This is a genomic window from Clostridium sp. (assembly GCF_050717515.1).
Taxonomy (GTDB): domain Bacteria; phylum Bacillota; class Clostridia; order Clostridiales; family Clostridiaceae; genus Clostridium_AD.
Genome location: NZ_JBOITL010000025.1, coordinates 461,374 through 519,044 on the forward strand (window position 1 = coordinate 461,374; position 57,671 = coordinate 519,044).

The window sequence follows — 57,671 nt, forward strand, 5'->3', positions numbered from 1 at the left end:
TTAAAAAAATGGTTTTATCCCTTGCAGTAGTAAGTGTATTAAGTACCAGCGTTGTTTTTGGAGTTGTAGCTACCCAGACACCAGCAGATATAGCATCTGGTTTAACAGGAAAGACAGTAGAAGAAGTTACAAAGGAAAGAGCTTCTGGAAAAACCTATGGAACAATTGCTAGTGAAGCAGGAAAGTTAGATGAGTTTAAAACAGAGTCTCTTAAACAGAAAAAAGCAGTACTAGATCAAAGAGTAAAAGATGGTAAATTAACTCAGGCAGCTGCAGATGAAATTTATAATTCTATTGTGACAAGTCAAGCAAATTGTGATGGAACAGGTAATGCATCAATGGGTAAGATGAAAGGTGCAGGGGTTGGACAAGGAAAGGGGCAAGGAATGGGTAAAGGTTCAGGACAAGGAAATGGTGCTGGATGTGGTGCTGACCTAACACAGGGAAACACAAAATAGAGGAGTGACTTTAATTTAAGCAAACTAAGAACTGCCACAGAGATAGTCTCAGTGGCAGTTCTTAGTTTGTCCTATAATCTAATTTAGTATTTGCACTTTTATGTATTTAACACCCCAATTAGAAACTTCTTTATTTGTATTGAAAAATACATCTATAAAATTTCCTTTTATTCCAGAACCTGTATCAGCTGCGATAGCATAGCCGTAACCTTCAACATATAATTTTGTTCCCATGGGAATGATTCGAGGATCTACAGCTATGGTGCTGTAACCATTTGGATTTCGCACAGCTTTTTTCCCAGAAGAGGTATAAGTACTGTTTATTCCATCAGCCGCGGAATAAGCAGTAGCCTTTACAGTAATGATTTTTCCAGAGTTGCTTGAAGAGCCTCCCCTTGAGAAGGTTATGGCTTTCAAAGTACCTTGAACTATAATTTTACTCTGTGGTGCTTTAATTACCGTTTCTTTGATAACTTTTCTAGCCACTTCTTTTCCATTTTCATAAGTAACATTTGAAGTAACACTTTTTTCGCCTTGTTTTCCTACTTGTGAAACCTTGCTTTGAGATTTTAGTGTATTAGTATCATTTTTAATAACTGTTTTAAAATCAATAGGTTTTGTTTGCTTTATTGTTACTGTTTTAACCCTTGTTATTATAACTTTCATACCACTTGATAACTCGGTTTCTATTGAAGGTGAAACCTTATCCGTAGCACTTAAAGTTATTTTTTGTGCTTTAAGCATTAGGGAAATATTTTTTTCAGTAGATTTTATATTAAGCTCTTTATTATCTACAAAGACTTTAAGATCTACAGTTATAGCATCATTGCTTTTGATTTTTGCATTTGAAGCTTTATCAATGTTTTCTTTTACGTCTACATTTATAGTAGCACTAGCTAAAGTTTTCTGGTAAGTCACTGGTTCAATTTGTTTACCAGCTACAGCTACCGTACTATCTTCTTTTATGAAGCATATGAAAATAGTTAGGGCTGAAATTATTGTCACAAGCATAAAATTAATTATAATGTTTCCTTGTTTGCATTTTATAAATTTAACGATAATAATCATCTCCTATTATAAATTTGGGTATAATTATTTAGGTGGTCAGGCTAAAGCGCAGCGTTTTTTATATTTGATGTTTAAGAGAAATCTGAAAAGATGCATGAGATGTAAGGGATTTATGTAGGTCTATACCATTATATATGGCAATTTATTGTAATAGTAGTATATCACAATTGTAAGTCTATGGGAATAATTATTTTTTTTTGCTTAGGTATGTTTATAAAAGTTCAGTAACTAAGCCATTTTACGTAGAACCTTTATGTTATATTAAAAAAGTATGGTACAATTTATAGAGTGGTATATAAATTAATGCAGTTACACAAACTTATAAACTAACGCATATTTTATAAATGCAAAAATGCCACTTGCCACGTGGGTGGCACCAGTGATTTGTGTTTTATTTAACAAGCTATCAAATTGTAAATATTATGTTATAGTGTATATAGTATATGGATTTTGAATATTAAAGGGAGGAACAACATGTTTAGTCCTATAAAGAATACAAAAGTTTACGAACAGGTAATAGTTCAAATAAAAGATATGATTGATAAAGGTATCCTTAAAAAGGGAGACAAGCTTCCTTCAGAGAGAAATTTAGTGCAGCAATTAATGGTAAGTAGAGCTTCCATTCGTGAGGCGCTTAGAGCATTAGAAGTCATTGGACTTATCGAATGTAGACAAGGAGAAGGCAATTACATAAAAGCAAGTTTTCAAGATAATTTATTTGAACCACTATCGATTATGTTTATGTTAGAGGGAAGCGATCCAGAAGCAATCTGGGAGCTTAGAAAAATCATGGAGGTGGAGGCAGCAGGGCTAGCTTCCAAGAGGATAACCTTTGAACAACTAAGTCAGTTAAAGGAGATTACTGAAAAATTCATGAACTGTGGGGATGAAGATATTAATGCTGATATTGACAAGGAGTTTCATTATAAGATTGCAGAATGCTCTGGAAATGTTTTAATATTTAATATCCTTAAAACAGTTTCAACCCTTGTAGATCACTTTATTGTGGATGCAAGAAAATTAATATTAGCTCATAAGGAAAATAAGGATATACTTTTTAATCAACATAATGAGATATATTTATCTATGGAAAAACATAGTTCAGCAGCTGCTCGAAAAGCAATGCGAGAACATTTAGACTTTGCAAATAAGTATATGAAAAAAGAAAATTGAGTTTAAAATATATGGTTTTATACAAAGCCAAAAATGAGAGTAATAACAAATATTGCTCTCATTATTTTATTTTTTTGAATAAAATAAATCTTACCGTTAACTATTTAACTATTATAGAAATATTTTAAATAGTGTGCTATTATGATTTAAAGGTGGTCAGACCATACTACCAAAAATGAGATTTTGCATTTTCTATAAGAATGATTGGAGGAAAATATATGGAAATTTTAGTTTGTATCAAACAAGTTCCAGGAACTTCAAAAGTTGAAGTAGATCCAGTTACAGGTGTTTTAAAAAGAGATGGAGTAGATTCAAAAATGAATCCCTTTGATTTATATGCATTGGAAACAGCACTTAAAATTAAGGAACAAAAGGGTGGAATAATTAAAGTTATAACTATGGGACCACCGCAAGCAAAGGACGTAATTCGAGAGGCATACATGATGGGCGCAGATGAGGGCGCATTAATATCTGATAGAAAGTTTGCAGGAGCAGATGTTCTTGCTACATCTTATACAATTTCGCAAGGCGTAAAACAAATGGGGAAATTTGATCTTATACTATGTGGAAAGCAGACTACAGACGGAGATACTGCTCAAGTAGGACCAGAAATGGCTGAATACTTAGGTATTCCACACATTGCAAACGTTTTAAAGATAATAGAATTAAAAGAAAAATCAGTTGTTGTAGAAATGGATATGGCAAATACTATTGAAGTAGCTGAAATTAAATTTCCTTGTCTTTTAACTGTAGATAAAGATATCTTTCAGCCAAGGCTTCCATCTTATAAGAAAAAAATAGCTACAAAAGATAGAGAAATAAAAATGATAACACTAAATGACTTTGAAGATAAAGATGAAAAGAAATATGGACTTAATGGTTCACCAACTCAGGTTGAAAGAATATTTCCGCCATCTGTAAATAATGATAGAGAAACATGGACAGGCAGTGGTGCAGAGCTTAGTCTTAAAATAGCTGCAAAACTTAAAGAGTTAAAATTTGTATAAAGAAGGGTGGAATTTTCATGAGTAAGTTAATTTGTAACCAAAAGAAAGTAAATGAATCAAATGTTCAAGAATTAATAAAGGTTTGCCCTTTTGGTGCTATTGAATACGTTGATGGAAAAATTGAAGTTAATGCAGGTTGTAAAATGTGTAAGGTTTGCGTTAAAAAAGGTCCTACCGGAGTAATGGAATTTATTGAAACAGAGGCAGTAAAAGTTGACAAGAGTTTATGGAAGGGTATAGGAGTATATGTGGATCATGTAGAAGGTGTTATACATCCTGTAACAATGGAACTTATTGGAAAAGCTAGAGAGCTTGCCAGCGTTGTAAATTTCCCAGTATATTGTGTATTTATTGGTTATAACATAAAAGAAAAGGCTAAAGAATTACTCTATTATGGTGTTGATGAGGTTTTTGTATACGACTACGAAGAACTTAAGGATTTTAGAATAGAACCTTATACTGCTGCCTTTGAAGATTTTGTAAATAAGGTAAAGCCTTCATCCTTACTAGTTGGAGCTACAACTATTGGTAGATCTCTTGCCCCTAGAGTAGCTGCAAGGTTTAGAACAGGACTTACAGCTGACTGTACAATGCTTAAAATGAAAGAAAATACAGACCTTGTACAGATAAGACCTGCTTTTGGTGGTAATATTATGGCTCAAATTTTATGCCCGAATACAAGGCCTCAGATGTCAACAGTAAGATATAAAGTTATGGATGCCCCTAAAAAACAATGTGATGCAAAAGGTAAAATTACAATATGTGAAATAGATAAAGTAAAACTCGCTTCTAACATTGAAGTGTTAAAGGTCACCAAAAAAGAAGCCGAAGAAAATATTTCAGATGCAGAGGTAATTGTTGCAGTTGGTAGAGCCTTAAAGTCTGAAAAGGATATGGTTATGATTAAAGAACTGGCAGATCTTCTACATGCTCAGATAGCTGGGACAAGACCTACTATTGAAGCAGGGTGGATTGATGCTAAAAAACAAATTGGTCTTTCTGGTAGAACAGTTAAACCAAAGTTAATAATAGCTCTTGGAATTTCTGGAGCAGTTCAGTTTACAGCTGGAATGAATAGTTCAGAACGTATATTTGCAGTAAATAAGGATGCAAATGCTTCTATATTCAACGTGGCTCATTACGGCATAGTGGGAGATATATATGAAATAGTTCCTCAATTAATCCAAAACATTAAAAACTCAGGAGCAGAGTATTGTTTGCGTTAATATTATAGCTGCATAGGTAATAATTTATACTGGATTTAAAGATAATAAGTAAGGTAGTGTTAACACTACCATATGAACTGAGGAGGTAACTTTTATGGATTATAAAAAACTTGATGCTAAGGACATAGAGTTTTTAGTTTCAATATTAGATAAAGATAGAGTGTTTATAGGTGAGGCAATAAATGATGATTTCAGCCATGATGAAATGGGTGGAATAAGCAAAATGCCAGAGGTATTAGTTGAAGTTCTGACTACAGATGAAGTATCAAAGATTATGAAATATGCATATGAAAATATGATTCCGGTTGTAGCAAGAGGATCAGGAACAGGACTTGTTGGAGCATCAGTTCCAATCTTTGGTGGAATAATGATAAATATGTCCCGAATGAATAAAATACTTGAAATTGATGAAGAAAATTTAACATTAACTCTTGAACCCGGTGTACTTTTAATGGAGATAAGTAAATATGTTGAAGAGTTTGATTTATTTTATCCACCAGATCCCGGTGAAAAATCCGCTACTATTGCGGGTAATATAAATACAAATGCAGGTGGAATGAGAGCTGTTAAGTACGGAGTTACTAGAGATTATATAAGAGGACTTGAAGTAGTTCTTCCAAGTGGAGAAATACTTAGTGTGGGAGGGAAAGTAGTTAAAAATTCTACAGGCTATAGTATAAAAGACTTAATATGTGGGTCTGAAGGAACACTAGGGATAGTTACAAAAGTTATACTAAAACTTATACCATTACCTAAAAAAGCTGTATCACTTTTAGTACCTTTTCCAAATCTTGATATGGCAATAGGTACAGTTCCTAAGATAGTTAAATCAAAATCTGCACCAACGGCTATAGAATTTATGCAAAGAGAGGTTATTCTAGCTGCTGAAGAGTTCCTAGGAAAAAAATTCCCTGATAATTCCTCAGATGCATACCTTTTATTAACCTTTGATGGTAATAGTATAGAGGAGATAGAAAAAGCTTATGAAAAGGTAGCTAACATCTGTCTTGAGGAAGGTGCTCTTGATGTATTTATAACGGATACAGATGAAAGGAAAGAAGCTGTTTGGTCTGCAAGAGGAGCATTTCTTGAGGCTGTTAAAGCAACCACAACTGATATGGATGAATGTGACGTTGTTGTTCCAAGAAATAAGGTGGCTGAGTTCATTAAGTATACAAATGAGCTTCAAAAGGAGTTTAATGTAAGAATAAGAAGCTTTGGACATGCAGGTGATGGTAACTTACATGTGTATGTATTAAAAGATGAGCTTTCAGATAGTGAATGGGAAAAGAAAATTGCTGAAGTATTTGAAGCAATGTATAAAAAATCAAGAGAATTAGAGGGCCTAGTATCTGGAGAACATGGAATTGGGTTTGCTAAAAAAGAATATATGCTAGAACAACTGGGACCTGTATATGTAGCCCTTATGAAAAATATAAAATTGGCATTTGATCCTAAAAACATATTAAATCCAGGAAAGGTTTGTCAATAGAAGTAAATTATATCGCCAATGTCTTATAAAGATGTTGGCGATATAATAATAATCCATGTAGTCGATTTCAATATTGCCACTGAGCTTACTAGTCAAAGGAGGGAATAAAGGATGAACATTTATTTATTATTTTTTATAGCACTAATCCCAATTGTATGGCTTATGGTGTCCCTAGGCGTTTTAAAAATGCCAGGACATAAAACATGTTCTATTACACTTGTAATTACAATAATACTTGCAATCACAGTTTGGAAGATGCCCATAAGCCAAGCACTTACAGCAACCCTTGAGGGGCTAGCCATGGCAATATGGCCAATAATTGTTGTAATAATAGCGGCAGTATTTACATACAACCTCTCTATTCATACAAAAAGTATGGATGTAATAAAAAATATGATGACAGGAATCACAACTGATCGGAGAATATTAGTTTTAATTGTTGCCTGGGGTTTTGGGGGCTTTCTTGAAGCAATTGCAGGCTTTGGTACAGCGGTTGCTATACCTGCAAGTATTTTAGCTGCACTTGGCTTTGATCCAATATTTGCAGCAATAATATGTCTTATTGCAAATACAACACCAACAGCTTTTGGAGCAATAGGACTACCTGTAACAACATTGGCAAAGGTTGCCTCAATTGATCCCACCACTTTAAGCTATGCAGTTGGAATTCAATTATTTGCATTAATTGTAATTGTACCATTAATTTTAGTTATGCTAACGGGTAAAAGTGTAAAGGCAATAAAAGGGGTTGTAGTTATATCTCTTGCCTCAGGCTTAGCATTTGCGGTGCCTGAACTTTTAATAGCAAAATATGTTGGAGCTGAACTTCCAGCCCTAATTGGTTCATTAGTATGCATTATTGTAACAGTTACAATAGCTAAGGTGTTTTATAAAAAAACAGCAGCTAAAGATAAAGTTAATATATCTGTAAAAAAGGGGTTAACAGCCTGGGTGCCATTTATCTTAATTTTGACGTTTATATTAATAACAAGTTCTCTAGTTCCATGGATTAATAAACCACTATCAACTATAAAAACTTCTCTTCAAATATATAACGGTCCTCATGCGAAACTTAGTACTTTTATATGGATTGCTAATCCAGGGACACTTATAATTTTTGCCACCTTTATAGGGGGCCTGGTTCAGGGAGCTAAGTTTAGAGAAATAGCAAAAGTACTTTGGGATACTTGCAAACAAATGAGTAAAACAGCAATTACAATACTTGCCATAGTAGCCCTTGCTAAGGTAATGAGTTACAGCGGAATGATAACATCTATTGCTGTAGTTTTAGTTGCAGCAACAGGAAGCTTTTATCCGCTAATTGCTCCAATTATAGGTGCTCTAGGTACTTTTGTAACTGGTAGTGATACCTCTGCTAACGTACTCTTTGGACCGCTACAAGTTGAGGTCGCTAAAAATTTACACATGAGTCCATATTGGTTAGCAGCTGCTAATACTGGGGGTGCCACTGCTGGTAAAATGATTTCTCCTCAAAGTATTGCAGTTGCCACAGCAGCCACTGGACTTGTAGGGGCTGAGGGTAAGATATTAAAGGCAACTTTAAAATTCTGCCTCGCATATGTAACAATCTTAGGATTAATTACGTACTTTGGAGCAAAATTTTTTACAATGTAGGAGGAATATAGATGAGTAAAATTAAAATACCATATTCAAAACGGTTTTTAGAAATTGAAATACCAGACAATAATTTGGTAGCAATATTAGAATCAAAAGCTCACGCGTACAAAGTTGAACAAACACAGCAGGAAATTGTAAATAAGGCACTTGATAATCCTATTGGCAGTTCAAAATTAGAAGACTTAGTTAAAGGGGTGAAAAACCTAGTATTAATAACTAGCGATCACACAAGACCTGTACCAAGTAAAGTAACATTGCCAATACTCCTTTCTAGAATAAGAAGTGTTAACCCTAAAATTAAAATAACAATATTAATTGCAACTGGTTTTCATAGACCAACCACAAGGGAAGAAATGATCGATAAGTTTGGAGCTGAAATTGTAGATAATGAGGTTATAATAAATCATGTATCAGAGGACTATAGCAGCGTTGTTCACGTAGGAATGCTTCCATCTGGTGGAGAACTATGGCTTAATAAAATAGCAATGGACGCGGAACTTTTAATTTCAGAAGGCTTTATAGAACCACACTTCTTTGCAGGATTTTCTGGAGGACGTAAGAGTGTTCTCCCCGGAGTGGCATCAGCAAAAACAGTTATGGCAAATCATTGCTCTGAATTTATAGCAAGTGAATATGCACGGTCCGGAGTTATTGTAAATAACCCAATTCATAGGGATATGATTTATGCTGCAAAGCAGGCAAAACTGGCCTTCATCTTAAATGTTGTGATTGATAGCAATAAGAAGGTTATAAATGCATTTGCAGGAGATAGTGAGCTTGCCCACATTGATGGATGCAAATTTGTAATGGAACTTGCAGCTGTGAAAGCTGTTAAAGCAGATATTGTTATATCAACTAATGGAGGATATCCTCTTGATCAAAATATATACCAATCTGTAAAAGGTATGACTGCAGCAGAAGCAACTTGCAGAGATGGCGGAGTTATAATTATGGTGTCTGCTTGTAATGATGGACATGGTGGGCAGTCCTTCTATGACAATATAGCAAATGCAAGTACTCCACGCGAGGTCCTTGATAGAGTGCTTAAAGTAGGAAGAAATGACACAGCGCCAGATCAATGGGAATTTCAAATCCTTGCTCGTATACTAGACACTCATACTGTGATTCTTGTTACAGATATGTGTGACCCTGAAATGATAAGAAAAATGCATATGAAGCATGCAGCTACATTTGAAAAAGCACTCCAAATGGCTTTTGATATAAAAGGAAAGGATGCAAAAATAACAGCAATACCAGATGGAGTTTCAGTTGTTGTAAGATAGAAGTAAAATTTTCCATTTATATAAGAGAGGGGATAACGATTGATAATTGTTATCCCCTCAGGTGAGCATTTAATCTAATATCTTTACTTTTAAAAATTTAACACCCCAATTACAGGCCTCTTCACGTGTATTGAAAAATACGTCTATAAACTTTCCTTTAACCCCAGACCCTTTATCAGCTGCAATAGCATAGCTGTAACCAAATCAATAGGCTTTTTTTCTTGTACTGTTTCTGTTTTAACCCTAGTTATGATAACATTCAAGCCTTTAGATAACTCGTTTTTTATTGTCTACAAAGACTTTAAGATTTATAGCATGCACAATAGTTATAACATCGTTGTTAACTATTCTTTAGTTAAGAGGGAATAGATACTTGTTATAACTTGTAAAAGTTCAGTTCATATGGTTCAATTATTTTAGGAATTATATTATTTTCACTTGCTAGATTAATAATTGCAAAAGAATAATCTTATAAATAGGTTTAAATACTTAGGAATTTGAAGGAGTAGTAGTTTTTTTTAAGCTACCTAACATTAACATGGAGGTGATTTTTTGAAGTTAACAGAATTAGAGAATATAGTATTTAAATCATCTTCTATTTTAATGAGAAGAGAGGGCGAAAAGGCTTTTAATAGTGGACTCGTTACTAGAATCAAAGGGAAAAAAATTGATAATATATATCATATCTATGGATGTGTCAAAAATTTTAATAAGAACAGCGAATTAAATACTCATATAAAAATAGACATATTAAAGAAAAAATTAGATGGCGTAAAATGCACCTGTGAAGATTTTAAAGAAAGTTCCACTACAGGTTATTTATTTATGTGTAGCCATTTAACGGCTACAGCCTATAGCTTTTTTAACAGAGCTAAAAAAAACAATTCTGAGGAAAGTAAGCAAACTGAGAAAAATGAGAAACCACAAGAAAATCAAAAGAAAGAAAAGTATAAAGAAATTAATCCTAATAATCAAGGCACTATTAGTACTAATAGAACAAATAGCAGTATAAAATTAGTTCGCAGGGTTTCAAAAGATCCTACTTATTATGAAGTGCAATATGAGATAGGTAAGGAAAAAACAGTTATTGAACCTGAGGACTTAAGAACTTTTTTAGAAGGGGTTAATCTTAAAAAAATTAAGTTCAACTATGATAGTTTTGAGTTTGAAGCTCCAATCTTAAATAGTGATTTACCGTTAACATTCACATTGAAAATTAGAAAAGAATATTTTATTTTAACAACCCATAAGCAGTTTCCAGTGTCTTTAAATGATAAAAACAATGTATATTTATTTAATTGGAAGCTTTATCTACCATCAAGAAATCAAATTGCAAAGTATATGATTCTATGCGATAAATTAAAAAGGAATGGTGAAATTATATACCGAAAAGACATAGAAAACTATAATAAACTTACCGTATTCTTAGGTAGTATATCAAGTGATATTAATATTAGTGAAGAGGTAAAAAACTTTGCAGCAAAGTTCATAAAACCCGAATTCCAAATATATCAAATAGGAAATAGCATTTATTGCGATATAAATGTGATTTATGGTAATGAGAAAATTAACATACTAAAGGAAAATAATCCTGTGAATGAAATTTTGCGTGACTATAAAAAAGAAGGAAAAATCCTTATGGAACTAGAGAAATATAGATTTATAAAAAGAAATGACAGACTACTTTTTATAGGTGGAGATGAAGAATTATTTGATATCTTAAGTAAAAGTGAAAACAATCTACATTGCCTAGGAAATGTTACCTTGGGAAAAGGGTTTAAACAAAGGAGAATATTGGATTCAAGATTTATTAAAGCAGAAATTCAAGAAACGGAAGGCCATTATGATTTTTCTTATGCTATTCATGACATTGAAAATAGGGAATTAAATAGTGTAATTGCATCCTTTAAGCAAAAAAATAGATTTTACAAAACTGTGAATAATAATTTTCTAGACTTTGAAGATGCGGGAGTTAAGAATTTTTTTGATTTAGTAATAGCCTTAAATTCAAAAGAAAGCATAGAAGATGGTTTAATAGAAATAGAAAAAAATAAGGCATTATATTTAAATAAAAAGATAATAAGTAAAAATCTTAAATTCATTAAAGGTATTGAGGTGTTGAAAAATATAGAAAATACCTACGCCAATATAAACAACCTGGATATAAAGGTACCAGAGAATTTAAAAGCTACACTTAGAGAATACCAAATTGAGGGATTTAAATGGCTTAAAAGCTTAAGTACCTTAGGCTTTGGAGGGATACTCGCGGATGAAATGGGCCTTGGTAAAACTATTCAAACTATAGCTTTCCTTTTATCCCAGGAAAACAAGAAATCTATTATAATTAGTCCCACATCTCTTGTTTATAATTGGAAGGCAGAACTAGAAAAATTTGCGCCTAGTTTAAAGGTTGGTATTGTACATGGAGAAAAAAGTGAAAGACATAAATTAATTCATAATTTACTAGATTATGATGTAATATTAACAACCTATGGAACCTTAAGAATGGACATAGAGCAATATGAAGATATTATTTTTGATGCTTGTATTATAGATGAAGCTCAAAATATAAAAAATTATCTAGCTCAAAACACAAGAATTATTAAAGAAGTTAAAGCTAAGGTTAGATTTGCGTTAACAGGCACTCCCATGGAAAATAATTTAACAGAGCTTTGGTCTATCTTTGATTTTATAATGCCAGATTATTTATATTCCAAAGAAATTTTCGAATCGAAATTTGTCCTAGGACGACAAGGGGATTTAGAAGAACTTAAATTATTAATTAAGCCTTTTCTCTTAAGAAGAACTAAAAGTGAAGTAATGAAAGAATTGCCAGATAAAATAGAAAAGAAATTTATAGTTGAGATGGCAACAGCTCAAAAGGCTGTATATAAATCTTACATTAAAGCCGTCAGGGAAAAAATGAAAAATAACAGTGAGGGCAGGATAGAGGTTTTTTCTTATTTAACTAGGCTAAGACAAATTTGCTTAGACCCATCACTTGTAATAGATGAATACAAAGGTGGAAGTGGAAAATTAAAAGTTGCAACTGAACTTATTGAAAAACATATTGATTCAAAGGGGAAAGTTCTATTATTTTCACAATTCACCTCTGCACTTAAAAATATAGGAGAGGATTTAAAGAGAAAAGGAATCCCATATCTTTATTTAGATGGAAAAACAAAACCTAAGGATAGAATTAAATTGGTAGATGAATTTAATAACAGTAGCGACACATTAGTATTTTTAATCTCACTAAAAGCAGGAGGAACAGGCCTAAACCTAGCCTCCGCAAATCTAGTTATTCATTTTGACCCTTGGTGGAATCCAGCAGTAGAGGATCAAGCAACAGATAGAGCTCATAGAATTGGTCAAAGAAATGTGGTAGAAGTAATTAAATTAGTTGCTAAGGGAACCATAGAAGAAAAAATCATTTTACTTCAAGAAAACAAAAAAGATTTAATAGACAGCGTAATTACAGGAGAACTTACTAGTAGTAATGTTCTAGGGAAGCTTACAAAGGAAGAATTAGTGGATCTTTTCAGATTTTAATGTAGTACTGTAAACTATAAGTAAATTGATTTCTAGAAATAACATAGTATAATATAATAAGATGCCACTTGTACCTTGGTGGCACCAAAGATTCAAAGGAGGAATAAAAAATGTACGTAGAATTTAATAATAAAATAGTAGCTAGTGAGGATATAAAAAATATAATTGAAAAGAATACAGAATTTAAAGTAGTTAAGGACATGAGCAAAGGTACCAAAAGAGAGGATACATTAGCTTTTAATTTAAGTGTAGGGATAGATACACTAAATGACTTAATGGAAGAAGAAGTTGATTTAAATGAATTGACAGAAGATGAATTATTTGAGGAATACCTGTCACTGGCAGAAGAAATAGCAATGGACATTGAAGAATATGTTCCAGAGGGCGCTATTATGGATATTAAATCTTATAAATGGGATAAATCAGACAATGCCATAAAATTAATTATAATTATAGCTCCTGAGGATCTTTATGAAGTTAAATTAAGGGATGTTATGAAGAAACTTATAACGCAAGTGGAGTAAAATTACAGACTGGCTTTGAAATAACTAGATTTTACAAGTAACCAATACTTTTATTTGGTAAAAGGCACTTGTAAGGGTGTATTTTATGCTAAAGAAAATACTATTCATAACAATACACAAAACCATTTTTGAAAACCACTTTTTTATTAATTATTATAACAATAATAAGACCTATATGGAAAATCCATTTTAGGTCTTATTGTTGTTATTAAAATTTACTTTTTCAGTGGCCTCCTTAGTGATACTCTTTTTTAATTAGTATTTTATTCTCTACCCAAAAAGAAAGGTAAAAATAAAAATGGATACAAATCATTAAAAGGATAATTATTTTTGTGGTGATTATATCCTTGATAATAACCTTGGTGATAACCTTGTTGATGACCATGTTTATAACCATGTTGATATGAATCATTGTCATATGATTTTCTTTCCATATAGTGTAAAGCGTCTTCTGTTGGTTGATATTGCTGCTGTGACATTTGTGAGCCATATGTTGGTGGAGAATTATACATCTCATCCATCATTTGATAGTCCATTGAAGGCATATATTGTGGTCCCATTTGGGGTTGTTCCTTAGGATTAGATTGATTTACATTATGGATATACTGAGGGTCTTGTATATCCATATTTTCATTGTCTAAGATTGTTCGGTATAACATTGCAAACCTCCATTAACTTTACTACACTTGTATAATATGCATTTAATAAAGAGGTGTTACAAATAACAAGTTAATTTGAAATGGGGTTATACTCTAGGGATTCGGATACTTTTACTACAGGATACTCCGTTTTCAATGTCTCTTCAATGTGTTTTATATCTTGTATCTGTTGTTTATAAATGGATACATCCTCTAAATTAACTTTGTGTTTATTGAATTCTACATGTTCTTCATTAAGGAGTATACGGATAACTTCCGTTGACATGTCCTTTTGTTTTAGGGTAACTGAATCAGCAAGTATTTTTTTCTTTATTACAAGCTCTTCGCGTTTAATTGGTACAGTAAAGGTTTTTTCTTCCGTGATAGTCTCCCTATAAATATTTACTTTTCCAGTTTGCATCCATTCTTTTGCTATCTCAAGCTCTTCCTTTTTAATGTTAAATGTTACCATACATTCCTCCTCCATTGTTAAAAAAACACCTCACGAATCATGACCATTCGGAGGTGCTTCTTACATTATTTATTCGTGATGGCCTTCAATATCAACTATATCAGCATTGCCAATTTTATTTACTCGAGCTTCTTCTCGCTTAAGGGTTTCATCTATATGCTCAGTACCTTCTATAGAACGTTTATGGGCTGAAATTTCCGATGTTACTACTGTATGTTTATCTACAGCAACTTTTTCTTCACTAACAGGAATTTTAATGGTTTGTTCTTGAGTGATTGGTGAATCACTTGCTTCATTGTTTAAGCTTTTTCTTTCAATTACTACTTCTTCGCGCATTACAGGGACATCAATTGACTTTTGTTCTTCAATAATTTCCTTGCCAAATTCTACGTCACCTTTATGAACGCTACTTTTAGCAATATCTAGCTCTTCTTTCCGAAGACGAATATTTGCAACATCAGCACTAGTATCTTTTTTACTATCATCACCATTAACAAATCCCTCATGTAATTTCATATATACACACCTCCGTAAGATAATATATTTTTCATTAATATATTTCCCTTTATAGAAATATATTATCCTGTTAAAAAAATGGAAGATAAAACAATAGGTCCCTAAAGGAATTCATATGAATTAATACTTAGTGCTAATTAATGACTTTAAGTCACCCTTTTGTTTAAATTCCATATACTATATTGTGTGGATAATTTATTGGGAGGTAAACTATGTATTGTTATACTTATATTAATCAATTTTCTTGTATTTTCAACGAACTTCAATTATGGACTCATATATCAAGTGATCATCCAAGTTTTCTTAAGACTGTAGCTACACTTTCTAACATTAAACTACCAAAAGTTACAGAGGATAAGCTTGATGAGATTCATAAAATGTTTATGGGATTATATAATAAAGTAATAAACTTAAAAAAAGCTGTAAATGTCAACCCTAATCTATACGCACAGCATAATGCAGGAATAAAAAACTTGATTGATGAATTTATAATTCATGATACTCATGCTATAAACTTTTATCAGCAATTGTTGATGTTTGGAACAGAAAATAAGGTGTGGATAGAATTGGTTAAGCATATTATCAATGAACAAGCTTTTATGCTTGAATTGTTTAATGATTTAAGACAACAATTAAGCTAAAGCTTTTTATTAAATATATTTACTTTTCATATTTTGTTTTTAATGTCGGAGAAGCAGCCTTAGATGGAAGCTTCTTTTTGGCTTTATTATGTACAATGTAAAACTCCATCAAATATATTATGATTGAATCTTGATTTAATAATAAATTGTAAATTTTAATAGAAAATTTTTAAAGTATATAGTGTAAAAACTATATCGTAGAACAGTTAAAAGATATAATAAAAGAATGTAATTAACATTTCTCACTTGCCACGTGGGGGGCACTATTTTTTATATATAGCATATTATATAATAATAAAAGGCTATATGCAAAATAGGAGGATTTTATGATATATCTTGATAATGCTGCCACTAGTTTTCCAAAGCCAACGGAAGTTTATTCCCAAGTATTAAATTGCATGGAGAATTATGCTGCAAATCCTGGCAGAAGTTCTCATGATATGGCAATTGAGGCTTCAGCTAAAATTATGGATACAAGACAAGAGCTTAGTGAACTTTTCAACATTCCTAATATGTTTAATATTGTTTTTACAAGTAATGCTACCGAGGCACTGAACATAGGGATAAAAGGAATATTAAAACCAGGAGATCATGTTATTAGCACAGTAATTGAGCATAATTCAGTTCTAAGACCATTAAATTATCTAAGTGAGAAAGGAATAGCATTTACGCTTCTTCCTGTAGATCAAAATGGATATTTGGATATTAATAATCTTAAAAAGGAGATCCGTAGAAATACCAAAGCAATAATAGTAAACCATACTTCCAATGTACTAGGAACGGTTCAAGACATAAGAGCTATAGGTGAACTTGTCAAAAAATCAGGAATAATTTTCATGGTTGACGCATCGCAGAGTGCGGGAGTTATATCTATAGATGTAGCCCGGGACAATATTGATTTATTAGCTTTTCCAGGTCATAAAGGATTATATGGTCCCCAGGGAACAGGAGGTTTATATATAAGAGAAGGATTAGAAGTGGATTCGTTTAAACAAGGGGGAACTGGAAGTGAATCTTTTTCTATGAAACAACCTGACTTTTTACCTGATAGATTTGAAAGTGGAACCTTAAATACACCAGGAATAGCAGGACTATGCGCGGGTATAAGGTTTATTAGAAAAGTAGGAATAGAAAATATAAGAAAACATGAAATAATGCTCGTAGAATATTTAGTAAAAGAATTAAGTGAATTATCTTATGTTAAAATTTATGGAGGGACTGATTATAAAAATAGAGGAGCAGTAGTATCGTTGAATCTCGACAATCTAGATAGCTCTGAAGTAGGAGAGCTATTAAATAAGAAAGGAATAGCAGTAAGAACAGGGTTTCACTGTGCACCTTTAATACATGAAATAATTGGTACGAATAGCAGAGGCACAGTTAGAATAAGTCCAGGGTATTTTAATAATTTAGAAGATATTGAAAAACTTATTAACGCTTTAAAATATATACATGAAAAAAGGTCTCTTTAAAAGAGGCTTTTTTATGTATATCCATAAATGAGAAAATTTAAATGATACTTTTGTATTTCATAGAGGTTATTTTTTGAAATATAAAAACCTTTCATCAACATGTGAATATTATGATATTAGGAAGAGGTATTCAATAAATATGCAATTTAAATATTTATTGAAATTTCAAGTGAAATACTTTTCTTATTTGTAGTAAATAGGAGTTGAAGCTAATGAAATTTAAATATCTTGTAGTTTTAGTTTCTAATAATCATTCAACATTATTATATAAAAATCTGCTCCGTAAAGGTTGTGAAATTGATTTAATATCAGCCCCCAGTAATATTGCAAGAGGATGTACTAAAGCTATTAGATTTGACGAAAGTGATACAAATATTGTAGTACAGGAAATAAAGAATAATAAATTAATTATTAAAGGAATCTACAAAATAGTAAATGAGAGCAACGGAACTAGTTATGTACTAATTTCGTAGATTTTATAAACTTAAAGGGCTTAGAAACATGCCCTTTAAGTTTGTTTTAATTTTAAGTTCTAATATTATTAATATCTTGCTTTTTCTTATACTGATATGATAGATGTAAAATCGGGTATAACTGAAACTATTTTAACGTGTTTAATAAAATCTTCAGAGTGTATTTTCCAAGTATGTTCCTCTAAATTTTTATGCCTCATTAGAACATAATTGTATTTATCAGAAGAAAAAATTTTGAATCCGGATTCATGACAATCTTCAAGGAATAGTTTGTCTTCTCCAAAAGTTATATTTTGAAATTTAACACTATCAAAAACTTCCTTCTTAGCTGCAATAGTGCCACCAGCCACTGCGAAAACATATCTGTACTCCCAATTACTGCACATAGTACCTAAAGTATTCTTATCCTCAAAATATACAAAGTAAGTTAACTTGCCTGTTATTTGGGCATCAGTATATTTAAATACATTCATAGTATCCTCTAAATAGTTGGAACCATAATAATCATCGTCATCCATTTTAGAAATGTAATCATATTTTGAATTTTCAACTCCAAAATTTAAACATTCACCAAGTGTACAAGTTTCATCTAATTGAAATATTTTAATATCTTTAAAATTCGCAAATTTAAGCTTACATTCATTTAAACTAATTTTATTATTATTTATAATTAATAGTAACTCTTTTATAGGATAATTAGATCTTTCATAGTTTATAAAAATATTTTCAATATAATTAGGTTTATTAGTACAAGCAATTATAGATACTCCAGGTTTAAAATCTTGTTTTAATTTTTCTCTAAACTTCACAATTAATATCTTCTCTCTGTTGAATTCTTCAATCATAAATTACCTCCATAGTTAGATTTAAAGTAGAAATTAAATGGCATAGTATACATTATTCCTATATATAATTATTGTTAATTATTTGTGTATCCAATTATAAAAATAAAAAGTAAGTACATTATTCTATATACATAAATATAATAAATATTAAGTGTATCAATTATTAGAGGGGTATGAGTTTTGATAGAGTGTATTAATGAATTATATGAAATTGAAGATGCAAACAACGTAGATATTTCAATAATTATTCCCTGTAAAAATGAGGTTAGCAATATAAAATGGACAATAGATTCATTACTGGAGTCTAAAAATCATCTTAAGTGTGAAATTGTAGTAGTAGATGATGCTTCAACAGATGGAAGCACAGAGTTTTTAAAATCTTATATAAGTGAGGACAAATACAAAGATATTATTTTAATTAAGACTAATAATATAGGAGCAGCAGCAGCAAGAAATATGGGGGCCAAAGTTGCTAAGGGAAAATACTTATTTTTCTTTGATGCCCATGTAAAAGTACCTGATATGTGGGCAGATAATTTAATTAACACTTTAGAAAAGGCTAAGGCATCACTCGTGGCGCCGTGTATTGCAGATATTACAGATATATCATTAGCAGGTTATGGCCAGACGTGGAATGATGAATTTAAAATTACCTGGTTTTCAAAAAAACCAAAGGAGGGGGACGAGATTCCACTAGCGGGTGGTGCAGCTCTTGGAATAACCAGAGAGGCATTTGATAAAATAGGCGGATTTGATCATCTTTTTCAGGTATGGGGTAGAGAGGATGAAGAGATATGCCTTAAAGCATGGCTTTATGGATATAGAATGGTTATTAATCCTGATGTTATAGTACAACATCTTTTTAGAAAAAGTCATCCATATAAAGTAACCCTTGCAAATGTTACCTATAATACTATATGTCTTGCTTGTTCACATTTTGAAATGGAAAGACTTAAGAAGGTTATGGATATGGCTAGAAGAGATTATTATTTTTCTACTGCGGCAGGTGAGATAGATAGAAATTCAGGTTTAATTGTAAGGCAGAGAAATAAATATGCAATAGAACGTGTATATGATGATAAGTATTTCTTTGAAAAATTTAATATTTTATTTTAATATTACCTACTTAAAGAAGGATATCCTCACATTTGTGAGGATATCCTTAAATTTAACTAGCAGCATGGTTTACATGTAGGACATGGTGGACATATTGTTGGGCAAACTGGTGGTGTACATGGTGTGTTAGGGCAAGAAGGTGTAGGACATACGTCAGGTAGACCAAAGGAACCAATGAATTTTACAACAGTATTATCACAAGTATTGCCAGTTACTGTAGAACAATCTTCACATTGCTCTTGAGAAGCAGTAACAGTAACAGTAAGAGTATTAGTGGCTATAGGTTTAGGTTGTGCTTCGCTTAATGTTGGTGGACATTGTTGATAACTTACAATATTATTTATACTTAGTGATCCTTCGCAACATATAGCTCCATTTAAAGGATTAGTGCAACCAGTACCATTGCTAAAACATGCTTCACCTACAGCGTTACCTGTAAAGGCTCTATATTGAATACAGCCAACTACCCTTTTAGGATATAATGCTATGCAAAAATCAGGGCAGCCTGCTCCAGGTGAGCAGACAACATTACAAGGACAAGGATCTGTAAAGCAGAATAAGCCACTATTATATTGTATAGTTGTAAGGCTATTGTTGATAGTTACAGAAAAACCTTTTGGAATGGATGTTTTACAACAAAAATCTATTGTCTTTACACAGTCTGAACAGTCAGGAGTACATGTAGGAATAGCTCTAAAACCAGCCTTAGTAGCACTAAATCCATTTGATGCCATAAGCTCTTTAAGAGTCTCTTCAGTTAATGTAGTTGCTATCTGCTTTTCAGATAGACTTTCCATTTCTAGCATTATGTCCTTAATTTCTTTTTTTGTAGTACATTCTTTCACAATACTTACCTCCCCTTTAAACAAATATAAATATTTCTAGCTTTATATCTACACTACCATAATATGAATTAGCATAGAATGTGTGCTAATTTCTGAAAAAATATTAAAGTTATAATTAGCAATATGGTTAGCATATTTTATATAAAGAATAATTTAAAAGAAGGGGTAAAGTAATGTTTTTGCCTGAAAAAACTTTTTATGTTTTAAAGCAATCAGACTATACTACATGGAATTTTACATATGATAAAAACAAGGGAATTTTATATAGAATATTAAAAGAAGATAAAGAATCTAATTATAATGAGCTAGAAAAAGAAAGTAGCGGGAACTTTTCTGTGTTATTGCTTCCTAATGATGATATATATTTCTTATATGAAGATTTAAAGGGAAACATAATGTTGCGCATTTTAAAGGGGAATAAATGGAGTGAGGATATAGTTATTCTAAAAAAGAGTACTGAAATATATGACATCTCTTTTAAGGCTATATTGAATAAAAATCAAATTTATTTATTTTATAATGTACTAAATAAAAAAACTAAAATTAGAACATTATTTAATCAAGTAGTAGATGAAAATTTTAATCTAGCATCACCTAAAATAATAGATAAAAGCAGTGATAGATACAATCATTCTTTCACCATTGTTGCAGATGATAACAACAAGCTACTAATTATGTATGAAAAATTACAAAAAAATTATAAACTTGGATATAAGATTTTAAATACTGAATTAGGTAACTGGTCAGATTTTCATATAATAGATGAAAGTGATAATCCATTTATAGATTATTCACTATTGTCAATTAACAATACTATACATTCACTATATATAAAAAAGGAAAAGGTTAAAAACATCTTAATTTATTCACAGAGTGAGACTATTAAAGAAAGATATAACAGATTATTTGAGGGCTCGGATATAAAATCCTGTTCTTTTTTTGCCATAGAAGGTCATTTATATTGTTCATGGATAAATAATAATGAAATTTATAACTGTTTCACAAAGGATAAGGGGAAAACCTTTAGTTCGCCTTCCTCTATCGAATTATTAGCTTCATTGGATGTTATAAAATCAATATATAAGTCTAACTTAACTAGAAGTATAAGGAATTTAATTATTAATGAAATGTATGTAATGGATGATGATGAGGTTGAAGTTTTAATAATTCCAAATGAATATAATATTTTAGATAATGGTATGAATAATAAAGATGAAAATTATAAAGAATGTGACCAGTGCTTATTAGAGGCTAAATCTTATTTAAATGTTGCTTATAATAAAATGCTTATATACGAAAAACAATTGAGACAGAAAGATGAGTTAATTACTCTATTCAATAATAGTATACAAGAATATGTTATTAGAGTTCAAATATATGAAAATAAATTAAAAGATATAAATACACAGTGTGTAAAATTTCAAGAGGATAAGAAGTTATTAAGTGAAAATATAGATTACCTTCAAGAGAGTTTAATAAGTAAGGAAAATAAAATCAATGAGTTAGAAAATGCTAGTATGGAGCAAGGAAAAGAAATATTAATTTTAAAAGAGCAGTTTGATGAAAAAGATAAACAAATTACAAAATTGCAAGAGAAAAGCTCCCAGCAAGATAGGGTTAATATGGAAGATGAAAGTAGAATTTTATTATTTATTGAAGAAGTTGAGATTTTAAGAGATCAATTAGAAGATTTAAACTCAAAATTAATGATATCTAACTCTAAGATCAATGAATCTTTTTTTAAAAGAATATTTAGTAATAGATAGAAATCTAAATACAATATTATGATATATGAATAAGTTTAAATACTTATTAAAGATTACTGCATTAAATTAATGTAGTAATTTTTTTATTTATGTAACAAAAGCAGGTAGTAGAGTAATATAATATACTGAACTTTAAAACTATGTATAAACGGATATTTAATATATATAGTTCTAGATTTAATTACAAAATTTTTTAAAGAGGCGTGATATTTATGAAAGGTATAATTCTAGCAGGAGGAACGGGATCAAGACTGTATCCTTTAATAAAAGCAACTAATAAACATTTACTTCCTGTAGGAAAATATCCAATGATATATTATTTAATTGCTAAAATGAAACAAGCAGATATTACTGATATTATGATTATTTCAGGAAAAGAGCATATGGGTGCTATAGTAAATTTATTAGGTAGTGGATATGAATATGGAGTTAAATATACCTTTAGAATACAAGATCAACCTGGAGGGATAGCAGAAGCACTAGGATTATGTGAGGAGTTTGTAGGAAAAGATAGTTGCACTGTATTACTTGGAGACAATATATTTGAAGATGACATTTGCGAATATGTAAAAAACTTTAAAAAAAGAGGGCAAGGCGCAGAGCTATTGTTAAAAAAAGTACCAGATCCTGAGAGATATGGAATAGCAGAAATTGAAAACGGTAGAATAATTTCAATAGAGGAAAAACCTAAGAATCCTAAAGGGGATTGCTGTGTTACAGGGATATATATGTATGATAATAGAGTGTTTCAGGTTATTAAAGAATTAAAACCTTCTTCTAGAGGGGAACTTGAAATTACTGATGTTAACAATTGGTATTTAAAAGACGGTTCTCTTACCTACGATATTATGAAGGGTTGGTGGACAGATGCTGGAACCTTTAGTTCATTAATGAATGCTAATATATTAGCTAAAGATATAGATTTAGATTATATATTGAGTAGAGATTTTAAGGTAGAGAATTTATGAAAAGAACAAATTGGGGGAGAAAAGAATGAAAACGTATCTTGTAACCGGTGGGGCGGGATTTATAGGTTCTAATTTTATAATATATATGCTGAAAAAATACAATGATAAAAAAATCATTAATCTTGATAAGTTAACTTATGCTGGAAACCTTGAAAATGTTAAAGAAGTAGAGAATAACCCTAATTATAAATTTGTAAATGCTGATATATGTGATAAAGAAACAGTTAATAAAATATTTGAAGAAAATGACATTGATTATGTTGTTAATTTTGCGGCTGAATCACATGTGGATAGAAGTATTGGGGGTCCTGAAATTTTTATAAAAACAAATATAATAGGTACTACTAATTTATTAAATACAGCTAAGGATGCATGGAAAACTAAAGAAGGCTTCAAAAAAGGCAAGAAGTTTTTACAAGTATCTACGGATGAAGTGTACGGCTCTTTAGGAGATGTAGGATACTTTACAGAGAACACTCCATTAGATCCTCATAGTCCTTATTCTGCAAGTAAAGCATCAGCAGATTTAATTGTTAAGGCATATTATGATACTTATAAAATGCCTATTAATATAACTAGATGTTCGAATAATTATGGGCCATATCAATTTCCAGAAAAGCTGATACCGCTTATTATTAATAATTGTTTAAATAAAAAACCAATACCTGTTTATGGAGATGGGTTAAATATAAGAGATTGGATATATGTTGAAGACCACTATAGAGCTATTGACATGGTTATTAAAAAAGGAAAAACAGGAAAAGTTTACAATATCGGTGGTCATAATGAGAAAAGTAACATTGATATAGTAAAAATAATAATAAAATTTCTCAACGAAAATGTTGATAATACTATAACAGAAGAGCTTATAAAATACGTAGAAGATAGAAAAGGACACGATAGAAGATATGCAATAGATTCTAGTAATATAGAGAATGAATTGAGCTTCAAACCAGAAATGACATTTGAAGCAGGAATTGAAAAAACTATTAAGTGGTATCTAGAGAATGTAATATGGCTTAATAATGTTACCTCTGGAGAATATCAAAATTATTATAAAAAAATGTATGAATCCATTTAGATTAAGAGGTAATATAAATAAAGTATTTTTTTGAAAAACATCTTAACTGTAAATTTAAAAAAACCAATGATATTTCAAAACCAAAGTCCCTTACTTCTATAAGTAGGGGACCCATGTTATAAAAAAGATAAAACACAAATTATTTTTTGAACTGGAGAGTATTGTAGCATCAAAGATTATTATTTAACTAATATTAGCAGAAAGGAAGAATTATAATGGCTAAATTTAAGTTCTGTGAAACATTTATAAGCGGATTATATGTTATAGAACCAATAGTTTTTAGTGATAGTAGAGGTTGTTTTTTAGAAACTTATAACTATGAAGAATTTAAAGAAGTTGGTATTGACATGATTTTTGTTCAAGACAATCAATCAAAGTCTAAAAAAGGAGTACTACGGGGATTGCATTTTCAAAAGAAACATCCCCAAGGTAAACTAGTTAGAATTATAAAAGGTGAAGTTTTTGATGTGGCAGTAGATTTAAGAAAAGATTCAGAAACTTATGGAAAATGGTATGGCTGTATTTTAAGTGAAAATAATAATAAACAATTTTATATTCCGAAGGGTTTTGCTCATGGATTTTTAGTTCTTTCTGAGGAAGCTGAGTTTGCGTACAAGTGCACAGATTTTTATAAGCCAAAAGATGAATATGGGATAATGTGGAATGACGCTAAATTAAATATTAATTGGCCAGTACAAGATCTTAATGAAGTTATATTATCTGATAAGGATAAACAGTGGGGTAAATTTGAAGAATAATATTTATGTTGGAGAGATAATATGGTTACAAGTATAGTAATTTTAACTTACAATAAACTTAAATATACAAAAAAATGTATAGAAAGCATAAGAGAATATACGGATAAAAATAATTATGAAATTATTGTAGTAGATAACCATTCTACTGATGGTACCGGTGATTGGCTAAATAATCAGCGAGACATAAAAACAATATTTAATGAAGAAAATGTTGGTTTTCCAAAAGGATGTAATCAAGGAATAAATATTACTGATGGGGATAATATTCTACTTTTAAATAATGATGTGGTAGTTACTCCAAATTGGCTTGAAAATTTAAATAATTGTTTATATAGTTCTCAAGATATAGGTGCAGTTGGGGCAGTTTCTAATAGGTGTCCTTATTACCAGCAAATAAGTGTAGAATACAATACCCTGGAAGAAATGATATGTTTTGCAGAAAAATATAATATCTCTGATGAAAATAAATGGGAGGAAAGGTTAAAGTTAATTGGGTTTTGTATGTGTATCAAAAGAGAAGTGATAGAAAAAATTGGGCTACTTGATGAAGAATTCACTCCAGGAAATTTTGAGGATGACGATTATTCTTTAAGAATAAGAAAAGCTAAATATAGATTAATGCTTTGCATGGATACCTTTATACATCACTATGGTAACGTTACTTTTGGTGAAAATCCATATGAGTATTCTAATATTCTAGAAAAAAATCAAAAGAAGTTTGAAAAAAAGTGGGGATTTAGTTGGGAAAATTGTAAATCTATAAGTTATGAAATAATTAAACTAATAAATAGACTCAGGTTAGAAGAATTTAACCTATTAGAAATTGGTTGTGGCTGTGGTGCAAATTTACTAGAAATAAAAAATATTTTTAAAAAGGCTAATATATATGGGATAGAACCAAATAAAAATGCTGGAGAAATAGCGAAAACTTTTGCAAAGGTTATTATTGGAAACATTGATGATTGTGAATTAGATTATGAAGACAGATGTTTTGATTATATGATTTTTTCAAGTATACAATTAGATTCAAATGAATCCTCCGATATTCTAATATTTATAAAAAAATATCTAAAAGGTGATGGGCTAATATTAATAAATAATTTTAATACTAAGTTTACCCAATTATAGAATTTAACTATTTAATATTTTAGATTAATATGTTTATAAGGAGATGGTACCAACTTATTCCATACTGACAATTATGCAAGTGCACTTTTTAACTGATTGCATATAATAAATGGGAGAACACTTTTCTTTGTTATAAAGTTAAGAGAAAGAAGGAGGTTTATTTTATTATGATTCCTAAAGTAGATAAGGAATTTTTCTGGGATTGCTATGATATTTATTCACAGATAGATTCGGATTTTGGAGGAGGGAGCCCTTTTTATAAAACATATCTTATGGCATATCTTATTAAATATCAAAATATGAAAACATTTGTTGAAATTGGTGTTTACAAGGGTAAATGTTTGCTACCTTTGGCATATATTATTAAGCAAAATGAAGGGGTTGCTATTGGAATAGATCCATACAATAATATGTGTACAAGGCAATATGATGTTGAAGAAGAAAAATGCGTTGCTATAAATGAGTTTACTGATAAATTTAATTTTAACAAGATATATAAAGATGTTTTAGAAAAAAAAGAAGCTATGGGTTTGTCTTCAAATTGCGAAATTATTAATAAGACGTCAGAAAGTGCATGGGAAGATCTGATGTCAAAGAAAACTGTAATAAATATGCTTCATATAGATGGAAACCGTGACACAAAGTATGTTGTTATGGATGCAGAAAAGTATATTCCAATGGTAAGTGATTTTGGTGTTGTTGTATTTGATGTTATTAATTGGGACAGTGTTAATGTTGTGTATCAAAAATATAAAGCGGAGCTAATACCAATATTTGAATGTGATACTTTTGCAATACTGCTTAAAGCAGAAAGAACTCAGACAAATCTAGACAAAGCAAAAGTAATGGAGAAAAAAATTAGTTATTTATATAAGAAATTATTGTACATGAATAAAGAAATAGATGAGGGAATCATTGATACTAAAATTCCTAATGTAGCTCTTGGGATTTTAACATATAACCATGAAAAATATATTGAAGAATGCCTTGATGGAATTTTTTTTCAAAAAGGAAAATTCAATAAAAATGTTTTTATAGTTGATGATTGTTCAACAGACAGTACATATGAAAAAATATGTACTTACATTAAACAATATGAAAATAAGCTAAAAGATTTTGATATTAAAATTGTAAGAAATGATCTAAATAAAGGTGTAGTAAAAACATTTCAATCACTTGTGCATATGACTAAAGGGTTTGATTATGTCTCATTCTGTGAGGGAGATGATTATTGGATAAATCCCAATAGAGTAAAGAGTCACATCGATTTTTTGAAGAATAATCCTGAATGTTGTATGTCATTTAATCAGGCTTGTGTATTGTGGCAAGATACGGGAGTTTTTGAAGAATCAGAAATTCATTGTGGTCTGAATAAACGAGTACAAAATATTGATGATGTTTTAAAATTAAATATTGTTGGAAATGAAAGCTGTGCATTTTACGATGGGCGTGTAATTGATCTTTTACCTGACTCTCTGTTTGAAGTGTTCATAGGTGATTGGATGTTTAATATATTTTGTGCAACATTCGGAGATATTGGTTATATACCTGATTTAATGAGCGTCTATAGAAAACATTCTGGTGGTATATGGACTAGGTTGAGTGGTATGCAACAGATGAATGATATAATTAAGAACCTGGATGAATATAACAGCTATATGGAATTTATATATGACATAGAGTATACAAAACTACGTAATACTTGCATTGTAGAATATAAGGGTAATTTTTCAGAAAATCTTGATCTTGTAATAATAGATGATGTTTTTCCATGCGATATGAGTGGATTTCGTTATCAAGAGTTTACAAGTTATCTTGAAGAAATAGAGAATACAAAAATAATATGTACGGGTCAAACAATTGAGCAATTTCTACATTTAAATGTGGATGAGGTGATTATTAAATATAAGCGTAGATTTCCTGATTTTTCAGGAAAAGTGTGTAGGTATGATTACTGGAGGCCCATAGGGTGTAAGCTTATGTACTTTATTTTTCCAACAAATGCATATAATGCATTGCCTATTATGGAGCATTATCATATCCCATTTATTTTTACACTTTATCCAGGTGGAGGTTTTGCATTAAATAATTCTGAATCTGATCAAAGGATTAAGATACTTATGGAATCGCCTTATTTTAAAAAAGTTATTGTAACCCAACAGGTTACAAATGATTATTTAATAAATAATAAATTTTGTTCACTTGAAAAAATTGAATTTATTTTTGGTGGAGTTATGCCTCTTATTGAATATAATAAAGCAAAATCATATAACAAAGTAAGGTATGGATTCGAAAAGGAAAATTTTGATATATGCTTTGTTGCACAGAAGTACACAGAAAAAGGCGAAGACAAAGGATATGATGTATTTATTGATATAGCAAAAGTTCTTTGCGGTATGTATGCAAATATCCATTTTCATGTGGTGGGTGGATTTGATGAAAATGATATTGATATATCAGATATAAAAAATCACATAACATTTTACGGAACACTCAATATAAATAATTTTGATTCTTTTTTTACAGACAAAGATATTATTATTTCACCTAATATTGATGGAAAGATGAGTCATGGTAATTTTGACGGATTTCCTACAGGTTCTTGTGTGGAGGCGGGACTTAGAAAAACAGCAATATTTTGCACGGATCCATTAAATTTAAATGGGGACAGAATAGTAAATGCTAAAGAGATTGTTATAATACCTCATGATGCTAAAAAAGCAAGCGAAATTATAGAATATTACTATAAAAGTCCACAGTTGATAAAAGACATAGGTGATAATTGTCAGGAAAAGTTGCTTTACTTGTTTAGTTATGAATACCAAATTGCTCCAAGGATTAAGATGCTAAAAGATGAAATAGAAAAGTCATTAAGATGAAATTAAGATCCAATATAAAAATTCTATATTATGAAAGTTGGTGTAATAATGAAGAACATCGTTATATGTGGAGCAGGTGGATTTGGACGTGAAGTTGCATGGTTGATTGAAAATATTAATAAGGTGAAAAAACAATGGAATATAATGGGATTTGTTGACAACACTCCTGAGTTAAAAGAAAAAATTATTAATAATTATCCTGTTCTTGGAGATGAGAGCTGGTTTGATGGTATTGAGTATCCCATTTATACAGTTTGTGCTATTGGCAGTAGTAACGGGAAAAGAAGTTGGATTGAAAGAATTAGTAAGAATAAAAATATACGATTTGCTACACTTATAGATCCTAATGCCAATATTTGTAATGTGGTACAAATTGGTGAAGGTACCATTATATGTGCAGGAACAATTGTAACTGTTAACATCAAAATTGGAAATCATGTAATTATAAATCTTGATTGTACAGTGGGCCATGATGCTATTATTCTTGATTATTGTACTATTAATCCAAGTGTAAATATATCGGGTAATGTATATATTAGTTCTATGGTTGAAGTTGGAACAGGTACTAATATTATTCAAGGAAAAAGTATAGGAACAAATTCTATTATTGGTGCTGGTTCAGTTGTAACGAAAGATATACCAGATTATTGTACAGCGGTGGGAATACCTGCAAAACCAATTAAATTTCACTCTGAGCAAAAGGGTATATTAGAAAACTGTAAATAATTTTGTAAACTATAAGTAACTCCTTCTTGTAATAATTTAGATAATAAATTATTACAAGAAGGAGTTACTTTATATGTCAAATTATTTTAATTATGAATTATTGAGTTTTCAGAGTATATTTTATAATTACAAATTCAATATGATATAACAAATTCTATCAACATCCTCTAAACTTAAATCAGCATAAAGTGGTAATGTTAGTACTCGTTTCGCAATATGCTGCGCTATTGGTGTTTTATTTACATTAAATTTTCCATGATAGCAATCAAAGGTATTAGTTAATGGATAAAAATATTTTCTCGCAAATATATTATTTTCCTTTAATTTATCACACACTTCATTTCTACTAAAACCAAATACTTTTTCATCAAATACAACTGGGAAATAAGCATAGTTTGATTGAATATTCTCTTTATCATACATTATTTTAATCCCATTTATATTTGAAAGCCAGCTGCGATATCTTTCAACTACAGTTTTTCTTTTGGATATTTCTTCTGTTATATGACGTAGATTACAAATACCCATAGCTGCTTGAAATTCATTCATTTTTGCATTAGAACCAACACCATCTACCATTTCTTGTGATTCAATACCAAAGTTTTTTAATTTATATAGCTGTTTTCCAATATTCTCATTAGAAAATGTTACTGCTCCACCTTCGATAGTATTATATACTTTTGTAGCATGAAAGCTAAACATAGTGGCATCTCCAAATCTTCCTATACCTTGTCCATTTACTTTTTCGCCAAAAGTATGAGCTGCATCATAAATTACTTTCAAATCGTATTTACTAGCGATCCTCTCAATTTCATGGATATTGCAAATATGTCCATAAACATGGACAGGCAGAATAGCAGTTGTTTTATCTGTTATTAATCTTTCTATTTTTGTTACATCCATAGTATAATCATCTGAATTAATATCACAAAAAACAGGAGTTAATCCATTTCTTACAATGGCATGTGTTGTTGATGCAAATGTAAAAGGTGTTGTAATAACTTCCCCTGTTAGATTCATCGCTTGAATTAAAAGTTCTAATGCCATATGCCCATTGGTAAATAATGAAATATTATCTACTCCTAAATATTTAATAAGATCCTGTTCTAATTGTTTGTGAAATTCTCCTATATTAGTTAGCCATGCTGTATCCCAAATTGATTTTATTTCATTTGTGTATTCCTCTAGTGGAGGCATAGACGAACGAGTTACTAATATTGGTTTTTGATTCATTATCATTCACCTCAAAAATTAATTTGCTAACTTGGGCCTGAATAATTAAAAGAATATTACTAATCTTTTCTACATTATATTTTTGAAACTTTTCTGCATATTCGTAAGAAGAAAAATGTTCTCCCATTTATTTTATGCAATCAGTCTAAAAGTGTACCTGCATAATTTTCAATATGGAATAAGTCTGACCTAATGCTAATATTAAAAATGAAAGCCCTTTTGCATTAAAGCAGAAGGGACTAAGGTGACTCCCTTAAATACAGAACACTATGACATGCTTATGAGTGAAGTGAGTGAACTAAAACGAATGATTCATAAAACTAAAATGTTATACATATATATTAATAACATGCAAAAACATTTTAAAAACTGTAAAGGGGCAAATGAAGGATAGTAAATTTATACAAGGAGGTAAGTAAAATGAAAGAAAATAAAATGGTATTTATTACTTGTGTAAATAATGAAGATTTATATCAGATATGCTTATCATATATTCAAAAACTTCAAGTACCTGAATGCATGGAAATTGAAATAATATCAATAAGAGATGCTAAAAGTATGACCTCAGCCTATAATTTGGCTATGCTAAAAAATGATTCTAAATATAAAGTGTACCTTCATCAGGATGTTTATATACAAAATACAAATTTTATTTTTGATATAATAAATGTGTTCAAAAGAGATGTGAAAATAGGGATTATAGGCATGATAGGCGCAAAAATCATTCCAGTATCAGGAATTTGGTGGGAAGATTATTGTAGAGTAGGAAAGGTTTATAGCAATCATAGCGGAGCTATGGAATTACTTAACTTTGATGAAGTTAAAGACTTGTATACTGAATTAAAAGGAATAGATGGACTAATAATGATAACACAATATGATTTACCTTGGAGAGAAGATATATTTGATGGATGGCATTTTTATGATATTTCGCAAAGTCTTGAATTCATAAGTAAAGGATTTAAGGTAGTTGTTCCCAAACAGCAAGTTGCATGGTGTATTCATGATTGTGGATATTTAAATGTAAGTGGATTTGAAGAATATAGAAATAAATTTTTAGACAATTATTCCAAAGACATATTACCATTAGTTAGTATATTGATACCTACTTACAATCAAACTTGCTATCTTAAGCAAGCTCTTAATTCTGCATTGAATCAAAGTTATAGAAATATCGAAATTATTATATGTGATGACAGTACGACCAGTTATGTACAAGAGTTAGTAGAGAAATATATGCTTAAGAGTAATAAAATTAAGTATATTAATAATGGTGGGCCATGTGGATTTAGAGGGAAGATTAATAAACAAAAGTGCTTTGAAGCATCATCAGGTGAGTATATAAGCTATTTGTTACATGATGATCTTTACAACTCAAATAAAATAGATAGGATGATTAATTACTTCCTTTATGACGATACACTTTCGCTCATAACAAGCTACAGAAGAATGATTAGTGAAAATGGTGAATATCTCAGCGATAGTTTTAGATCCGTATGTCAATATTCTAATGATATTCGTTTAACTGGAGAAGAGGCAGGAAGAAAGATTCTTTTTTCTATGATTAACTATATTGGTGAAGAAACCACTGCCATGTTTAGAAGAAATGTGGTGGATTTTGATGATACTTACAATACCATCATTGATTATGACAAATATAAAATATATTGCTTAAGTGATATAGCTTTATGGTTAAATTTATTAAGAAGAGGAAATATGATTTATATTACTGAACAATTAAGTAATTTTAGAATCCATAACTCTCAGAATTCAAAAGATAAGATTTTAGTTTGTTGGGCTTCAATTGATTTTTTCAATATGATTATTTCTTCCTATGAAAACAAAGTGTTTATTAGAAATAGAAAAGAACTTTTAGAAAGCCTTATGGCTTGGTATAAGGAGTATGCTGGAGATTTAATTATGTTTAGTAATCTCTATAATGATAGATTAAAAGATAATAAAGAGATAATGAAACTTAGGGATGAATATATAAAATGCTATACTAAATTTATAACTATACTATTGGATTAACTTTTAACAAAATAAAAAATATTAGGGAGGAGATAGGATGAAAGCGGGGATAATGCAACCATATTTATTTCCATACATCGGATATTTTCAAACAATAAACGCTGTTGATAAATATGTAGTTTATGATGATGTGCAATTTATAAAAGGTGGATGGATAAATAGAAATAGGCTACTCATTAATGGAAAAGCTAGTATGGTTACTTTAAAAATTAGAAAGGAAGATTTCAAACTAAATATAAATGAAATGTTTTTATTGGATAATTTTGAATATGAAAATAATAAAGTTTTAAAATCTATAGAATTGGTATATTCAAGAGCGCCATACTTTAGCAATACAATTGATGTTATAAGAGAGATTTTAACTTATAAAGATAAAAACCTTTCTAAATTTATTATAAATAGCATAGTGATAATTTGTAAATTTTTAGATATTAGTACAGAATTAATTATTTCTTCACAACTAAAGAAAGATACATCACTTAAAGCAGAAGAAAAAATCATACATATAAACAAAATATTGGGTTCAAATACTTATATTAATGCCATAGGGGGTATGGGATTATATTCAAAGGATAAATTTAAAGAGCAGGAAATAGATTTATTTTTTATAAAAATGAAAGAGATAAAATATAAGCAATTTAACGATGATTTCATTCCGAATTTATCAATTATAGATGTATTGATGTTTAATTCTAAGGAAGAAGTTAAGCGATTATTAAATGAATATGAGTTGGTATAAATATGATAAGTAGAGAAATGGGTGGTTTTTTTGAATTAGAATTAAGTATAGGTAATGAATACCACATAAATGCTATACATTTAAATAGTGCTAGGTATTGCTTACAGTACATTTTAAAGACAGGGCGGTATAAAAAAATATATATACCCTATTATATATGCGATAGTGTACTAAAACCTATAAATGAGGAGAAGGTTAATTATAAATATTATCATATAAATGATAAATTTGAGCCTATTTTTAATAATAAATTATCTTATGAAGAATGCTTATTGTATGTAAATTACTTTGGAATGAATTCTCAAAATGTATATAAGGTTAAAGAAAAATTTAAAAATGTAATAATTGATAATACTCAAGCATTTTTTGAAATGCCTTTAAATGATACAGATACAATTTATTCAACAAGAAAGTTTTTTGGAGTTTCTGATGGCGGGTATTTATATACAAATAAACTATTAGATAAAAAGTTTGAAGAGGAAACTTCATATAATAGATATGAATATTTACTAAAAAGAATTGACATGACAGCAAGTGAAAGTTATGAATTATTTAAAAAAAATGAAGAGTATTTAAGTAAATGTGGAATGAAAAAGATGTCTAGACTAACATGCGCTATTTTATCTAGTGTTAACTATGATAAATGTAAGTCTTTAAGAAATGAAAACTTTTTGTATTTACATGAAAATTTGAAGAATCGTAATGAATTAAAGATAGATATAAGTAACATAAACGGTCCTATGTTTTATCCATTATTAATAAATGATAATAATTTAAGAAATAAGCTAATAAAAAATAAGATTTATGTAGCAACTTATTGGAATGAAATTAAGGAGAAGATAACTAGTGAAAAGTTTGAATATTATTTAACTGAAAAAATGATACCAATTCCTATTGATCAGAGATATAACATAGAAGATATGAAATTTATTATTAAAAATTTAATTTAGTAGGTGAGTAAATTGAAAAAAAAGGTTTTGGTTTTTCCATGTGGATCTGTGACTGCGGTAGATATCAACTTTGCACTTAGAAATTGCTTGAGAGTAGAACTTTATGGCGCATCTAGTATAGATGATCATGGTGAATATGTATATAAAAATTATATAGGGGGAGTTCCTAATATATCTGATTGTGATTTTATTGAAAAATTCAATCGAATTTTGATAAATAAAGCAATAGATTTTATTATTCCTACACATGATACAGTGGCATTATATTTAAAAGAAAATGAAAAAAAAATATTTTCCACAGTTATTTGTGCAGATTTAGAAACTACAAAAATATGTAGATATAAATCACTAACTTATAAACTTTTTTCTGAGTATGATTTTACGCCTAACATTTATACTAATTTAACAAATGTTAATCAATATCCGGTTTTTTTAAAACCAGATGATGGACAAGGTGGAAAAGGTGCATTTATAACTCATAATGAAGAAGAAACAAAATTCTATATGGAAAGAAATAATAAAATGATAATCTGTGAATATTTACCTGGAGATGAAATTACAATTGATTGTTTCACTGATAAAAATTTAAATTTGAGAGTTGTATGTGAAAGAACAAGAGAAAGAACTTTCGGAGGTATAAGTGTAAAAGCAAATATCGTAAAATTAGAAGAAGAAGTTAAAAATATATCACAAATCATAAATAGTAAATTAAAATTTAGAGGATATTGGTATTTTCAGTTAAAAAAAAATTCAAATAATAAATATAAATTAATGGAAATATCAACAAGGATGGCAGGTACATCATGTATAAGTAGAAACCTAGATATTAATTTTCCATTGCTCTCCATACTGGATTTTAATAATGAAGATATAGATATATTACCTAATAACTATAATATTGAAGTTGATAGAACGCTAATTAATAGATATAAAATCGATATAAATTATGAAAGGGTATATTTAGATTTTGATGATACATTAGTATTTGATAAAAAAATATATAATCAATATATGTTTTTTTATTTATATCAGTGTCTAAACAATAATAAAGAAATTATATTGATTACTAAACATAATGTGGATATTATAAATACATTAAATAGGCTAAAAATTCCAGAAAGCTTATTTAATAAAATTATAAAAATAGATGCAAGTGAGTATAAATATGAGTATATGGATAATAGTATTCAAAGTATATTTATAGATAATTCTTTTAAAGAAAGAAAAATGGTGAAAGAAAAATTATGCATGCCTACCTTTGATACTGGAAATATAGAATGCTTGATAGATTGGAGAGGTTAAAAAGAATAAACCCAATGTCGAAGGCGCTCTAGGGACTATTTCTATTTGAATTATTAGCGCACTTCGACATCAAAAGTTTTTTCTATATTTAACTTATAAAGATATTAAACACTTAATTGATTGAGCATAACAGTAATATATCTCTTTTTTTATCTCCCTTAATTCTTTTAATTCAGCATCATCTTTTGGTATATAATTTTGCAACTCTTTAATTTTTCTTATATAGAAATGGAACCATCTTTTAATAAGGTTTAGATATTCCTCTTTGCTCTTTATAAAATCTTTATCTAGGTATGAGTCAGTTAGAAAATAATAGCAATCTATGGCACCAAGAAGATGAACTATTGGATTTTGAGTATTCTGTGTACCGTGCAGTCTAAAACTACTCAAAGGTTCCGCAATATATATTGCATTTCCTTTAAGTAAAAGCTTAAACCATATAGCCATATCAACATAACTTATTGCTCCTCTTCCTTTATAACTAAAAATATCCCCCTCAATATCAGCTTTTTTAAACATTGCAGTAGTAGGTTCCCCAACTATATTTGCCATAGTATGCAGCATAAATGATCCTAAGCTTTCACCAGTTATCTTCGTGGTTCTTGGCAAAAATTTTTTTGGAATATATACCAGTTCGTCATTAATATTTATACGGTTTCTATAGGAAGTAACTAATGTCACATCATTGTTGTTCATAAAATAGTTCACCATAATTTCTATTTTATTTGGATAAAATACATCATCATGAAATAAATAATTAATATATTCTCCATTACTTAACTCGAAACATTTTTGACCATTTAAAATACCTCTTTGACCTAAGGGACCACCATTATTATAGTACTTTATATTTTTATGATTCACCATATAACGGTTAACCATCTTTTCAACTTTATCATTAGAACTATCATCACATATGATTATTTCTATATTAGCATAGCTTTGATTTAATGCACTGATTAAGGCTTTTTCTAAATATTGTGTCTGATTATACGTAGGAATTAGAATACTTACCAAGGGCAAATTTTCTTTCATGAAATTTCCTCCACAATTTGTTATTTAAAGAAATTTATACAAATAGATTCAATATATCATATGAAACAAATTTAATTTAGTGATTATTGTTAATAAAACTGCAATTATCTAACATTTAATATGAACACCTATGAATTATTAATAATAATATATATTAAATTAATATTTTTATAAGAAGGTGAATGATTTGCAAGATAATGATTCAATAATCAATATAAATTTGCCATTATACGAGAAATTCTTTATTGCTGATATAGTTTCTGTATATCCAGATTCAGATAATTTTAATGACAACGATTGTCCTCCATGCAGGTTTACTAATCCTGAAGGGGGTGGAAACTCATCTCCAAGTTCAATAACAATTGAGGAAATTCTGGATAATAAAGACATGCAAGTAGAATTAGACTGTCAAGGAAGAACATTGACCATAAGAGTTATTTATCCAAATAGGAATAAAGAAAATTTTCATTTGGATTTATTACTTTGATCAATATTTTATTTGTAAAAACACTAGGTACATTAAATCTAGTGTTTTATTTTGTTAAGAAAATGCTTGCTAAAGGCGAAGTTATGATTAATATAAGTTTAAAGAAATAGTTGTAATAGGTAGGATAAATAAAATTCTAGGTTGCCCACCTATTACTTTTTTAATGTATAGAATACATAATATTACACAAAGTATTTGCTTAGCACAGTAATATCTCCAAACCTTCTCCATCATAAACTTCAAATTCTTTTATTGATCTCATTATTTCTTTTTTAGCAAGTTCAATATATCCATAGCTATAATATAGTTTTCCAAGATTAAGTAGTACAAATTTATTATTTATTAAATTTAGTAAGTTTACGGCTATCTCAAGTTCATTAAATTTATTGTTTATGAGCAGTATTTCACAAATTTCTAAAATAATAGCAAGGTATTCCTGGTCATTTTCTTCTTCAGATAAAACAGAAGTGGGCTCTTTTGTAAATAAGTTTAACAACTGTGAGTGAACTTTATATTGTTTTTTATTATACTTATATAAATCATCCTCTTTAAAATTACTTAATAAAGCTAGTGCATTATCATAATTATTAGTTAATATGCTACTTATAACCTTGTACATGGAAAAATATAAATAACTAGAACTACTTTCATCTATATTATTCATTTTAATGCATTCATTAAAATCGCCAGACATTACAAGACAATTAGCTTTAAGTAACATTAGGTCTTCTGGAATAATTCCAGCAAGTTCACATTTTTCTACGTACTCCAATGCTGTTTTATAAAAGCCTTCGGTGTAAAATAAATTTGCAATAATGATATTGGCTTTGGGATAATCAGAAAAGAACTCTTCTATTATTTTTTTGAAATCATCGAAAGGTGTATTTTTATTCTTTAATATATGACCAATAGAATATAGTGGATTAATGAAATCAGGATTTGATTTCATTGCTTCAATATAATAATTGTATGCAGCATCATAATCCTTAAGTTTCAAATATGCATTACCTAATTCATAATATGCTTTGAAACTTCCTACTCCATATAAACACTTTAATTCAGAAGGTGCTTCTCCGAGTTCTATGCATTTCTCCAGAGACTTTATCTGAAGTGTAGGCATGTTCATATCTTTTAAAATAAGAGCTTTTAAAAAATATAGGTCAGTAAACTTAGGGTAGTTCTCAAGACCAATATTTATATATTTAAAAGCTGTATCGTAATCTTTTATATTATAATTTAAGAAAACTATCCTGAATATTAGCAAAAAACTATATCCATTATGAGGTTCGAATTTTTCATAGGATTTATAATAATGCTCCAAAGCTGTTTTTACGTCATCCATAGCTGCGTATTCAGTGCCTAGATTGAAGTGTGCAAAATAATTATCTGGATCTTTTTTTATTTGCTGCTTTAACAGTGTTATATTTCTAGTTCTCTTATCCTTAGAATCTATGCTTTTATTCATATACCCAAAATGGTGAATTTTTATAAGTGTGTAAATTGCATTATATTTATTTTCTGAATATATTAGCTGATTATGAATTTCTCCATCATAGTGAGTTCCCTGGTTATTTTTATATAGTCTTGGATTTAGATTTATAGTAATTGAATTATCATCAATGATACTTCCATAATAGTTTAAGGTTTCAAAATAATAAATTGCATTTTCATCCAACTGCCTAGTTAACAAATCTCTTAAATTTTCTTGATCCTCAGGATATAATTCATCATCTCCGTCCAAAATCAATATCCAATCTTTATTAGCATATTTTAATGATTCATTTCTAGCATCGCTAAAGTTATTATTCCACTTAAAATAGTGAACATTAGCTCCAAAGCTTTTAGCGATATCTATAGTTCTGTCCGTGGAACCTGTGTCAACTATAATAATTTCATCAACAATATCCTTGATGCTGCTAAGGCATCTAGGCAAGTAGGTTTCTTCATTCTTAACAATCATACATAAACTTACTTCATTTTTCATTTATTATCCTCCAATTTAAAACAATGAAATACTTCCATATATATTATGTAGAATTTAATTAACAGTTCTTAATTCATTTTCGAGATTTTGAGATATTTGAAATTACGGCTCATAATTTGTTGACAATCTCTGCTATTTATAAAAGTAAAGTGACATATACATATTATAAGGTACATTCTATGTACAAATTCATATAATATAACAGGATTTATAATCCTAAAAAATAAATTTGTGGAGATGGATTTTATATGGCTTCAGCGCTTAATTTTGATACACCTAAATCTTGTACACCTCGTCCTGTTGATGTTACGGGAACTGTTGCAGCAGCAAGTCTTGCTTATTTGACAATTAGACTTAACGTTACGAATGGTTCTACGGCAACTAGAAACCGCTCATATTACAGAGTAATAACCTATGATAATACAGGCAGTGGCACAAGACAAGTAGTTAATACTGCTTATACTTTATCAATTGTGCCAAAGCTTTTAGGATCAGATACTATTGGGTCTATAGCAGCAGCTTGGTCATACACCCCTAACGTTTAATATTAACTATTTTAAAATCCATGGAGCCATAATTGGCTCCATGATCTAAGTTTAAGAACAATGGAGGTGTTTTTAGATAATGGATAACCGGATCCAGCAAGAATACTGTTATTTTCATATAAAAGTGGTTTTTAGTGATGAGTGCGGAGGAGCTTCTATAAGACAAGTTAGAGTTATAGGAACAGTAGCAGAAGATTCACTATATGATGCTGTAGTAAATATTGGTGTACAAAGAGCCAGCAGTGGTCATACGGATAATTATTACGTTGTTGATGAATATAATAACTTGTTAAGCGGTATCCCTCTTTATATAGACAAAATCTATAATATGGCTATTATTCCAAAGAAAACCACCGGTGATGTTGAAACAACGAATTTTTATGGTTCTTATAAAGTATAGAGTATTATATTTTAGTAAAGTTAGTTATTTAAAACTGCTAAGTGAAAGGGGAAATAATTTAGTGGAAAATATAATTAATATAAGTCTCAATACTAAGGAAAGTGATGAAAAAACCATTGCTTTTTTTGTGAAGCAGGGATTAGATAGCTTTTTAGAAGATATTATTGACGGATTGTCAGGTGAATATTTAACTAAAAAGATAATTGTAACAGATTTCAAACAAATTGATGAAGAGATGGAATTGGCTGATATATGTTGGTTTGAGTGGTGTGATGAACTAATATCCTATGGAAGTAGAATTAATCTAGCTAAAGAAAAGATAATTATATGTAGAATACACAGTTATGAAGCTTTTACAGATTATCCAGCTGATGTTGATTGGGAAAATGTGGATAAAATTATATTTGTGGCAGAACATATTAAAAATTTTGTTATTGAAAACTTTAGCATAGATGAAGAAAAGGAAATAGTAATTCCTAACGGTATTGATGACAATAAATGGACATTTGCTGAGAGAAGACCAGGATTTAATATTGCTTACGTAGGTTATGTAAATTATAAAAAAGGGCCCATGTTATTATTACATGCTTTTAAAAGTATTTATGATAGAAATAACCAATATAAATTATATATTGCTGGTAAGTTTCAAGATCAAAGAGATGTTTTGTATTTCAATCAAATGATAAAAGAATTTGGATTAGAAGATAATATAATTTATGAGGGCTGGCAGGATAATCTGGATAAATGGCTAGAAGATAAAAATTATATACTATGTACCAGTATCTTAGAATCGCAAAACATGAGTGTTATGCAAGCTATGGTAAAGGGGATAAAACCCATAATTCATAATTTTGTTGGTGCAAAAAACATATATCCTAAGTCTTTAATTTGGAACACAATAAATGAAGCTGCTGATATGATAACTGATAATGAATATAATTCAAAAGAATATTACTCATTTGTTTTGAATGGTTTTGAACTTCATCAGCAAATAGAAAAATTAAAGTCAGTATTTACAAATCTACTCCAAACTAAAAAAGCTACCATGATTGAGCGACCATTAGTTACTATAGGAATTACAAATTATAATGGTAAACAATATTTATCAAAATGTGTAGAATCTTTTATAAATCAAACTTATAAGAATATAGAAATTTTACTTATTGATGATTGTTCAACGGATGGTTCTGAAGAAATAATCAAAGATTATGAGGAAAAACATAAAAATATAAATGCAATATATCATAGTGTGAACTCAGGCGGAGCATCAAAAGGAATTCAAGAAATTATTAATAATGCAAAAGGGAAATATTTTCAGTGGATTGCTTGTGATGATTTTCCTGAAAGAGATGCTATTTATAAATTTGTAGACTATTTAGAGAAAAACCCTAGTAAGGACTATGTATATAGTAACCTTAATATAGTAAATCAGGATAATATAAAAGTTAACCAATGGAAATACCAGGTTTGCTCACAAAATGAAATTGTGGAGCATATTTTCAAGTCTGCCTCCGGTGTAATACCTATGAATTGTCTATATAGATTAAGCTTTTTTAAAAAAAATAAGATAAGTTGGATAATATACAGAGATAACGATTTTTCCGCAGATACATTAAATTCACTACAGTTTATAAAATATAATTGGAATTATGGAAAAATTCATGGCGCAGTTATAAATTATAGAATTCATTCAAACAATCTATCACATAACCTACAAAAAAGAATAAATTCAGCTGTTTCAATTTTTGATTATATAATTAAAAATTTTAAAGAAGAAGTGTATGCTTCAGAAATTCAATGGAATGGATTCGAAAATAGAGACCAATTAAAAAATTATGTGATAGCACAATTTTATTATGATCAAATTGAAAATCATGTAAATATGAATGCAATACCTGATTATGTAAAAGGCAATGTCACCAAGGAGGAATTAATGAAGTATTGCTTTGTGTTTGCAAAAGAGGGAATGAAGTATATTGATGAAGGCTTAGAGCGGGGAATAACTTTTTCAAGTGAACTTTTTAAACTAAAAAAATTATATGCGAAGTATATGGAAGAAGTTAAAGACTTAGGAGTGATTTAGCTATGAAAGTAATGACAATTCTAGGGACTAGACCAGAAATAATAAGACTATCATTAATTATAAAAAAATTAGACAAGAATTGTGATCACGTTTTAGTTCATACAGGTCAAAACTATTCTTCACTGTTAAATGATATATTCTTTCAGGAACTTGACATAAGAAAACCTGATTACTATTTACAAGTACCTGGGGATAGTTTTGGAATACAAGTGGGGAAATTATTACAACTTACAGAAGAAATTATATTAAGTGAAAAACCAGATAAAATACTAATACTGGGGGATACAAATAGTGGGTTATCTGCAATTATCGCTGAGAGACTTAGCATACCAGTATTTCATATGGAAGCAGGTAACAGATGTTTTGATTTAAAAGTTCCTGAGGAGAAAAATCGAAGAATAATAGATGCAATTTCAACTTATGCAATGCCTTATACTGCAGGAAGTAGAGAAAATCTTTTAAAAGATGGCATATTAAAAAACAAAATATTCGTATCAGGTAACCCAATATTTGAAGTACTTAGATATTATGATGAAAATATTGAAAAAAGCAATATTTTAAGGGACTTAAATTTAGAAAAAGGTAGATATATATTGGCCACCATTCATAGAGCGGAAAATGTGGATGTGAAAGAACGCTTAGAAATAATACTTAAGGCTATTGATTCGGTGCAAAAAGAATTTAATTGTAAAATAATCTTTAGTGTTCATCCAAGAACTAAAAGCAAAATAGATGAATTCGGTTTTCTAAATGCAAATAAAAATATAATTTATAGTGAACCTTTTGGTTTTTTTGATTTTGTAAAGCTTGAAAAAAATGGGGCCATTGTGCTAACAGATAGTGGCACGGTCCAAGAAGAGTGCTGCATATTCCAAGTTCCTACAATTACAATTAGAGATTCAACTGAAAGACCAGAAACGGTTGAATGTGGAAGTAATGTGGTTTCTGGTGTTAACTACCAGAAGATTATTATGTGTTCAAGGCTTATGGCAAAGGCAAATAAATGCTGGAGCTATCCAGATGGGTATATTGACAATAATGTTTCTAGTAAAGTTGTAAATTTTTTATTATCAAATTAGGGGTGAGGGCATGTGAAAAAAGTTTTAGTGCTAGGTGCAACAGGTATGGCCGGGCATATGATTAGCAGTTATTTTAAAACTCTATCAGAAAAATATGTAGTGTATGATATATGCCATACTGTTAAATTAGAAGAAAATTCTATAATACTAGATATACATGATTTAAACTTATTAAACACAATTATTGTAGAACTTAATCCGGATATCATAATCAATTCTATTGGAATCCTTAATAAAAATGCTGAAGATGACCCTTCTAATACTATATTTATTAATTCTTATTTACCAAGATACTTAGAAGAAGGATTTAAAAATACTAATATTAAACTTATTCACCTAAGTACAGATTGTGTTTTTTCAGGTGACGCAGGCAATTACAGCGAAATTTCTGTGCCAGATGGAAAAGATCTGTATGCGAAAACGAAAATACTGGGTGAAATAAATAATAATAAAGACCTAACAGTTCGCACTTCAATAATAGGACCGGAACTAAAGCATAAAGGTACAGGATTACTACATTGGTTTATGAAACAAAACGCAACTGTTATAGGATATTCCAAAGTTATATGGTCAGGAGTTACTACACTGGAGCTAGGAAAGTGTCTGGACCTTATGATAGAAAATGACTTAAGTGGATTATATAATCTGACTTCAAAAGCTTCAATTAGTAAATATGAGTTATTAAAAATTGTTAATTCTGTATTTGACAAAAACATACTAATTGAAAGTTTTGGACAAATTGAAAATGATAAATCTCTCATTAGTATCAGAAAAGATTTTTCTGTAGAATTGCCTGCTTATACAGAAATGGTTAGTGAGTTAAAAGATTGGATGCTAAAAAACAGGCAGATATATTCCCAATATTTTTTGTAAGTAGTTATAACATGCATATCAGAGCGAATATAAAAAGTGAAGCTTCGTATTTTCACAATACTAATGGGGGTACTGCATATGTTTGAAGACAAATCTATTTTAATCACCGGGGGTACAGGTTCCTGGGGAAATGAGCTCACAACTCAACTTTTAGAAATGAATCCTAAGCAAATAATTATATATTCAAGAAGTGAATTAAACCAAGTTAATATGCAGCGTAAATTTAATAATCCTAAGTTAAAATTTATTATAGGTGATATAAGGGATTATGAATCAATAAAACAAGCTACAAAAAATGTACAGTATATTTTTCATTTGGCGGCCTTAAAGCATGTACCTATTTGTGAGGAGCAGCCCTACGAGGCAATCAAAACCAATATTACAGGTGTTAAAAACCTTATTAAAGCAGCAATTGAAAATAACGCTATCAAAGTAATTGATGTTTCTACAGATAAGGCTGTTGAGCCAATAAACGTTTATGGAATGACAAAAGCTATTGGAGAAAAATTAATAATTCATGCGAGTACAATAACCGAAAACACCAAGTTTGTTTGCATTCGGGCAGGAAATGTATTGGGAACCAATGGAAGCGTTGTGCCATATTTCATAGACCAAGTAAAGAGATTTAATGAAATTACAATTACGGATACTGAAATGACAAGGTATTTCTTAACTTTAAAACAGGCAATACAGTTAATATTTAAAGCAATTAAGAGTAGTATAGGCGGGGAAACCTTTGTAATGAAAATGCCTGGTTATAAAATAGTAGATATAGCTAAAATCATACAAGATGAATTTGGAGATGAACATTGTAGCGTAAAAATAATAGGTAAAAGACCCGGTGAAAAGTTGCAAGAAGTATTAATATCAAGGTATGAAGCTGAAAATGCATATATTTATGATAAGGACTATTTTGTAATTCTACCTCAAATAAATATAGAGGGTTTAAAAGAATATTATAAAAAATTAAATTTGAAATCTCTAAATAAAAGTGAATATTCATCTAATGATTATGTATTAGGATACAATGAAGCTAAGGAAATGCTTATTAAAGGCGGATTTATTGACAATAAGGAAATTAATATAAATTTATAGAAACAGCAATTATGGTGGTGAAATTTAATGAAAGTAGTAATACTTTGTGGTGGCAAGGGAACACGTATGCGCGAAGAGACAGAATATCGACCTAAGCCTTTAGTTAATATTGGTGGTAAACCGATTCTGTGGCACATAATGAAAATATATTCAAGCTATGGATTTAATGATTTTATTTTATGTGTTGGGTACAAAGGAGAAATGATAAAGCAGTATTTTATGGATATGTACTGGAGAAATAATGATTTTACACTGCATTTCAATGGTGATAGAAAATTAGAATATCATACACAAGAAGATGAAAATTGGAATGTTACGATTGTTGATACAGGAATTGAAACTATGACGGGTGGAAGGCTAAAACAAGTAGAAAAATATATAGATGATGAGGAATTTATGCTTACTTATGGAGATGGATTAAGCAACGTAAATATCTTAGAGCTTTTAGAATTTCATAGAAAAAAAGGTAGGATTGGAACACTTACAGGGGTAAATCCTATTTCGACTTTTGGATTTATGGAGGTTGAAGATGGAATTATTGTGGACTTTAAAGAAAAGCCTATTTTAAAAGACATGATTAATGGGGGGTTTATGGTATTAAATAAGGAAGTGTTTAAATATTTGCCAAGTGAAGATTGTTTTTTTGAACAAGAACCTATAAAAAATCTTGCGAAAAATAAACAGCTTGCGGTTTATGAGCATAACGGCTTCTGGGTGGCTATAGATACTTTCAAGGATGTTGAAGCTGTAAATAAATTATGGGATAAAGGGGAACATTTATGGAGCGCAGCAGATTAGATTTGTTTAATGGCTTTTACAAAGGTAAAAGAATATTAATTACTGGACATACAGGATTTAAGGGTTCCTGGCTTTCAATTTGGTTAAATGAATTAGGAGCTGTGGTTGTTGGCTATGGCTTAGATCCATATACAGAAAACGATAACTTTATTGTAACTGGATTAAAGGATAAAGTAATAGATACAAGGGGAGATATAAGGGATTGTAAAAAGTTACAAGGAGTATTTACAAAATATAAACCAGAAATAGTATTTCATCTTGCAGCTCAATCAATTGTAAGACGTTCTTATGAAATTCCAAAAGAAACCTACGAAGTAAATGTTATGGGGACACTAAACCTACTCGAGTGTATTAGAAATTCAGATTCTGCTAAGGTCGGGGTAATGATTACAACAGATAAATGTTATGAAAATAAAGAACAAATTTGTCCATATAGGGAACTTGATCCTATGGGAGGGTACGACCCATATAGCTCCAGTAAAGGTTGTGCAGAAATTCTTATTGCATCTTATAGAAATTCATTTTTAAGCCCAAAGGATTATGATAAGCACGGCACGTCAATAGCATCTGTTCGGGCAGGAAATGTTATTGGTGGAGGTGATTGGTCAAGGGATAGAATAGTCCCCGATTGCATAAAAAAGCTTATAGAAAATAAAGATATCGAAATAAGAAATCCTAATGCAGTTAGGCCATGGCAATATGTGCTTGAACCATTAAGAGGGTATTTGATTCTTGCTTCTCAAATGTATAATGATGGTATAAACTTCTGTAGTGGTTGGAATTTTGGTCCGAATAATGATTCTATAGTTTCTGTAAAGAATGTTGTAGATATAATTATTAATAAGTGGGGAAAAGGAAAATGGATAGATTTATCTAATAATAGTGCAGTGCATGAGGCAAATTTATTGAGTTTGGATTGCACTAAAGCAAGAGTTCGATTAGGTTGGGAACCAAAATTAAATATAGATAGAGCAATAGAATATACAGTAGATTGGTATAAAAATTACAAGAATAGAAATGTTTATGATTTCTGTAGAAAACAAATTCTGGAATATACATCTATTTCTTAGTTTAAGAGAATTTATACTAGAAAATAACTACTAGTTATATAAGAATTTTTGGAATGCTCTATAGCGAAAGGGGTTAATTATCATGAAAGCAAGTGATTATATAGTTGAATTTTTGATATCAAAGGGAATTACTGATGTGTTTGGCTATCCAGGTGGAGTGATATGCCATTTGATGGACTCTTTTAATAAATATAAGGATAAAATTTGCGCCCATACTAACTATCATGAACAAGCAGCTGCCTTTGCTGCATGTGGATACGCACAGACTTCTTTAAAACCTGGAGTAGCATATGCTACTAGTGGCCCTGGCGCTACAAACTTAATTACTGGTATTTGCAATGCATATTTTGATTCCATTCCTACTATTTTTATTACAGGACAAGTAGATACTTATGCAGCTAAAGGAAGTTTAAATGTTAGACAAAGGGGATTTCAAGAAACAGACATTATTTCTATGGTAAAGAGTGTTACCAAATACTGTGTTCGTGTAGAATCGCAAGATAAATTACAAGAGTATTTGGAAAAAGCATATTACCATGCGACCACAGGAAGACAAGGGCCAGTTTTGCTCGATATCCCAGCGGATATACAAAGGTCGGAAATAGATATAAAAATAGAGGAAAGTTTTTCAATAAAATCAACTGAACTGAAAAATCGTCAAGAGAAAGTAAAAATTATCATTGATGCACTAAAAAAAGCAGAAAGACCATGTTTTTTGATTGGTTCAGGTATAAAACAAAGTGGTATGTTAAAAGAATTTAAAACATTAGTGAAGTATGTAAGCGTGCCAGTTGTAACAAGCATGTTAGCTTTTGATGTCTTGGCATGCGACCATTCTTTAAATTACGGATTTGCGGGTGCGAATGGCCATCGCTATGCAAATTTAATTCTGGCTAAAAGTGATTTGGTTATTACATTTGGTACGAGATTGGACTTAAAGCAAGTTGGTGGAATAAGAGAGGAATTTGTGGCCAATGCAAAATTAATGCGAATTGACATAGATTCAGATGAGATTAGCTATAAAGTCAGGAAAGATGAGATTCAAATTTTAGCAGATTTAAAACAATTAATTCCAGAACTATTAAACAGCTTAAAGGGAATTGAGCTTAATTATACTGAGTGGATATCTGTGTGCAATATTATTAAAAATGAATTAAGAGATATGGACAATGCCAAGTACCACGATTTCATTTATGCAATAAGTAATAAAATTCCGGATAATACAGTGATCACTGCAGATGTTGGTCATCAACAAGTATGGGTGGCACAAGCTTTTAAGGTAAAAGAAAAACAGTCTGTCTATTTTTCGGGAGGACACGGGTCTATGGGCTATTCACTGCCTGCAGCTATTGGAGCATACTATGGCACTGGGAGACCGGTTATTAGTATTAATGGAGATGGAGGAGTGCAAATGAATATTCAAGAATTGCAATTTGTACGAAGAGAAAATCTTCCTATAACTATAGTTGTTATTAATAATTTTGCATTAGGAATGATTAGGTATTTTCAAGAGATGAATTTTAATGGTAATTATACTCAAACAACTGCTGATTCTGGCTATACAGTACCGAATTTTGAGGCAATAACCAAAGCTTATGGTTTAGCCTATTATAAAGTGAAGGAATTAGAAGATATTGAGCAGATTGATTTTAATAGTATGGAACCTTCACTAATAGAAGTTCAATTACCAATGAATACTTATTTGCATCCTAAGTTTGCATTTAATAAACCCAATCAAGATCAAGAACCAGCTATAGATAGAAAATTATATGAGTATTTAATGGTACTTTAGTTTTAGATATTGAAGAAAGGATGGAAATAAAATGGGCAAAATAATGATTTTAGATTGCACATTAAGAGACGGTGGTTATATTAACAACTGGCAATTTGGAAAAGATGAAATATCAGATATTCAAAAAAAATTGGTTTCCACAGGAGTTGATATTGTTGAAATAGGTTTTCTGAAAAATGAGATATACAATTCAGATAGAACGGTATTTTCAACTGAAAAACAGATTGAAGCTATTATTACTCCAAAAGGAAAAAATGTTTTATATGCGGCTATGGTAGAAGTTATAAATCCACTACCAATAGAATATCTATCACAAAGAACAGATACATCAATTGATATCATTAGGGTTATTGTTTGGAAGCGCTTACTAAAAGAGGGTTTCGAATATTGTAAGGCAATTATTGAAAAAGGTTATAAATTGTGTGTTCAACCAGCGCGAGTTGACCAGTATTCCCAGCAAGAATTTGTTGAGCTGGTTGAGTTATTTAACCAGCTAAGTCCTATGGCAGTGTATGTTGTTGACAGTTGGGGAACGCAGGATAAAGAAGGTATTTTAAGATATATTGATTTAGCTGACAAACACTTAAAAAAGGATATCGCATTGGGATTTCATGGTCATAATAATCTACAACAGGCCTTTTGCTGTGCTGAAGCTTTTGTAGAGTTAGGCTTAAGCAGAGATATTATAATTGATGGAAGTATTTATGGAATAGGACGTGGTGCAGGAAATCTCAATTTAGAAATATTTGCTAGGTACTTAAATATAAAATTCGATAAAAAATATGATATAGCACCAATGCTTAAAATTTATTCTGATTATATAGAAAAAATTTATAAGCAGCGTCCCTGGGGATATTCCCTTCCAAGTTATCTCACGGCATGTTCTAATTGTAACCCTGAATATGCAAGTTATTACGACTTTGAAAAGAAATTATCCCTTAAGGCCATTGCTGATATAATAAGTAAATTAAATGATAGGGATAAGATAATATTTACAAGTGGTACGGCAGATAGTTATATAGAAAGATATTTAGAAACAAGAAAATGAATAAATAATTACTTGCAAAGCTTTAATATTCTGGAAAGGAGCGTTATTTATTGGAAGATATCTCAAAGGAGCTACGAAAACTAAGTATTAACCTTTCACACAAGTGCAATGATGGAAATCTTCAGAGTGTATTTTCATGTTTGGAAATTTTATGGACCTTATATGACAAAATTATGAATTGGAGTCCGGAGCTTGCAGCAGATGATGATAGAGACTTCTTTTTAATTAGTAAAGGACAGGGAACTTTAGCATTATTTCCTGTACTTATAAAAAAAGGATTTTTTAAAGAAGAAGAACTTCGAGAAATTGGATCTTTTAATTCAAAGTTTTGTATCCAGACAGATATAACTAAATTTCATGGAGGTGTGGAAAACTCTGCTGGCTCATTGGGACATGGACTTCCCATGGCTGCTGGAATAGCAATGGCTAATAAAATTAAGAAATCACCATCAAGAGTATTTGTGCTAACAGGAGATGGTGAATTTAATGAAGGAACTATGTGGGAAGCATGTATTTTTGCGGCAGGTAAAAAGCTAGATAATTTATGCGTTATCATAGATGATAATAATTCTGTTAGTGCAATGATTGACATGGGAGATATGAAAAAGAAACTCCATAGTTTTGGATTTGATGTATACGAAGTAAATGGTCATAATTTAGATGAATTGCAGGAAGTATTATCGAAAAAACCTAAAGAGGGATGTCCTATGGCGGTGATAGCACATACAGTTAGAGGCTATGGAAGTAAAACAATGATGGCTGAATCAATATGGTTCCATAAAGCCCCTAATACCCATGAACTGGAAATGCTAACGGTGGAGGTTGATAATTTTTGAGAAGAACATTTTTAAGACAAATATCAGACATAATTAAAAATGAACAGGACACCACTTTTTTTACAGTTGATATCGGTATGTGGGCAATTCAGGATATTTTGAGAGACATTCCTGATCGTGCTATGAATGTAGGAATATATGAAGATGGTATGTTTAGTATTGCTGCAGGGATGGCATTAAGGGGACTCATACCTACTATTTTTGGTATTCAACCATATCTCATAGAGAGAACCCTTGAGCAGATTAAAATGGATTTTGCCTATCAAAAACTTGGAGTGAATGTAGTAGGAACTGGTGCGGCTATTGACTATTCAAAATACGGCTATTCACATTATTGTGCAGAAGATGTGGGAATAATAAAATTGATTCCGGGGGTTGAATTTATTGCACCTGGAACTGCAAAACAGTTTGAACAGTTATTTAAGCTCGCATACAGAAATGGTCATCCTACATTTTTCAGAATTAGTGATCATCCTAACAAATTTGAATGTGATGTAGAATTTGGAAAAGCCAGTGTCATAAAAACAGGATCGAAAGCTACTGTTATTGCTGTTTCCGTAATGCTAGATGTAGTTCTAGAAACATGCAAGGATGAAGATGTAACTATTTTGTATTATACTACATTAGAACCATTTGACAGGATAACTTTAGCTAATAATTGTTCATCAAATAAGATTTTGGTATGTGAACCACATTATGTAGGAAGTCTTTTATACGACATTATAGAAGCTCTTCCAGATAGAGCTTTGGAAGTGAAAAGTGTGGGCTTGCCAAGAGAAATCTTTAGGAATTACGGGACTTATAATGAAAAAATTGAGTTCTATGGACTAAATGTTAAAAATATAAGAGAAAAGCTTTATGAATTTATAGAACCAACAAGACTATAATTTAGAGGGTGATGGTATGGGGAAATTGGATGATAAAGTTGCAATAGTAACTGGTTCCACATCAGGTATTGGTGAAGCCATAGCAAAAATGTTTGCGTTAGAAGGATCAAAAGTAGTTGTTTCAGGACGCAATGCAGAAAGAGGGAAAAAGATAGTAGATGAAATAATTGGGTGGGGTGGGGTAGCGGTATTTTTGACCTGTGATACTACTAAAGAGGATGATATTAGAAAATTGATAAAATCAACTATTCAATTATTTGAAAAATTAAATATTCTTGTAAACAATGCTGGATTATTTTTTACAGGGCCACTAGAAAAACTCGAATCGGATAGATGGGATGAAATGTTTAATTTAAATGTAAAAGGATATTTTTTAATGTCAAAATATGCTATGCCATATCTAGTTCAGTCTGGCTCTGGTGTAATTCTTAATAATGCGTCTGTAGCAGGCATGCAGTCTTATGCAAGTGGAAGTTCTTATGCATACAGTGCTTCAAAAGCAGCAGTAGTACAATTGTCAAGAATTTTGGCTCTGAACTATGGAAAAGAAGGTGTGCGTGTGAATACGATCTGCCCAGGAATTATAGGGACGCCAATTTTTCAGGGGCGAGATGTGTCAGGTTCTTCTGCAAAGATTCCTCTAGGTAGAGTTGGAAAACCAGAAGATGTTGCAAAAGTAGCAACTTTTCTTGTCTCAGATGAAGCAGAATATCTGACAGGCATTGTGCTACCAATAGATGGAGGGCTGTCAATATAATCAGTAAAGAGGTGTATTATGAAAAAAGAAGAGGAAATTAGAAAAGAAATCCTAGATAGAGTAGCCCAGCTATATAGATTAAGAAATACCAAAAATGAATTTATTCCTGGAATATCTAAGGTAAATTATGCAGGCCGCGTATTTGATGAAAAGGAAATGGTAGCGGTAGTGGATTCAGCCTTAGATTTTTGGCTTACTTTAGGGGCTAAGGGCAGAGAGTTTTGCCATGATTTTTCAAGATACCTTGGAGCTCCGCATTGTTTAGTAACGAATTCAGGTTCATCTTCTAATTTAATTGCAGTAACAGCGCTTTGTTCTAAAACAATAAAAAATCCAATGAAGCCTGGAGATGAGGTAATAACTACTGCAATGGCTTTCCCAACCACACTAAATCCAATAATTCAAAACGGGTTAATGCCTGTGTTTGTTGATATAGAAGAAGACACTTACAATATTGATGCTTCAAAAATAGAAGAGGCCATAACAGATAAAACAAGAGCTATAGTCTTTGCTCATACTTTAGGTAACCCAGCTGAGATGGATAAACTAATGTATATAGCACGGCGTCATAACTTATATGTAGTGGAAGACACTTGTGATGCACTAGATTCAACTTATGATGGAAAGTTTTGTGGAACCTTTGGCGATTTCTCAACCTACAGTTTTTATGCAGCTCATCATATAACCATGGGAGAGGGAGGAGCTGTATGCACAAATTCTGATGAGCTATACAAAGCAGCTCTCTCTATAAGAGATTGGGGAAAGGCATGTTTTTGTCAAACTGGTGAAGCCAATACAAATGGCGCTTGTGGACATAGGTTTGATTTTAAGTTCGATGGTCTACCGGATGGGTACGATCACAAATATGTTTTTAGTAATATAGGATATAATTTAAAACCATTAGATATGCAGTGTGCAATGGGAATTGAACAACTAAAAAAGCTTCCGGAGTTTACAGAGGCAAGAAAATATAATTTTAAAAGATTATATGAATGTTTTAAAAAATATGAGGATGTGTTTATTTTGCCAAGGGCGCTACCGAAAGCCACGCCATCTTGGTTTGCAATACCAATTACGGTAAGAGGAACTGCTGGGTTTTCTAAGAAGGATTTTGTTACTTATCTTGAAGCGAAGTGTATAGAAACTAGAATGCTATTTGCTGGAAATATTCTAAAACAGCCAGGATATAAGGATATAAGTCACAGGATATCAGGAGACTTAAAACATACGGATGGAGTTCTCTATCGAACATTTTTTCTAGGGGTATATCCAGGTATAACTGAAGAAAAATTAGACTATATGATAAAGTGTATAGATGATTTTTTTTAAAAGAATTTGGGGCGGTTGAATGAATAATTGCATTTGAAATTTTGAAATTAAGTTTAAAAGAGCTTCTAAGCATAAAAATGGTTAAGAAGCTCTTTTTAATTATGCTATTGCTTTTGAAAGATGATATTATTCAACTGTATTAAATTCTTCTTTTATTGCTAACAATGCTTTCCAAGCCTCATTGAAATATTCTTTATCACTATAAAATTCATAAAAAATTTCTTCAAAGTTTTTTATAAAGACTTCATCTTTTCTTTTTAATCCATATTCAAAATACCATAGACTTCTTCCCACCAGATTATCCTTTTCATTCTCTATAGTTTCCTTATTTAATCCTCTTCCAACGAATTGTTCTAACATTGTAAAATAATTTTTTATCATAACTTCAGCAAAAGAATAAGTATATCCACCAGGAGCATTATCTTCCTCCTGATAATAAATATCACTATTAATTATAGTGCATTTAGAATTTTTTTCTAAAATACTACATATCCAATATAAATTAGAAAGATTAGATTGACTCATTTTTTCTACTAAGCCAATCTTATTAAACTCATATCCATTCATTATTAGAGAAGATGCAAATGTTGAGTATATTGATACAGAATGTATAAAATTATCTAAACCATAAACTATATTTACATTATTATCTTTTTTTCTAACATCTATAAATATAATTCCACTGTCAAGAATTTTTTTTAGGGAACACATTATCATACTTAAAGAGCCATCTTTAAAGTAATCGTCATCCCCATGCAAAAAAATATATTTACCATTTGCTTTTTTTGCCGATAATATAAAATTCTTATCCGTACCCATATTAAATTCATTTTTAAAATATAAAATATTATTAAATTTTTTAGTATAATAACTTACAATTTCCATAGTATTATCATCTGAGCAGTTATCAGAAACAATTATTTCATATTCCATATTATTTCCAATTTGATTAAAAATTGAGAACAAACATTTATTTAGTCTTTCTGCTCTATTAAACGTAGGTATGCAAATTGACAATATTGGCTTATCCTCTGAAACTAATATTTTACTAATTGAAGTATTATAGTCGTCCATCCTAATACCACCTTTTAAATTCATTATTTAAGTTTATTCTTCCATAGCTTCTATTATTACAAACGACAATATGGGCATACTTTAGCTAATTCTGAGCCAAGACAAGGTGGTATAGGCAATATGGTGAATTGCGGGGCTGCCATGTATATTTTACATATGGAATTTGATAAATGGATATTAAACATATTATTAAAAGCAGCATGAGAATTAAAGGAATGGTAAATTCATGGTATAATAATCTAATCCTTATATAGTTATAGGATGCTTACTGGATTTGTGTTAAAGGAAGCCAAAGATTATGTTAATTTACTGAGTGAAGAAAAAGTTAAATAGAATAAGATGGGGGTAATGTTTATGACAGAAAAAGAAAAAATGTTAAATGGAAAACCATATAAAGCATTTGTAGAACAATTATCATCTGAACGTCAAGCTGCAAAAGAAATGATATTTGACTATAACACCCTAAGACCAAGCGAAGGGAATAAGCAAAAGGAAATTCTGAAAAAATTACTAGGTGCGGTCTGTAATGATTTTTATATAGAACCACCGTTTCGATGTGATTATGGATATAATATTTCTATTGGAGAAAATTTTTATAGTAACTACAACTGCACTATTTTAGATTGTGCTAAGGTTACAATTGGTGATAATGTTATGTTTGCACCAAACGTAAGCCTTTTTACAGCAGGTCACCCTATTCATTTTGAACCACGAAATGCAGGACTTGAATATGCATTTCCAATTAGTATAGGAAATAATGTTTGGTTAGGAGGCGGTGTTATAGTAAATCCAGGAATTACAATTGGCGACAATGTAGTGATTGGTTCTGGCAGCGTTGTAACTAAAGATATTCCTCCTAATTCTATAGCTGTAGGTAATCCGTGTAAAGTAATAGGACAAATTACAGAAGAAGATAAGAAATACTATTTTAAAAAATTGAAATTTAATGATTAATTTAGATATATGGTGTTAAGAATAAAATTGAGTGTAATCTGTTTAAAAGATTATACTCAATTTTATTAATAACTAAGGGTTACAAAAAAAGGAGATTTTTAAAATTATGAACAAAAATAAAAACATTCTATCTTTTCCTGATAAATCAAGCAGTTGGGATGAAGTAACGGATATCATTGTAATAGGAAGTGGGTTTGCTGGATTAACTGCGGCTATAGAAGCTCGTAATGCTGGCACATCTGTTATTATTCTTGAAAAAATGAAGGCTGTGGGGGGCAATTCAATTATAAGTGATGGAGGAATTGCTGCTTCTGAAACTAAGCTCCAAAAAAAATTCAATATAAATGATTCTAAAGACATGATGTATACAGATATGCTCAATGCTGGTGATTTAATCAATTACCCTGAACTTGTACGCGTTGTGGTGGATAATGCAAATGATGCTTTTGAATGGTCACAGGAGTATTTAGGTGTTGAATATCTTGATAGGGTTGATCAGTTTGGAGGGCATTGCGTACCACGTTGTTATACTGCCAAAAACATTTCTGGTGCGACTATCATTAAAAAACTAAAAGAAAAGGTAGAAGAGCTAGGCACGTCGGTTAGACTTCAGATGTGCTTTAAAAGTTTTATTCAAGACTCAGAGGGAAGAGTATGTGGTGTTATTGTTAGAGAAAACTATGATTACAAAAACCCTGATGCTGGGAGGGATATATATATAAAAGCAGAAAAAGGGGTAATTCTTGCAGCAGGTGGATTTTCTAGTGATATTGAATTTAGAATGGCACAAGATCCACGGCTTACAGAAAAAATTGATACTACAAATAAACCCTTTGCAACTGCCCAGGCACTTAAGGAAGCACTGAGGATAGGTGCTACTCCTGTGCAATTGTCTCATATTCAGCTTGGACCATGGGCCTCGCCTGATGAAAAAGGCTATGGGAATGGACCGGAATTTTCGGAGTACATATTATTTCAATATGGCATTATTGTTGATCCTGTTACAGGTGGGCGTTTTATAAACGAGCTTGCAGATCGTAAAACACTTTCAGACAAAATCCTTTCAGTAGGTCATCCCTGTGTAGGGATTGCAGATTCAAAAGCGGTTAATGAATCTGGATGGAGCATAGAGAAATGTCTTAAAAAAGGTGTTGTGAAAAAATTCAATACTATTAAAGAGTTTGCAGTTTTTTATGATATTTCATATGAAAATCTTGAAGAATCTCTAAAGGTTTTTAATAAGAGTTTTGAACAAGGAAGGGATAAATGTTTTGGCAAACCCATAATTGACAATGCAAAGCCAATAATGCAAACACCTTTTTATGGAATCCGCTTATGGCCAAAAGTACATTATACTATGGGAGGTATCAGGATAAATGTATTGGGACAGGTAATTGATTTAGAGGGTAAAGTTCTAGAGGGATTATATGCAGCTGGGGAGATTACTGGTGGGATTCATGGTGCAAGCCGTCTTGGAAGCTGTGCAATCACCGAGTGCCTTGTATTTGGAAGAATAGCAGGGAAAAATGCAGCTGAAAAGTTTAG

Annotated in this window: 52 protein-coding genes (2 of these 52 only partly in view); 41 read left to right on the forward strand and 11 right to left on the reverse strand. The window is 30.4% G+C overall.

Annotated features, from left to right (window positions below; all coding sequences use genetic code 11):
• On the forward strand, window positions 1–458 hold the 3' portion of the coding sequence (locus tag ACREV6_RS11690; RefSeq protein ID WP_431578185.1) for a hypothetical protein. Its footprint begins 10 nt before the window's first position; the window shows 458 of its 468 coding nt (coding positions 11–468); its start codon lies beyond the left edge, outside the window; the stop codon is at window positions 456–458.
• A 78-nt stretch (window positions 459–536) separates the two neighbouring features.
• Here ACREV6_RS11690 and ACREV6_RS11695 read toward each other — a convergent pair whose 3' ends face one another.
• The gene (locus ACREV6_RS11695; protein ID WP_431578186.1) at window positions 537–1,469 is read right to left on the reverse strand and encodes a resuscitation-promoting factor; all 933 of its coding nucleotides are present in this window, start codon (window positions 1,467–1,469) and stop codon (window positions 537–539) included.
• A gap of 531 nt (window positions 1,470–2,000) precedes the next feature.
• On the opposite strand from ACREV6_RS11695, the gene ACREV6_RS11700 reads away from it, so the two are divergent.
• From ACREV6_RS11700 to larA, 6 genes are all read left to right on the forward strand, one after another.
• Complete coding sequence (locus ACREV6_RS11700) at window positions 2,001–2,699, forward strand: FadR/GntR family transcriptional regulator (RefSeq protein WP_431578187.1); 699 nt, start codon at window positions 2,001–2,003, stop codon at window positions 2,697–2,699.
• Between the two features lie 218 nt (window positions 2,700–2,917).
• Entirely contained in the window at window positions 2,918–3,706 is a 789-nt protein-coding gene (locus ACREV6_RS11705) for an electron transfer flavoprotein subunit beta/FixA family protein (RefSeq protein ID WP_431578188.1), read from the forward strand.
• A 17-nt stretch (window positions 3,707–3,723) separates the two neighbouring features.
• Window positions 3,724–4,932, forward strand: coding sequence for an electron transfer flavoprotein subunit alpha/FixB family protein (locus ACREV6_RS11710; protein ID WP_431578189.1), 1,209 nt, complete (start codon window positions 3,724–3,726; stop codon window positions 4,930–4,932).
• Between the two features lie 94 nt (window positions 4,933–5,026).
• Window positions 5,027–6,424, forward strand: coding sequence for an FAD-binding oxidoreductase (locus ACREV6_RS11715; protein WP_431578190.1), 1,398 nt, complete (start codon window positions 5,027–5,029; stop codon window positions 6,422–6,424).
• A 111-nt stretch (window positions 6,425–6,535) separates the two neighbouring features.
• Window positions 6,536–8,059: an L-lactate permease gene (locus ACREV6_RS11720; protein ID WP_431578191.1), complete on the forward strand. Its 1,524-nt coding sequence runs from the start codon at window positions 6,536–6,538 to the stop codon at window positions 8,057–8,059.
• Window positions 8,060–8,070: 11 nt separating this feature from the next.
• Window positions 8,071–9,345: a nickel-dependent lactate racemase gene (gene larA, locus ACREV6_RS11725; protein WP_431578192.1), complete on the forward strand. Its 1,275-nt coding sequence runs from the start codon at window positions 8,071–8,073 to the stop codon at window positions 9,343–9,345.
• Between the two features lie 69 nt (window positions 9,346–9,414).
• Here the strand turns inward: larA and ACREV6_RS11730 are convergent, their stop codons facing one another.
• The gene (locus tag ACREV6_RS11730; protein WP_431578266.1) at window positions 9,415–9,531 is read right to left on the reverse strand and encodes a 3D domain-containing protein; all 117 of its coding nucleotides are present in this window, start codon (window positions 9,529–9,531) and stop codon (window positions 9,415–9,417) included.
• 366 nt (window positions 9,532–9,897) lie between these two features.
• Here ACREV6_RS11730 and ACREV6_RS11735 point away from each other — a divergent pair, with 366 nt between their 5' ends.
• Together ACREV6_RS11735 and ACREV6_RS11740 are read left to right on the forward strand one after the other, a co-directional pair.
• Window positions 9,898–12,897: a DEAD/DEAH box helicase gene (locus tag ACREV6_RS11735; RefSeq protein ID WP_431578193.1), complete on the forward strand. Its 3,000-nt coding sequence runs from the start codon at window positions 9,898–9,900 to the stop codon at window positions 12,895–12,897.
• A gap of 110 nt (window positions 12,898–13,007) precedes the next feature.
• A complete protein-coding gene (locus tag ACREV6_RS11740) occupies window positions 13,008–13,421 on the forward strand; it encodes a hypothetical protein (protein WP_431578194.1) in 414 nt (137 codons plus the stop codon).
• Window positions 13,422–13,684: 263 nt separating this feature from the next.
• Here ACREV6_RS11740 and ACREV6_RS11745 read toward each other — a convergent pair whose 3' ends face one another.
• The 3 genes from ACREV6_RS11745 to ACREV6_RS11755 all read right to left on the reverse strand — a co-directional run bounded on the left by ACREV6_RS11745 (window position 13,685) and on the right by ACREV6_RS11755 (window position 15,047).
• Window positions 13,685–14,080 carry a hypothetical protein gene (locus tag ACREV6_RS11745; RefSeq protein WP_431578195.1) on the reverse strand — a complete coding sequence of 132 codons (396 nt, stop codon included), beginning with the start codon at window positions 14,078–14,080 and terminating at the stop codon, window positions 13,685–13,687.
• A 70-nt stretch (window positions 14,081–14,150) separates the two neighbouring features.
• On the reverse strand, window positions 14,151–14,531 hold the full coding sequence (locus ACREV6_RS11750) for a YsnF/AvaK domain-containing protein (protein WP_431578196.1): 381 nt from the start codon (window positions 14,529–14,531) through the stop codon (window positions 14,151–14,153).
• 69 nt (window positions 14,532–14,600) lie between these two features.
• Complete coding sequence (locus ACREV6_RS11755; protein WP_431578197.1) at window positions 14,601–15,047, reverse strand: YsnF/AvaK domain-containing protein; 447 nt, start codon at window positions 15,045–15,047, stop codon at window positions 14,601–14,603.
• Between the two features lie 212 nt (window positions 15,048–15,259).
• Here ACREV6_RS11755 and ACREV6_RS11760 point away from each other — a divergent pair, with 212 nt between their 5' ends.
• The 3 genes from ACREV6_RS11760 to ACREV6_RS11770 all read left to right on the forward strand — a co-directional run bounded on the left by ACREV6_RS11760 (window position 15,260) and on the right by ACREV6_RS11770 (window position 17,633).
• Window positions 15,260–15,688, forward strand: a complete 429-nt coding sequence (locus ACREV6_RS11760) for a DUF2935 domain-containing protein (RefSeq protein WP_431578198.1) — start codon at window positions 15,260–15,262, stop codon at window positions 15,686–15,688.
• A gap of 326 nt (window positions 15,689–16,014) precedes the next feature.
• The gene (locus tag ACREV6_RS11765; RefSeq protein WP_431578199.1) at window positions 16,015–17,160 is read left to right on the forward strand and encodes an aminotransferase class V-fold PLP-dependent enzyme; all 1,146 of its coding nucleotides are present in this window, start codon (window positions 16,015–16,017) and stop codon (window positions 17,158–17,160) included.
• Window positions 17,161–17,372: 212 nt separating this feature from the next.
• Window positions 17,373–17,633 (forward strand): putative Se/S carrier protein, encoded by a 261-nt coding sequence (locus ACREV6_RS11770; protein WP_431578200.1) that lies wholly within the window; start codon window positions 17,373–17,375, stop codon window positions 17,631–17,633.
• Window positions 17,634–17,719: 86 nt separating this feature from the next.
• On the opposite strand, the gene ACREV6_RS11775 is transcribed toward ACREV6_RS11770, so the two are convergent.
• A complete protein-coding gene (locus tag ACREV6_RS11775) occupies window positions 17,720–18,478 on the reverse strand; it encodes a glycosyltransferase family 2 protein (RefSeq protein ID WP_431578201.1) in 759 nt (252 codons plus the stop codon).
• A 180-nt stretch (window positions 18,479–18,658) separates the two neighbouring features.
• On the opposite strand from ACREV6_RS11775, the gene ACREV6_RS11780 reads away from it, so the two are divergent.
• A complete protein-coding gene (locus ACREV6_RS11780; protein WP_431578202.1) occupies window positions 18,659–19,594 on the forward strand; it encodes a glycosyltransferase family 2 protein in 936 nt (311 codons plus the stop codon).
• A 56-nt stretch (window positions 19,595–19,650) separates the two neighbouring features.
• Here ACREV6_RS11780 and ACREV6_RS11785 read toward each other — a convergent pair whose 3' ends face one another.
• Complete coding sequence (locus ACREV6_RS11785) at window positions 19,651–20,439, reverse strand: hypothetical protein (RefSeq protein ID WP_431578203.1); 789 nt, start codon at window positions 20,437–20,439, stop codon at window positions 19,651–19,653.
• A 173-nt stretch (window positions 20,440–20,612) separates the two neighbouring features.
• Between ACREV6_RS11785 and ACREV6_RS11790 the strand changes: the two genes are divergently transcribed.
• From ACREV6_RS11790 to ACREV6_RS11820, 7 genes are all read left to right on the forward strand, one after another.
• Entirely contained in the window at window positions 20,613–22,205 is a 1,593-nt protein-coding gene (locus ACREV6_RS11790) for a hypothetical protein (protein ID WP_431578204.1), read from the forward strand.
• Window positions 22,206–22,417: 212 nt separating this feature from the next.
• Window positions 22,418–23,173, forward strand: a complete 756-nt coding sequence (locus ACREV6_RS11795) for a sugar phosphate nucleotidyltransferase (RefSeq protein ID WP_431578205.1) — start codon at window positions 22,418–22,420, stop codon at window positions 23,171–23,173.
• 25 nt (window positions 23,174–23,198) lie between these two features.
• Window positions 23,199–24,254, forward strand: coding sequence for a dTDP-glucose 4,6-dehydratase (gene rfbB / locus ACREV6_RS11800; RefSeq protein WP_431578206.1), 1,056 nt, complete (start codon window positions 23,199–23,201; stop codon window positions 24,252–24,254).
• Between the two features lie 215 nt (window positions 24,255–24,469).
• Window positions 24,470–25,012: a dTDP-4-dehydrorhamnose 3,5-epimerase gene (gene rfbC, locus ACREV6_RS11805; protein ID WP_431578207.1), complete on the forward strand. Its 543-nt coding sequence runs from the start codon at window positions 24,470–24,472 to the stop codon at window positions 25,010–25,012.
• Between the two features lie 21 nt (window positions 25,013–25,033).
• Complete coding sequence (locus tag ACREV6_RS11810) at window positions 25,034–26,140, forward strand: glycosyltransferase (protein WP_431578208.1); 1,107 nt, start codon at window positions 25,034–25,036, stop codon at window positions 26,138–26,140.
• 167 nt (window positions 26,141–26,307) lie between these two features.
• Window positions 26,308–29,019 carry a glycosyltransferase gene (locus ACREV6_RS11815; RefSeq protein ID WP_431578209.1) on the forward strand — a complete coding sequence of 904 codons (2,712 nt, stop codon included), beginning with the start codon at window positions 26,308–26,310 and terminating at the stop codon, window positions 29,017–29,019.
• A 30-nt stretch (window positions 29,020–29,049) separates the two neighbouring features.
• Window positions 29,050–29,745 (forward strand): acetyltransferase, encoded by a 696-nt coding sequence (locus ACREV6_RS11820; protein WP_431578210.1) that lies wholly within the window; start codon window positions 29,050–29,052, stop codon window positions 29,743–29,745.
• A gap of 126 nt (window positions 29,746–29,871) precedes the next feature.
• On the opposite strand, the gene ACREV6_RS11825 is transcribed toward ACREV6_RS11820, so the two are convergent.
• On the reverse strand, window positions 29,872–30,978 hold the full coding sequence (locus ACREV6_RS11825) for a DegT/DnrJ/EryC1/StrS family aminotransferase (RefSeq protein WP_431578211.1): 1,107 nt from the start codon (window positions 30,976–30,978) through the stop codon (window positions 29,872–29,874).
• A 420-nt stretch (window positions 30,979–31,398) separates the two neighbouring features.
• Here ACREV6_RS11825 and ACREV6_RS11830 point away from each other — a divergent pair, with 420 nt between their 5' ends.
• From ACREV6_RS11830 to ACREV6_RS11845, 4 genes are read left to right on the forward strand one after another with little or no spacing between them, the layout of a single operon-like run.
• On the forward strand, window positions 31,399–33,009 hold the full coding sequence (locus ACREV6_RS11830) for a glycosyltransferase (RefSeq protein ID WP_431578212.1): 1,611 nt from the start codon (window positions 31,399–31,401) through the stop codon (window positions 33,007–33,009).
• A gap of 37 nt (window positions 33,010–33,046) precedes the next feature.
• Window positions 33,047–33,748, forward strand: coding sequence for a WbqC family protein (locus ACREV6_RS11835; protein WP_431578213.1), 702 nt, complete (start codon window positions 33,047–33,049; stop codon window positions 33,746–33,748).
• A gap of 2 nt (window positions 33,749–33,750) precedes the next feature.
• The gene (locus ACREV6_RS11840; protein ID WP_431578214.1) at window positions 33,751–34,698 is read left to right on the forward strand and encodes a hypothetical protein; all 948 of its coding nucleotides are present in this window, start codon (window positions 33,751–33,753) and stop codon (window positions 34,696–34,698) included.
• A gap of 12 nt (window positions 34,699–34,710) precedes the next feature.
• Window positions 34,711–36,000 carry an ATP-grasp domain-containing protein gene (locus ACREV6_RS11845; RefSeq protein WP_431578215.1) on the forward strand — a complete coding sequence of 430 codons (1,290 nt, stop codon included), beginning with the start codon at window positions 34,711–34,713 and terminating at the stop codon, window positions 35,998–36,000.
• A 93-nt stretch (window positions 36,001–36,093) separates the two neighbouring features.
• Here ACREV6_RS11845 and ACREV6_RS11850 read toward each other — a convergent pair whose 3' ends face one another.
• Complete coding sequence (locus ACREV6_RS11850; protein ID WP_431578216.1) at window positions 36,094–37,035, reverse strand: glycosyltransferase family 2 protein; 942 nt, start codon at window positions 37,033–37,035, stop codon at window positions 36,094–36,096.
• A 187-nt stretch (window positions 37,036–37,222) separates the two neighbouring features.
• Here ACREV6_RS11850 and ACREV6_RS11855 point away from each other — a divergent pair, with 187 nt between their 5' ends.
• Window positions 37,223–37,522 (forward strand): hypothetical protein, encoded by a 300-nt coding sequence (locus tag ACREV6_RS11855; RefSeq protein WP_431578217.1) that lies wholly within the window; start codon window positions 37,223–37,225, stop codon window positions 37,520–37,522.
• Between the two features lie 199 nt (window positions 37,523–37,721).
• On the opposite strand, the gene ACREV6_RS11860 is transcribed toward ACREV6_RS11855, so the two are convergent.
• Window positions 37,722–39,506 (reverse strand): tetratricopeptide repeat-containing glycosyltransferase family 2 protein, encoded by a 1,785-nt coding sequence (locus ACREV6_RS11860; protein WP_431578218.1) that lies wholly within the window; start codon window positions 39,504–39,506, stop codon window positions 37,722–37,724.
• 248 nt (window positions 39,507–39,754) lie between these two features.
• On the opposite strand from ACREV6_RS11860, the gene ACREV6_RS11865 reads away from it, so the two are divergent.
• From ACREV6_RS11865 to rfbH, 14 genes are all read left to right on the forward strand, one after another.
• Window positions 39,755–40,051, forward strand: a complete 297-nt coding sequence (locus ACREV6_RS11865; protein ID WP_431578219.1) for a hypothetical protein — start codon at window positions 39,755–39,757, stop codon at window positions 40,049–40,051.
• Window positions 40,052–40,130: 79 nt separating this feature from the next.
• A complete protein-coding gene (locus tag ACREV6_RS11870; protein WP_431578220.1) occupies window positions 40,131–40,451 on the forward strand; it encodes a hypothetical protein in 321 nt (106 codons plus the stop codon).
• A gap of 61 nt (window positions 40,452–40,512) precedes the next feature.
• Complete coding sequence (locus ACREV6_RS11875) at window positions 40,513–42,534, forward strand: glycosyltransferase (RefSeq protein ID WP_431578221.1); 2,022 nt, start codon at window positions 40,513–40,515, stop codon at window positions 42,532–42,534.
• A gap of 2 nt (window positions 42,535–42,536) precedes the next feature.
• Complete coding sequence (wecB, locus tag ACREV6_RS11880; protein ID WP_431578222.1) at window positions 42,537–43,613, forward strand: non-hydrolyzing UDP-N-acetylglucosamine 2-epimerase; 1,077 nt, start codon at window positions 42,537–42,539, stop codon at window positions 43,611–43,613.
• 12 nt (window positions 43,614–43,625) lie between these two features.
• Complete coding sequence (locus ACREV6_RS11885; protein ID WP_431578223.1) at window positions 43,626–44,486, forward strand: dTDP-4-dehydrorhamnose reductase family protein; 861 nt, start codon at window positions 43,626–43,628, stop codon at window positions 44,484–44,486.
• Between the two features lie 78 nt (window positions 44,487–44,564).
• Window positions 44,565–45,581, forward strand: a complete 1,017-nt coding sequence (locus ACREV6_RS11890; RefSeq protein ID WP_431578224.1) for an SDR family NAD(P)-dependent oxidoreductase — start codon at window positions 44,565–44,567, stop codon at window positions 45,579–45,581.
• 27 nt (window positions 45,582–45,608) lie between these two features.
• Window positions 45,609–46,379 carry a glucose-1-phosphate cytidylyltransferase gene (gene rfbF, locus ACREV6_RS11895; RefSeq protein WP_431578225.1) on the forward strand — a complete coding sequence of 257 codons (771 nt, stop codon included), beginning with the start codon at window positions 45,609–45,611 and terminating at the stop codon, window positions 46,377–46,379.
• On the forward strand, window positions 46,361–47,449 hold the full coding sequence (gene rfbG / locus ACREV6_RS11900; protein ID WP_431578226.1) for a CDP-glucose 4,6-dehydratase: 1,089 nt from the start codon (window positions 46,361–46,363) through the stop codon (window positions 47,447–47,449). The genes rfbF and rfbG overlap by 19 nt, the downstream gene beginning before the upstream one ends.
• 82 nt (window positions 47,450–47,531) lie before the next feature.
• The gene (locus ACREV6_RS11905) at window positions 47,532–49,241 is read left to right on the forward strand and encodes a thiamine pyrophosphate-binding protein (RefSeq protein WP_431578227.1); all 1,710 of its coding nucleotides are present in this window, start codon (window positions 47,532–47,534) and stop codon (window positions 49,239–49,241) included.
• A 31-nt stretch (window positions 49,242–49,272) separates the two neighbouring features.
• On the forward strand, window positions 49,273–50,289 hold the full coding sequence (locus ACREV6_RS11910) for an aldolase catalytic domain-containing protein (protein ID WP_431578228.1): 1,017 nt from the start codon (window positions 49,273–49,275) through the stop codon (window positions 50,287–50,289).
• A gap of 50 nt (window positions 50,290–50,339) precedes the next feature.
• A complete protein-coding gene (locus ACREV6_RS11915) occupies window positions 50,340–51,125 on the forward strand; it encodes a thiamine pyrophosphate-binding protein (protein ID WP_431578229.1) in 786 nt (261 codons plus the stop codon).
• Window positions 51,122–52,012 carry a transketolase family protein gene (locus ACREV6_RS11920; RefSeq protein ID WP_431578230.1) on the forward strand — a complete coding sequence of 297 codons (891 nt, stop codon included), beginning with the start codon at window positions 51,122–51,124 and terminating at the stop codon, window positions 52,010–52,012. The genes ACREV6_RS11915 and ACREV6_RS11920 overlap by 4 nt, the downstream gene beginning before the upstream one ends.
• A gap of 16 nt (window positions 52,013–52,028) precedes the next feature.
• Window positions 52,029–52,769, forward strand: a complete 741-nt coding sequence (locus ACREV6_RS11925) for an SDR family NAD(P)-dependent oxidoreductase (protein WP_431578231.1) — start codon at window positions 52,029–52,031, stop codon at window positions 52,767–52,769.
• An 18-nt stretch (window positions 52,770–52,787) separates the two neighbouring features.
• Window positions 52,788–54,098: a lipopolysaccharide biosynthesis protein RfbH gene (gene rfbH / locus ACREV6_RS11930; RefSeq protein ID WP_431578232.1), complete on the forward strand. Its 1,311-nt coding sequence runs from the start codon at window positions 52,788–52,790 to the stop codon at window positions 54,096–54,098.
• A gap of 126 nt (window positions 54,099–54,224) precedes the next feature.
• On the opposite strand, the gene ACREV6_RS11935 is transcribed toward rfbH, so the two are convergent.
• Window positions 54,225–55,172, reverse strand: coding sequence for a glycosyltransferase family 2 protein (locus ACREV6_RS11935; RefSeq protein WP_431578233.1), 948 nt, complete (start codon window positions 55,170–55,172; stop codon window positions 54,225–54,227).
• 354 nt (window positions 55,173–55,526) lie between these two features.
• On the opposite strand from ACREV6_RS11935, the gene ACREV6_RS11940 reads away from it, so the two are divergent.
• Window positions 55,527–56,126: a sugar O-acetyltransferase gene (locus tag ACREV6_RS11940; RefSeq protein WP_431578234.1), complete on the forward strand. Its 600-nt coding sequence runs from the start codon at window positions 55,527–55,529 to the stop codon at window positions 56,124–56,126.
• A gap of 106 nt (window positions 56,127–56,232) precedes the next feature.
• Window positions 56,233–57,671 carry the 5' portion of a flavocytochrome c gene (locus ACREV6_RS11945; protein ID WP_431578235.1) on the forward strand. 7 nt of this gene lie beyond the right edge of the window, so 1,439 of the gene's 1,446 nt are visible here — the first part of the coding sequence; its start codon is at window positions 56,233–56,235; its stop codon lies off the right edge, out of view.

Bases quoted from the DNA above. Each gene is read 5' to 3' on its own strand.
- ACREV6_RS11695 (WP_431578186.1), bottom strand. From the start codon at position 1,469: ATGCTTGTGACAATAATTTCAGCCCTAACTATTTTCATATGCTTCATA.
- ACREV6_RS11700 (WP_431578187.1), top strand. From the start codon at position 2,001: ATGTTTAGTCCTATAAAGAATACAAAAGTTTACGAACAGGTAATAGTT.
- ACREV6_RS11705 (WP_431578188.1), top strand. From the start codon at position 2,918: ATGGAAATTTTAGTTTGTATCAAACAAGTTCCAGGAACTTCAAAAGTT.
- ACREV6_RS11710 (WP_431578189.1), top strand. From the start codon at position 3,724: ATGAGTAAGTTAATTTGTAACCAAAAGAAAGTAAATGAATCAAATGTT.
- ACREV6_RS11715 (WP_431578190.1), top strand. From the start codon at position 5,027: ATGGATTATAAAAAACTTGATGCTAAGGACATAGAGTTTTTAGTTTCA.
- ACREV6_RS11720 (WP_431578191.1), top strand. From the start codon at position 6,536: ATGAACATTTATTTATTATTTTTTATAGCACTAATCCCAATTGTATGG.
- larA (WP_431578192.1), top strand. From the start codon at position 8,071: ATGAGTAAAATTAAAATACCATATTCAAAACGGTTTTTAGAAATTGAA.
- ACREV6_RS11740 (WP_431578194.1), top strand. From the start codon at position 13,008: ATGTACGTAGAATTTAATAATAAAATAGTAGCTAGTGAGGATATAAAA.
- ACREV6_RS11745 (WP_431578195.1), bottom strand. From the start codon at position 14,080: ATGTTATACCGAACAATCTTAGACAATGAAAATATGGATATACAAGAC.
- ACREV6_RS11750 (WP_431578196.1), bottom strand. From the start codon at position 14,531: ATGGTAACATTTAACATTAAAAAGGAAGAGCTTGAGATAGCAAAAGAA.
- ACREV6_RS11755 (WP_431578197.1), bottom strand. From the start codon at position 15,047: ATGAAATTACATGAGGGATTTGTTAATGGTGATGATAGTAAAAAAGAT.
- ACREV6_RS11760 (WP_431578198.1), top strand. From the start codon at position 15,260: ATGTATTGTTATACTTATATTAATCAATTTTCTTGTATTTTCAACGAA.
- ACREV6_RS11765 (WP_431578199.1), top strand. From the start codon at position 16,015: ATGATATATCTTGATAATGCTGCCACTAGTTTTCCAAAGCCAACGGAA.
- ACREV6_RS11770 (WP_431578200.1), top strand. From the start codon at position 17,373: ATGAAATTTAAATATCTTGTAGTTTTAGTTTCTAATAATCATTCAACA.
- ACREV6_RS11775 (WP_431578201.1), bottom strand. From the start codon at position 18,478: ATGATTGAAGAATTCAACAGAGAGAAGATATTAATTGTGAAGTTTAGA.
- ACREV6_RS11790 (WP_431578204.1), top strand. From the start codon at position 20,613: ATGTTTTTGCCTGAAAAAACTTTTTATGTTTTAAAGCAATCAGACTAT.
- ACREV6_RS11795 (WP_431578205.1), top strand. From the start codon at position 22,418: ATGAAAGGTATAATTCTAGCAGGAGGAACGGGATCAAGACTGTATCCT.
- rfbB (WP_431578206.1), top strand. From the start codon at position 23,199: ATGAAAACGTATCTTGTAACCGGTGGGGCGGGATTTATAGGTTCTAAT.
- rfbC (WP_431578207.1), top strand. From the start codon at position 24,470: ATGGCTAAATTTAAGTTCTGTGAAACATTTATAAGCGGATTATATGTT.
- ACREV6_RS11810 (WP_431578208.1), top strand. From the start codon at position 25,034: ATGGTTACAAGTATAGTAATTTTAACTTACAATAAACTTAAATATACA.
- ACREV6_RS11815 (WP_431578209.1), top strand. From the start codon at position 26,308: ATGATTCCTAAAGTAGATAAGGAATTTTTCTGGGATTGCTATGATATT.
- ACREV6_RS11820 (WP_431578210.1), top strand. From the start codon at position 29,050: ATGAAAGTTGGTGTAATAATGAAGAACATCGTTATATGTGGAGCAGGT.
- ACREV6_RS11825 (WP_431578211.1), bottom strand. From the start codon at position 30,978: ATGAATCAAAAACCAATATTAGTAACTCGTTCGTCTATGCCTCCACTA.
- ACREV6_RS11830 (WP_431578212.1), top strand. From the start codon at position 31,399: ATGAAAGAAAATAAAATGGTATTTATTACTTGTGTAAATAATGAAGAT.
- ACREV6_RS11835 (WP_431578213.1), top strand. From the start codon at position 33,047: ATGAAAGCGGGGATAATGCAACCATATTTATTTCCATACATCGGATAT.
- ACREV6_RS11840 (WP_431578214.1), top strand. From the start codon at position 33,751: ATGATAAGTAGAGAAATGGGTGGTTTTTTTGAATTAGAATTAAGTATA.
- ACREV6_RS11850 (WP_431578216.1), bottom strand. From the start codon at position 37,035: ATGAAAGAAAATTTGCCCTTGGTAAGTATTCTAATTCCTACGTATAAT.
- ACREV6_RS11860 (WP_431578218.1), bottom strand. From the start codon at position 39,506: ATGAAAAATGAAGTAAGTTTATGTATGATTGTTAAGAATGAAGAAACC.
- ACREV6_RS11865 (WP_431578219.1), top strand. From the start codon at position 39,755: ATGGCTTCAGCGCTTAATTTTGATACACCTAAATCTTGTACACCTCGT.
- ACREV6_RS11870 (WP_431578220.1), top strand. From the start codon at position 40,131: ATGGATAACCGGATCCAGCAAGAATACTGTTATTTTCATATAAAAGTG.
- wecB (WP_431578222.1), top strand. From the start codon at position 42,537: ATGAAAGTAATGACAATTCTAGGGACTAGACCAGAAATAATAAGACTA.
- ACREV6_RS11890 (WP_431578224.1), top strand. From the start codon at position 44,565: ATGTTTGAAGACAAATCTATTTTAATCACCGGGGGTACAGGTTCCTGG.
- rfbF (WP_431578225.1), top strand. From the start codon at position 45,609: ATGAAAGTAGTAATACTTTGTGGTGGCAAGGGAACACGTATGCGCGAA.
- rfbG (WP_431578226.1), top strand. From the start codon at position 46,361: ATGGAGCGCAGCAGATTAGATTTGTTTAATGGCTTTTACAAAGGTAAA.
- ACREV6_RS11905 (WP_431578227.1), top strand. From the start codon at position 47,532: ATGAAAGCAAGTGATTATATAGTTGAATTTTTGATATCAAAGGGAATT.
- ACREV6_RS11910 (WP_431578228.1), top strand. From the start codon at position 49,273: ATGGGCAAAATAATGATTTTAGATTGCACATTAAGAGACGGTGGTTAT.
- ACREV6_RS11925 (WP_431578231.1), top strand. From the start codon at position 52,029: ATGGGGAAATTGGATGATAAAGTTGCAATAGTAACTGGTTCCACATCA.
- rfbH (WP_431578232.1), top strand. From the start codon at position 52,788: ATGAAAAAAGAAGAGGAAATTAGAAAAGAAATCCTAGATAGAGTAGCC.
- ACREV6_RS11935 (WP_431578233.1), bottom strand. From the start codon at position 55,172: ATGGACGACTATAATACTTCAATTAGTAAAATATTAGTTTCAGAGGAT.
- ACREV6_RS11940 (WP_431578234.1), top strand. From the start codon at position 55,527: ATGACAGAAAAAGAAAAAATGTTAAATGGAAAACCATATAAAGCATTT.